Source organism: Mesorhizobium sp. M0437, from assembly GCF_040321335.1.
Taxonomy (GTDB): Bacteria; Pseudomonadota; Alphaproteobacteria; order Rhizobiales; family Rhizobiaceae; genus Mesorhizobium.
This window is the reverse complement of record NZ_JAMYRK010000053.1, coordinates 1-42,823: the sequence shown is the minus strand read 5'-3', so window position 1 is coordinate 42,823 and position 42,823 is coordinate 1. Positions and strand designations below refer to the sequence as shown.

Below are 42,823 nucleotides of genomic sequence, written 5' to 3'. Positions count from 1 at the left end.
CGGTGACCGGCTTCAATGGCAGCGACGTCGATCTTTCCGGCACCGCCGGCGCCACCACCGCGTCCGTTACCGGCTCCGGCAGCTCCTACAGCGTTTTGGTCAGCGGCATGACGGGTTCAGGTTCCGTCGTGGCCACAATACCGGCCGGCGTGGCAACCAACGCCAGCGTTGATCCGAACGAGCCCTCGACCAGCACCGACAATACCGTCACCTACAATCTGCCGCCGCCACCGCCGCTGACAGTGACCATCAACCAGGCTGCCGGCCAGAGCGATCCGACCGGTTCCTCACCAATTCGGTTCGACGTGGTCTTCAGCGAGCCGGTGACCGGCTTCAATGGCAGCGACGTCGATCTTTCCGGCACCGCCGGCGCCACCACCGCGTCCGTTACCGGCTCCGGCAGCTCCTACAGCGTTGTGGTCAGCGGCATGACGGGTTCGGGGTCCGTCGTGGCCACAATACCGGCCGGCGTGGCAACCAATGCCGCCGTCGATGCGAACGAAGCCTCGACCAGCACCGACAACACGGTCACCTTTACACCGCCCGTGATCACGGTCTCGCCGCCGTCATTGCCCAGTCCGGTCTACAACCAGGCCTATTCGCAGCAGCTGACGGCCAGCGGCGGTATGACGCCCTACACTTTCGCGCTGACGTCCGGAACCCTCCCGTCGGGCATCAGCTTCGACGCGGCCGGTCTGCTCTCCGGAATCCCGACTAATACCGGCACGTTCAACCTGGTCGTGGCGGCAACCGACGCAAACGGTTTCATCGGTTCGAAATCCTACACGCTGATCATTGCCGAGCCGACCGTCGAGCTGACGCCGGCATCCTTGCCAAACCCCGTATACAACCGGGCCTATTCGCAACAGCTTGCGGCCAGCGGCGGCGCGGTGCCTTATACTTTCGCGCTGACGTCCGGAACCCTCCCGTCGGGCATCAGCTTCGACGCGACCGGTCTGCTCTCCGGTACCCCGACCAATACCGGCACATTCGACTTCACCGCAGTTGCAACCGATCAGAATGGGAAATCCGGTTCCAAGGCCTATTCGGTGACCATCGACAAGCTTGGCACCACCACCTTGGTCGTTTCCAGCCTCAATCCTTCCAATCAGGGCGATCAGGTCACTTTCACGGCAACGGTTTCGGCTCCCGGCAACCCGCCGCCGGCCGGAACGGTCACCTTCAGTGTCGACGGCTCGCCCGCCGCTACGGTCGCGCTCGCCGGCGGTACCGCCGCCCTGACGACGTCCGCCCTCCCGGTCGGCACCCGTCAGGTCGTCGCGACCTACAATGGCGACGCGAACAACGCGACAAGCACCTCCAGCGCGCTCGCCCAGGAAGTCCACGCCCTGGGCTCCATCACCATCCGCCAGACCACCGACAGCGGCGACGGCTCCTTCGGCTTCTCCTCGCCGGCGCCCGGCCTCAACTTCACCATCGCCACCAGCAGCGGCTCCGGCGACGGACCGGCCGTTTCGCTGCCGACCGGCTCCTACAGCATCACCGCCGCCGCCATGACCGCCGCCGGCTTCGCCTGGACCTCGATCAGTTGCAACGATGGCGATTCCGTCGGCAATGTGGCGAACCGCACGGCTGTGATCAACATGGCGCCCGGCGAAAGCGTCGTCTGCACGTTCGCCAGCACCAATTCACGCGAAAATACCACGGCGCTCATCAAGGAATTCATGGAGACACGCGCCAGCCTCATCCTGGAGAACCAGCCCGACATCCAGCGCCGCATCGACCGGCTCGACGGCGTCGCCGGCGGCGGCAGCCCAGTGGCCACCCTGCTCGCGTACCTGCCCGGCATGGCCGACACCAACTCGGTCAATGTCAGCGCAAGCCTTGCCTCCATGCGGCGGCTTGGCGGGGAAGATGCCAACAGCCTGTTCGACATCTGGTTCGAAGGCACTTACAGCCGCTTCGACATCAATGACCAAGACGGCAAATTCGCCCTCGCAACCTTCGGCGCCGACTATCTGGTCAGCCGCAATCTGCTTGTTGGCGCCTTCGTCCAGATCGATCGTACCGACGGCTTCACCGGCAGCGGCGGCGGAACCGCCGAGGGCACCGGCTGGATCGCCGGGCCTTATTTGACCGCTCGGCTGACGGACAATCTGTATTTCGATTTGCTCGCCGGAGCTGGAACATCCTCGAACAGCGTCAGCCCCATGGATACCTACACCGACGGCTTCGACGCCAGCCGTTGGCTGGTCAGCGCCACGCTGCAAGGGGAATGGCAATATGACGCCTGGACCTTCTCGCCGCGGGCGCGCTTCTCCTATTTCGAGGAAAAATCGGGAGCCTATGTCGACGGCCTGAACGTCCCCATTCCCTCCGTCACCGCCGGCCTCGGCCAGATCGCCTTCGGCCCCGGCGTTTCCTATCGCCATGTCACGGATGACGACGTTACCTTCGACTTTAACCTGCGGCTCGACGGCGTCTTCGACATAAGCGACACAGCGACCGAAAGCGGCGCCGACAATTTCCATGGCCGCGTCGGAGCCGGCGTCGATACCCGCATGCCGGGCGGCATGCGTCTCGGCCTCTCCACCAGCTATGGCGGCATCGGCTCCGATTCGGCGAAGTATTTCAGCGGAACCGTGAAACTTTCGGCCGCGCTGAATTAGGATCAAGATGGACCAATGAAAAAAGGCGGCCTTGGCGGGCCGCCTCTCTTTCATTGACCAGCGCCGTGCCGGTCAGACGTTCCGCGGTCACTGCGTGGCGATGGCGCCGAAGATCAAGCCGGAAAGAACGCTGACCAGCAGATAGTCATTGCCAACCCGGATCCATTCCTGCCCGGGACCCGGACGGCGCAGGCCATAGTGGCGATAGTCGCGGATCGGCTGGTGACGCTTCCAGCTGGAATATCTCTGGCCGTTGCGCCAATGGCTGCGCTTCACAACGATCTTCTTCTTCACTAGGACGCGCTTGTTCACGTCGACATGCTTGTTCACGTCGACATGCCTGCCAGGCTTCTGCCAGTCGACCTGGCTGTAGTTCGACTGCGGCGCGTTTGGTGTGTTCAGAGGTGCGGCCTGGCCCTGCCAGGTGGTTGCAGCCAGCATCGAGAAGGCAATGGCGGAAAGAACGATGCGTTTCATGGCGGGTACTCCTTGGTTGTCGATGCCTACGGAATAGAGCCGGAAGGATGAACCGAAACTGAACACCGAGATTACGTTTTCGTAATGATTTCTTACCTTTATAACGACTAATTCAGCGCTACCTTTAAAGCGGGCGTCCGAGAATGGACGCATGACCCGCCGCAACTCCGCAGGCTATGCAACCATTTTGTCAGCCATCCATTTCCGACACGCCCCGTCGCGTGGCAACACGCGTCCGAACCGGGCAAAATTTATTATTCGGCTAAAATAAATCGGAGTAATATCAACCTCTGCAATGTCCACGATTCGCGCCCACTTTTGCCTCTTTGACTTCACCGCGCCCGCGTCGCTGGCACCTGTCGCGTTGCGGGGCCTGGCATGAGTGGCTCGGTCGTCTTGCTGCACCTGGCCGGTGCGGTCGCACTGATGCTGTTTGCCACCCGTCTGGTGAAGACCGGCGTCGAGCGCGCCTATGGCGATGTGCTGCGCCACAAACTGCGCGCCACAATGCGCAATCCGTTCATGGCGGTTCTGGCCGGCTGCGGCCTGGCTGTCGCGCTGCAAAGCTCGACCGCCGTCACCTTGCTGGTCGGCTCGTTCGCCGGCTCCGGTATTGTCAGCGGCATGTCGGGCCAGCTTGCGGTGCGCGGCGCCGAGATCGGCTCGGCACTCGTGGTCAAGCTGCTCACCTTCGATCTGTCGCTGCTGGTGCCGATCTGCCTGGTCGCCGGCACCGTCATGTTCATGGCCACCGAGCGGCGCGACTGGCGCCAGTTCGGCCGCATCCTGGTCGGCATCGGCCTGCTGCTTCTGTCGCTGGAGATGATCGGCCAGGCGTCGGAGCCGCTGCGCCAGAGCACGCTGATGCCGCTCATCGTCGATTACTTCTCCGGCGATCCGGTCACCGCCTATCTTCTGGCGGCGGTGATCACCTGGCTGTTCCATTCCTCGATCGCCGCGGTGCTGCTGATGGTGACGCTGGCCGGCCGCGGCTTCATCCCGCCCGAACTCGGTATCGTGCTGGTGCTGGGTGTCAATCTCGGCTCTTCGATCATCGCGCCGCTTCTAACCCGCAACGCAGAACCCGGCGTTCGTATCGTGCCGATCGGCAATCTCCTGATGCGCGGCATGGGTTCGCTGATCATGCTGATCCTGTTCCTGACGTTCAAACCGCCGGTCGCCTTCTCGGGCAACACGGTGCCCGAGCAGATCGTCAATGCCCACATTGTCTTCAACATCCTGATCCTGATCGCCGGCCTACCGCTGGCGAGCCTGGTCTATCGCGCCTCGGAAAGGATCGTGGCGTTGGGCACCAAGCCCCAGGCCGCCAACGCGCTCGACGTCGTCGAGCTTTCGGCGCTCAACGAAAGTGCGCTCGACGTGCCGAGCCAGGCATTGGCCAACGCCACCCGCGAGGTGGTGCGGGTCTGCGAAACGGTCGAGATCATGCTGAAACGGATCATCGAGCTCTATGAGAGCGCCGATGCCGACAAGATCGGCGCGCTGGCCGCACTCGACGACCGTGTCGACAGGAAGCACGCTGCGATCAAGCTCTATCTGGCCAGGGTCACCAAGAACCCGCTGAGCGAGGACGAGGCGCTGCGTTGCCAGGAACTGATCGGCGCCTGCGTCAAGCTGGAGCAGGTCGGCGACATCATCGTGCGCAACATGCTGGTCCACGTGAAGAAGAAATTCGAGCGTGGGCTGGAGTTCACGCCGGAAGGCTGGCGTGAGCTTTGCGCCTTCCATGCCTTGGTGCTTGCCAATGCCAGGCTTGCCTTCAACGTGCTGGTGTCCCGCGATCCGGAGACCGCTCGCCAGTTGGTGCTGGAAAAGGACCGGCTGCGCGACCGCGAGAAGGAAACCAGCCAGAGCCATTTCGTGCGGCTGCGCGACGGCACCCCCAAGAGCGTCGAGACCAGTTCGATCCATCTCGACACCATTCGCGACCTCAAGCAGATCAACTCGCTGCTCGCCTCGATGGCCTATCCCGTTCTTGAAGAGCGCGGCCTGCTCACCGGTTCGCGGCTGAAGGCCGGATAGATTGCATCCAAAGGCCGGGAAGCTTCAGAACATCGCCTATGAAAATTGCTGTGGGCCAATGCGCAGAAATTATCTTTGCGCCACCTCCTGTCTGTCGGCTAAAGATCGCCGCATCTACCGGAAGGAAAGTCGATGGACACCCATTCTCGCAGCTTCGCCAAAGCGCTTTCCTGGCGCATCACCGGCACCATCGATACGATGATCATTTCGCTCGTCGTGACCGGAAGCATCAAGCTCGCCGCTGCCATCGGCCTGACCGAGGTCGTCACCAAGTCGCTGCTCTACTACCTTCACGAACGTGCGTGGCTGAAAATTCCTTACGGGAGGAAGGCAGCCGCCTAGCTCTTGCCTCCGCGCGGACGCCTGACCGGCGATCAAGAAAAGCTAAAGCGGCGTCGACAATTTCTGGATTGCCCGCTGCCCTCATCCGTGGTTTGAGGCGACCTTATCTGAGGATCGCCTTTCCGCCATGCTCCCCCTCATTGCCCTGTTCATTGCCGCCTTCGCCTTCGGCACTACCGAATTCGTCATCGCCGGCGTGCTGCCGCAGGTGGCGGAGGGCCTTGGTGTTGCGATCCCGACCGCCGGCTATCTCGTTTCCGGCTATGCCGGCGGCATTGCAGTCGGCGGCCCGCTGCTGGCGCTCGCCACCAAAAGCTTCTCCCGCAAGGCCCTGCTGCTTGGACTGACTGCAGCCTTCACCATCGGCCAGGCCGCCTGTGCGCTGGCGCCCGACTTCGCCTCGATGCTGCTGTTGCGGATAGCGGTGGCCGTCGCGCATGGCGCCTATTTCGGCGTTGCCATGGTGGTGGCCGTCGGCCTCGTGCGCGAAGACCAGCGCGGCATGGCGGTGGCGCTGATCCTGTCCGGCCTCACCGTATCGAACGTAATCGGCGTTCCGGCCGGCACGGCAATCGGCAACATCTGGGGATGGCGTGCGACATTCTGGGTGATGTGCGCGCTCGGTGTGGTGGCCTTCACGGCAGTCGGCGCCCTGCTGCCGCGCAAGACGGGATCGTCGAGCCCGTCGGCGAGCCTTGGAAGCGAGGTCCGTGTGCTCGCACGCCAGCAGGTCTGGACCTCGCTCATTATTATGCTGATGCTGATGATCGGCCAGTTCGGCCTGTTCACCTACATCACGCCGACGCTGCTTGAGGTCACCGGCCTCGACGAGAAATGGATACCTTGGGTGCTCTTGCTCAACGGGGTCGGCGCAACGATCGGCGTCTTTGTCGGCGGGCGGCTCGCCGACTGGAAGCTGATGCCGTCGCTTATCGCCATGCTTTTCCTACAGGCGGCAATGCTCGCCTTGATCTACGCTGTCGGCCCTTACCCGCTGCCGATGGTGATAGCGATCTTCGTCTGGGGCGGCCTCAACTTTGCCATCGGCACTCCGATCCAGACCCGCATCCTGACCTGGACCGCGGACGCCTCCAACCTTGCCTCGTCGCTCATCCCGTCGGGCTTCAATGTCGGCATCGCGCTCGCCGCATCGCTCGGCGCGGCGATGCTCAATGCCGGCTATGGCTATCGCAGCCTGCCGGTGGTTGGCGCGATCGCCATGCTGGTCGCCGTCGCGGTTGCGCTTGCCTCGCATGTCTGGGAATGGCGCAGCCGGGCTGCGCCGCCGCTGCCGGCTGCCGCCGAATAGGGCTACAGATCGATCCGGTAGCGCAGGCTTTCCGCGCCGCCATAGGCGGCGTCCTCGAAGAAACGCCCGACGAGCCGGCCGCCATTGGCCAGAACGACCTTCTGCGAGGGCACATTGTGAGGCTTGCAGGTGATTTCGACGAAGGGCAGGCCAACCGCCCTCGCCTCCACCAGCATCAGCCGCAGCGCCTCGGTCGCATAGCCGCGTCCCCGTTTCCACGGCACCACCGCATAGCCGATGTGGCCGAGCACATGCGACGGCAGCGACGCGGTGCCGTGCTGCCAGCGCAGGCCGATTGAGCCTGCGACTTCCCCGTCCCAGATCCAGCGCCGGAATCCGGGCAGCCGCGGCACCGTCGAACCGTCGGGCAAGGTGATCGGCGGTCCCTTGCCATCGGAATCGTCGAGATCGCCAAGGAAAGTCGCTGGATCCTTTTCGATAGCCGCAAGCTGCTCGCGCGTCGCGTCGAGCAGCCGCACATTGTCCGGCGACCAGCCGCGCTCGAGGGCCGCCTTGTAGGACGGCAGGTGTTCAAACGCCGGTTTGACGAGTTCGATCACGGGCGCGGGCTTTTGGCTGCCGGATTGCGGGCGCGACGGCAAGGGCCTTCGGCGGCTTACTGCAGCAGGCTCTTGACGATGCCGCTCGCCTTGGAGAAATCCATCTGGCCGGCGTATTTTTCCTTGAGCGCCGCCATCACCTTGCCCATATCCTTGACGCCGCTGGCACCGGTCTCGGCGATGGCGGAACGGACGGCGCTTTCCGTCTCGGCCTGACCCAGTTGCGTCGGCAGGAAGTCGCGGATGATGGCCATCTCGTCGCGCTCCTGCGCTGCAAGCTCCGGCCGCTTGCCGTCATCGAACGCCTTGGCCGATTCCTCGCGCTGCTTCACCATCTTGGCCAGGATCTGCAGGATCTCGTCATCGCTCGCCGGCTCCTTGCCGGCGCCGCGATTGGCGATGTCGCGATCATGGATGGCCGCCTGGATCAGCCGCAATGTCGGCAGCCGCCGCTTGTCCTGCGACTTCATCGCGCTCTTCAGGGATTCGGCGACTTTGCCTCGCATGGTGCTTTCTCCTTCGAATGCGGCGGACAATAGTCGTGCCGATAGCTCAAGGCAAACTCGATAGCGTCCGGCAAACCGCTGATATTATTCGACGAAATAAATCTAGGCTCGCACGGCGCGGCATCATTGACCGCCTTGGCGCCTTCCCCTATGTACTGGGCCTTGCATGAATTGAATTCTAGTGCACGTCGCCCAAAAATGCGTAGCGGTTTTGGGCAACGACAGGCACAAGTGAAAACTTAGCGCGCCGAGGCTGTGAGATCGCCGCTTCGCGCCTTTTGTTGCGCCGACTGAGGGCGCAACCTTTAGGAGTGCCGCCATGGCAACGATGACAGCCGCGTCGACCCCCCCTTGGGCCAGCGAGAGGCCGACAGCCCTGCTGGTGCTGGCCGACGGCACTGTCATAGAGGGCCGCGGTCTGGGCGCCACCGGCTCCGCCGTCGCCGAGGTCTGCTTCAACACCGCGCTGACCGGCTACCAGGAGATACTCACCGACCCATCCTATGCCGGCCAGATCGTCACTTTCACCTTTCCGCATATCGGCAATATCGGCACCAATGACGAAGACATCGAGGACCTCAACCCGCTGGCCCGCGCCGGCGCCGTCGGCGCCGTGTTCAAGGCCGATGTCACCAACCCGTCGAATTACCGGGCCGGAACCGGTCTCGACCAGTGGCTGAAGAAGCGCGGCATCGTCGCACTTTCGGGCATCGACACGCGGGCGCTGACCGCGCTGATCCGCGAAAAGGGCATGCCCAATGCCGTCATCGCGCACGCGCCCGACGGTATCTTCGACGTCGATGACCTCAAGCGCCGCGCCGCCGCATGGTCAGGGCTTATCGGGCTTGATCTCGCCAAGGAGGTGACCTCCGGCCAGTCATCAGTCTGGCGCGAGACGCCCTGGGTCTGGAACGAGGGCTTTGGCGAACAGGCTGATCCGTCGATGCACGTCGTTGCCGTCGACTACGGCGTCAAACGCAACATATTGCGCCTGCTGGCCGGTCTCGGCGCCAAGGTCACCGTGGTGCCGGCAAAAACCGGCGCCGAGGAGATCCTGGCGATGCGGCCCGACGGCATTTTTCTATCCAACGGCCCTGGCGATCCGGAAGCCACCGGCGACTACGCCGTTCCGGTCATCCAGGATCTGTTGAAGACCGAAATCCCGCTTTTCGGCATCTGCCTCGGCCACCAGATGCTGGCGCTGGCGCTGGGCGGCAAGACCGCAAAAATGCATCAGGGCCACCACGGCGCCAATCATCCCGTCAAGGACCACACCACCGGCAAGGTCGAGATCGTCTCGATGAACCATGGCTTTGCCGTCGACGCCGACTCATTGCCGAGCGGCGTCGAGGAAACCCATGTCTCGCTGTTCGACGGTTCGAATTGCGGCATTGCGCTCACCGGCAGACCGGTCTTCTCGGTCCAGCATCATCCCGAAGCCTCGCCCGGCCCGCAGGATTCGCACTATCTGTTTCGCCGCTTCGTCAACTTGATCCGCGAAAAGCGCGGCGAGCCGGCACTGGCCGAGCGTCTTTAGCGCATTGCGTAAAAACGGATTTGACTGACGGCGCCGGCCGGGCTCCCGGCGCCGATCAAGCCCCGTCCGTCACGGCTTCCCGCGCGTGCATGCGTTTGACTTCCTTCGGCGTCGGCTTGGCCACCCTGGTGACGAAGACGACGAGCGCCAGCGTGAGGAAAATCGCGCCGAGCAGATACGGGGCACCGCCGAAAACCACGGGCGCGTTCGGGCCCGTGAACCAGGAAAAGATCGCCGTATAAAGCAGCGGTGTGATGATCGAGGTGATCGAGAAGATCGAGGTCATCGCGCCCTGGAGTTCGCCCTGGGCGGAGGGTGGCACCTTGGCGGCCGCCAGGCTTCTGAGCGGCGGGTCGGCCAACGCCTCGAGACATCCGACGACGATCACTGCATAGATCATCCAGCCTTGTGACGCGAAGGCGTAGCCGAAGGCGCTGAGTGCGGTAAATGCCAGACCGATTACCGCCGTCTTCCACTCGCCGAGCTTAGGGATCACGCGCGGCAGGACTGTCGCCATGACGATCGCCCCGCACAGGCCGAAAGCGCCGAGCGAGAAGCCGATCTGTTGTTCGCTCCAGCCATAGCGATAACTGGAGACGAACGACCAGACCGCAGGATACATCATGTGCCCCAGCGTCATCAGAAAGAAGACAAGTCCGATCCAGCCGATACCTTCGTAGTTGCGCATCTGGACGAGCGTGCCGACCGGGTTCGCGCGTTTCCACTCGAAGCGGCGACGGTGCTTGTTATCAAGTGTTTCCGGCAACAGAAACAGCGCGATCAGAAAGTTTGCGAAAGCAAGCCCGGCAGCGAAATAGAACGGCACACGCGGCCCGAACGTGCCGAGCAACCCGCCCAGAACCGGCCCGATGACGAAGCCGACGCCGAAAGCAATGCCGAGCAGCCCGAAATTCTTCGCACGATTTTCGTCGGTCGAGATATCGGCAATGAATGCCGATGTCGTGGAATAACTGGCGCCGGAAATGCCGGCCAGCACGCGGCCGATGAACAGCATCGGATAGGACCAGGCGATAGCGCAGATCAGATTGTCGATAGCGAACGTCAGCACCGAGGCAAGCAGGATAGGCCGCCGCCCGAACCGGTCGCTCAACCCGCCCATCACTGGTGCGAAAACGAACTGCATCGCCGCATAGACGAAGAACAGCCAGCCGCCCTCGATAGCCGCCTCGCTGATGCCGACGCCGGTCAATTCCCTGAGATAGGCCGGCAGCACCGGCATAATGATGCCGAAGCCAATGATGTCGAGCAGGAGGGTGGTGAAAACAAGCGCAAGGCCCCGCCTGGCGGTTTTGGGGTCTATCATGATGGTATCTCCTCGGGCCGCCCAAGCTAACGGGAACACATCTTATAGGCGAGCACATCGCTGGGAACAATGAGGGAACGGGCAGAGTGCTTTCATCCTGACATCCCCTGACTGCGATCCAGTCTCTCGGATTACGAGAAAACCGTCGGCTCAGATCGGGTTGTTGAACGTGTCGCAGTCCGAAAGCTTGCCGTTCTGGAAGCCTCGCGCCAGCCAGGTCTGCCGCTGCTGCGACGTGCCGTGGTTGAAGCTTTCCGGCACGACGTAGCCCTGCATCTTCTTCTGCAGCGTGTCGTCGCCGATCTGCTTGGCGGCGTTCAGTGCCTCCGCCATGTCGCCCTGTTCCAAGATGCCTTTCTGACCGGTGAAATGCGCCCAGATGCCGGCAAAGCAGTCGGCCTGCAACTCGACCTGCACCGACATGTGGTTGGCGTCCGCTTCGCCCATGCTCTGCCGCATCTGGTTGAATTTGGGCAGGATGCCGACGAGGTTCTGCACATGGTGGCCGACCTCATGCGCGATCACATAGGCCTGTGCGAAATCGCCCGAGGCACCGAACTGCTGATCGAGCTGCTGGAAGAAGGTGGTGTCGAGATAGACTTTGCGATCGTTGGGACAGTAGAATGGTCCGGCCGCTGACGAGGCAGAGCCGCAAGCAGAGCCGATCCGTCCGCTGAACAGGACCAGTTTTGGATCTTGATAGGTCAGGCCCTCGGACTGAAAAATACCGGTCCACGTGTCCTCGGTCTCGGCCAGCACAGTCGACACGAACTGCTTCATCTCGTCGGAGGCGGGCGCACCGGTGCCGCCGCCTTGCGCACCGCTATTGTCGGTGATCTGACCGCCGCCGGGCTGCAAGCCGCTGTTATCGAGGATCTGACTCGGGTCGAAGCCGAAATACCACCCTGCCAGGAAAATCAACCCTACGATGATAATGCCCGACATGCCGCCGCCGCCCGCGCGACCGCCGATCGGGATGCGAAACTGCCCCGGCCCGCCGCCAAGCCCGCCGCTCTGGCCGCGCTCGTCCTCGACATTGTCACTCTGACGACGGCCCTTCCAGAGCATGGCAACCCCCGTGATGCAATTTTCCGGCCGATCGGGCCGTGTCCCGGTTCGATCGGACACGACAACAATTATCTCAACGGTTACGCCAAGTCACAGTATTTTTCGTGCGAACAAGCAATGCTTGCTGACGCTTGCCTGCTCTGGCCGAGACATCGCAAGGTCTGTGCCGTTCACCCTGCTCGTGGGAAGCGAGTCGCGCGAAGAGATACGCTGGCCGTGCTTTTCAGCGGGCGGCGATTATTGCCTTGCGAAAGGCTTCGAGCGTCTCGGCGCTGACATGATGCTCGATGCCCTCGGCGTCGATGCGCGCCGTCTCGGCGCTGACCCCGAGCGAGCGCAGGAAGGCCTCGACCGTCTGGTGGCGAATGCGGCTCTCTTCCGCAACCTTGCGGCCGGCATCGGTCAGGAACACGCCGCGATAAGGCTTCCGGGAGACCAGCCCGTCGGCGCACAGCCGCGTCAGCATTTTCGCGACCGTCGGCTGAGCGACGCCGAGCCGTGCCGCGATATCGACCTGGCGCGCCTCGTTGCCATCCTCGATCAGGTCGGCGATGAGCTCGACATAATCCTCGACCAGCGCGCTGCGGCGCGCTTCACGCGTCTGCCTGAAGCCTTCCGAGTGGATTTCTGCGTCAGGCAGCGGCTTTTCGCGAGGAACCGGTCTTTTCTTCAGCGCCAATACGCGCTCCTCCCGGCAGTTTGAATCGACATTGCGGTCATAACACGGAACCCTATTGGTTCTGGCCGTTTATTTCCATTCGGTGGCCGGCGCAACCGGCGTTCACTGCCGTTCAGGCCGCACGCCAAGCGGCCACAAGAAAAAGCTCAGACAATGAAATATAGCATATTGCATAATGTTCAGCCGTGGCATAGATAAGGAGACAACATCGATCGTTCCAGTGGAAAGCCATTTCATGTCGGAAGCCGAAGCCACCTCAGCCCCCCGGTCCATGTGGCGATTTGCCCGCCCGGAGGACGACGAGCAGCCCAGCCTTCGCGAAGTCAACGCAACGATCGCGGTGCCGCACTCGGGGATCTGGCTTCGCCGGCTGTTCGCCTTCATGGGGCCGGGCTACATGGTTTCGGTCGGCTATATGGATCCGGGCAATTGGGCGACCGACCTCGCCGGCGGGGCCCAATTCGGCTACACGCTGCTTTTCATCATCATGTTGTCGAACCTGATGGCGATCCTGCTGCAGGCACTCGCCGCCCGGCTCGGCATCGCCACCGGCCGCGACCTTGCGCAGGCGTGCCGCGCCTATTATCCGCGACCAGTCAATTTCATGCTTTGGGTCGCTTGCGAACTGGCCATCATCGCCTGCGACCTGGCCGAGGTCATTGGCACGGCGATCGCCTTGCAACTGCTGTTCGGCATTCCGCTGATAGGCGGCGCCATCATCACCGCGCTTGATGCCTTCCTGCTGCTGCTGCTGATGAACAAGGGCTTCCGTTTCCTCGAGGCCTTCATCATAGCGCTTTTGATTATCATCTTCGGCTGCTTCGCCATCCAGATCTTTGCCGCCGCCCCGCCGGTCGGCTCCATCCTGCATGCGATGTTCGTGCCGTCGTCCGAGATCGTCACCAATCCGGCCATGCTCTACATCGCCATCGGCATCATCGGCGCCACGGTGATGCCGCACAATCTCTATCTGCATTCCTCGATCGTGCAGACCCGCGCCTATGAGCGCACCGATCGCGGCAAGCGCGACGCCATCAAATGGGCGACGACCGACTCGACCATCGCGCTGATACTGGCGTTGTTCGTCAATGCTTCCATCCTGATCGTGTCGGCGGTGGCGTTCCACGGCACCGGTCATCATGACGTTGCCGAGATCGGCCAGGCCTTCGAGCTTCTGTCGCCGCTGCTTGGCCTCGGCATCGCTTCCATCCTGTTTGCCGTAGCGCTGCTCGCCTCCGGCCTGAACTCGACGGTGACGGCGACGCTCGCCGGCCAGATCGTGATGGAAGGGTTCTTGCGGCTGCGCATCCCGCAATGGGCGCGCCGCCTGCTGACGCGCGGCATCGCCATCATTCCGGTGGTGGTGGTCACCGCGCTCTATGGCGAGAAGGGAACCGGTCAGTTGCTGGTCTTCAGCCAGGTAATCCTGTCGATGCAGCTCCCCTTCGCTGTCGTACCGCTGGTGCAGTTCGTCTCGGACAAGCGCAAGATGGGCAATTTTGCCATTTCCCGCGCCGTCGCCGTGCTGGCCTGGGTGGTTGCCGCGCTCATCCTGGTGCTCAACTTCAAGCTGCTCTACGATACGGTCGTTGGCTTGGGCTGAGCGTTCTCGGCTCCAAGCTGAGACGATAAGGTCGGCAGTCACCTGCCCCCGGTCCTAGAAATTTGCCGGCCGCTGTCGGACAAATGTCCGTTCGCCCGTCCTTGGCTCGAACTCCGGCCATGACGGCACGGATCAGAGAAAGGGAGCTCCAATGAGGAAGATCATCGCCGCAACATTCGTCAGCCTCGACGGCGTCATGCAGGCGCCTGGCGGCCCGCAAGAGGACCCTGTCGGCGGCTTCAAATTCGGCGGCTGGACGTTTCATTACTGGGACGATGTGATGGGCGCCGCGATGGGCGAGACGTTTTCAAAACCGTTCGCGCTGCTTCTCGGCCGCAAGACTTACGACATCTTTGCCGCCCACTGGCCTTATCAGAAAAATGATCCGATCGCCGACAGCTTCAACGCCGTCACCAAATATGTGGCGACGCACAGGCCGGATTCGCTGTCCTGGCAAAACAGCCAGCCGCTCGGCAGCGATGTCGTGGCGACGTTGCGCCGGATGAAGCAGGAGGACGGCCCCGACCTGCTCATTCAGGGATCGAGCGAGCTGATCCAGACCTTGCTCGCCAATGACCTGATCGACGAGATCAGCCTGCTGATTTTCCCGCTGGTGCTGGGCAAGGGCAAAAAACTGTTCGGCAGCGGCACAATACCCGCCGCCTTCAAGCTGACCCGTTCGCAGGCATCGACCACCGGTGTCATCATGGCGAGCTATGAACGCTCCGGCGAGATCAAGACCGGGTCATTTGCCACGGAGCAGCCGTCCGAAGCCGAGATCGAGCGGCGCAAGAACTGGAAGTAGATGCCGCAGGGCGATCAAGGACGGCTGAACACTGGCCGTCCTTTTTGCTGTTTTTAAGCCGCCTCTCGTCGCCCTGCCAACCCATCGCGGAGGTGGCCCGCGAATGCCAGTGCAGCCGGCGCGACGTCGTGCTTCGGCAAATGCAGATTGATCGAAAAATTCGGCAATGACGGCAGCTCCGGATCGTTGGCCAAAATGTCGAGGTCGACAGGCACGGTCGACGCCAACCAGGTGGTGACGGCCAAGTCCGAACGCACTGTCGCCGTCGTCGCGTCAATGCTGCCGTTTTCGAATACGGTGCGCCATTCCAGCCCATGCTCGTTAAGCGCCTCCAGCACCACCGGGCGGAACGCACAGGTCTCGGCGACCATCGAAACCGGCAAGGGCCGCTTGCCGCGGGCGGCGCCGCCTTTGGCGCCGACCCAGACCAGCCGGTCGACAACAAGGCATTCGCCGGCCGACCGACCGATCGGCTCCTCGATCACCGCGAGTTCTATCGTGCCGGTCGCCAAGGCTGCGGCCAACTCTGGCGACGAAGCACAGACAAGCGAGATCTCGACCTGCGGATAGGCCTCGGCATAGGCCTTCAGCACCGGCGCAAGCAAGGTGCCGACAAGGTCGTACGGCACCCCGAGCCGGACCTGACCGGCAACCGCATCGCCCGCCATCTCCGCCAGGATCTCGTCATTGAGGGAAAGCAGGCGCTTGCCCTTGCCGAACAATCGCTCGCCGGAGCGGGTCAATCGCAATCCGCGCCGATCGCGATCGAACAGGCTGCAGCCGAGAACCTCTTCCAAACGCTTGATCTGCTGGCTGACGGCACCTTGCGTCAAATGCAGCGCGTTGGCCGCCGCCGTCATGCTGGCCTTGTCGGCAACGGTGACGAAGGTTCGGACCAGGGCAGTATCGAGGTTGCGGAGCATCCGGCTATTATATTTGCTAATGCGTGTCATAGCAAACATTGCATTTACTGATGAGCCGAACAGCCTACCGTGCAGGCTTCAAAGGAAGCAGCATGTTTGAACCTGTCCTTCCCCTCGTCCTGTTCGCGCTGGTCTCAACCTCAACGCCCGGCATGGCCACGACCTTGTCGACGGCGTCCGGCGCGCAGTTCGGCTTTCGCCGCTCTATCCCGCTGATGGCCGGGAGTGCGGCCGGCCTGGCCACGGTGGCTGCGGCAGGTGCTGCCGGGCTCGCCGGTCTGCTGGCCGCCGCTCCTTCGCTGCAACTGGCAATGAAAATGGCCGGTACCCTCTATCTGACGTGGCTTGCCCTCAAGATCGGCCGCAGCGGTCCGCCCAATCTGGACGTGGCCATGGCAAAGCCGAACAGCTTTTTGGGCGGCGCCGGCCTGCAATGGATGAACCCAAAGGGCTGGGCCATGGGGCTGGGAGCGGCGGCATCCTTTGCCGCGCTCGCCAACGGGCCGCTGCAGCTCGCCGTGCTGCTCGGCACGGTCTTCGGCCTTGCGGCGGCCCTCTCGCTGGCGGCGTGGTGCGTGGCGGGCACGCTGCTCGCCCGGTTGCTGCGAACCGAGCGGCAGTGGCGCATGCTCAACGCCGTCCTTGGCCTGCTGCTGGCCGCCTCGATCATTCCGATGTGGCGGACAGCGTAAGGTCAGTCTTTAGCCATGTCAGGCAGCGTAACGCGCCGCCGGCTTGCCCGCCAGAAGACTGCCGAAGAAGCCTTGCGGACGCGAAGAAAGGCACCCCCCGGCAATATCGGCAAGACCCGGTGCCGTGAATGCTTCACCCTTTGCCAGGCCAACCAGCGCTGCATCGACCAGATCGTCGGCGGTCATGACGATTTCTTGCGGAACGTCGGCGAGGTCGCTTCCGGCAACTTCCCAGAATTCGGCGCTGGACGAAATCGCCGCGCTTGATTTTGACGCACCGCCGGCCGCGAGTTGAATTATCGGCGGCCGGCAGCCAAGCTCCCCTGACAGCCTTACTCGGCCGGCATCGCCACCGGGCGCGCCGCCAGATGGCCCGCCAGTACCACGCCCAGACCAATGATCGGGAATGCCGCCGCGACCACGCCGAGGTCGGCCGGTGCGCCATAGCGCAGCACCGCGGCGCCGACCACGGCACCCAGTGCCACGCCGAGATAGAGCGCCGAAGCGTTCAGCGATAGCACGATGGGCGCGGCATCGGGCGCCAGCTTGATGATACGGCTGGCCTGCGCCGGCGGGAACGCCCAGCCGACGATGCCCCACGGCACCATCATGGCCATGAGCGCCGGCCCGGCGATCTCGCGCGGCAGGAACATCGGGATCAGCGAAAACGTGACCAGCATGGCGGCACTCAGCGCCAGCGACCAGCAGACGGTGCGCGTCGCGCCGAAACGGTCGGCGGCCTGCCCGCCGCCGATATTGCCGATGACCGCGCCAACGCCGAAAGCGAGCAGCATTCCGGGAAGCGCGATCGGGTTCAGTCCGCCGCCTTCGATCGCGAGCGGCGCGACAAAGGCAAAGACGGTGAAGGCGCCGATCAGCGCCAGGATGGTCGTCACCAGGATAGGCATGACGCCGGGGCGAAGTGCCGCTGCCAGCCGCATCCGGAGCGGCAGCCTGGTGCCGACGATGCCGCGCGGCAGCCGGTACCACAGGATCGCGCCGGCGAGCGCACCAAGGCCGGCAATGGCAAAGAAGGTGCCGCGCCAGCCGGCAACCGTCGCAACGAGCGCGCCGAGCGGTGCTCCGACCGCGACCGCAACCGTAGTGCCGCCGACGACCACGGCAATGGCTCGGGCGCGGTGATGATCGTCGACAAGCGCAACGGCCGTTCCCTGTGCGGTCGCCGCGAACAAGCCTGACGACAGCGCCATGACGATGCGCGCGATCAACAGCAATTCGAAGGAGGAGCTTAGCGCCGCGGCGACGTTGCCCAACACGAAGAACACCAGCGTCCACAGGATGACGCGGCGCCGGTCCCATTCGCCGGTCAGCGTTGCCAGGATCGGCGTGCCGATCGCATAGGCGAGCGCAAACGCGGTGATCAGCGTGCCGGCGAGCGGAACGGAGATGGCGGCATCCTTTGCAATGTCGGGCAAAAGGCTGGAGATGACGAAACCTTCGGTCGAAATCGTGAACGATCCGAGCGCAAGCCAGATTAGGCGCTTATCCATGGCAATTTCCTTAGTTCAAAGGTTATTGAACAATTGGACATAACAGGGCATGATGTCAATAAAGCCGCTGCAAAATAGCCGAACCATCCTGACAGCCCGGTGTCAGGACCGGGCGACGGGACGAAACTATGTGTCCATTGGCCACGAGAGGAGATGCGTTGAAATCGGCTCCGAATGTGCTTAATTCCTGGGCATGACCTTGCCCCATCCCACCGCCGACCAGATCAGCCTGCCGAACGTGCTTGCCGTGCTCGGCGACCCGACGCGACTGGCCATCGTGCGCTATCTCGCCAGCAAAGAGGGCGTGCCGCTGAATTGCAGCCGGTTCCTCGATCTCTGCTCGAAGACCAATCTGAGCTACCATTTGGCCAAGTTGCGTGAGGCCGGCGTCACCCGCACCGAGGCGGTTGGAACCAGCCGGCTGATCACGCTGCGCCGTGACGATCTCGACCGCCGCTTCCCGGGCCTGCTCGACAGTGTTATTGCCGCGGCCGGCGACGCATCGTTGCCGGCGGTCGGCGGCCAAGAGATCGAAGTCCGCGCCTGAACGACCCAAAGCTAGGTTCCGCTCTCGCCCGCTTCGCGAGACGAGCAAAGTAGCTTCACCCGCCCTCCAGCCATTCCAATTAACGGAGCCTGCCATGCGCATTGCCGTCCTCGCCGACATCCACGGCAATGTCCTGGCGCTCGACGCCGTGCTCGATGATCTGCGGCAGCGCGGCGGCGCCGACCTCATCGTCAATCTCGGCGATTGCGTTTCCGGCCCGCTCTGGCCGCGCGAGACCATGGAGCGGCTCGAGACGCTCGACCTGCCGACGGTGCGCGGCAATCACGACCGCCGCGTTGCCCGCGACACCGCCGACGAGACCATGTGGCCGTCCGACCGCTACGCGCAGGAACGGCTGACCGCAGGCCAGCGCGAGGCGCTGTTCGCGCTGCCCCTCACGCTGGAGGTGGCGCCCGGCATACTCGCCTTCCATGCCCGGCCCGACCACGACGAAAAATACCTGACTGACGCGATCGTCGACAGCCGGCTGGTGCGCGCGCCGCTGGTCGCAATCGAGCGGCGCCTCGGCGCGATCGATCCCGCCTGCCGCATCATGCTTTGCGGCCACAGCCATCGCAGCGAGCTGGTCCGCATTCCCGGCGGTCCGGTCATCTTCAACCCGGGCAGCATCGGCTGCCCCGCCTATGACGATTCAACCCCGCCGGCGCATGTCTCCGAACAGGGTTCGCCGCACGCCCGCTACGGCATCGTCGACTTGCATCCCGATCGTTTCGAAGCCATCGCCGTCGATTATGACCACGAGGCGGCGGCGCGCCAGGCCGAGCAGGCGGGACGGCCCGAATGGGCTCACGCGCTGCGCACCGGCTTCATGCCGGGCTGAGCTTGCTCATCCCGGGCTGAGCCTGCTCATCCCAGGCTGAGCTTGCTCATGCCTAGCTGAACGGTTGACCGCCTTCGAGCGGCAGAAGTCGCGACCGGTCCAAGCTTCAGTCGTCAGACGCCGATGGCTTCGATCGCTTGGCAGGACGTCGGGCGCTGGCCGCCGAAGTCTTGGACGCCGAAGTCTTGGACGTCGAAGTCTTGGACGTCGAAGTCTTGGACGTCGAAGCCTTTGGCCGTGACGTCTTGGGCGCCAGTTGCGTTGGGTTGAAACTCTGTGCTGGGGCGGATTCGGAACCGGCCCGAATGTCGGCGTCGCGCACCTGCTGGCCAAAGTTCAGGCCGGTCAGCTCTTCAATCTCGGCCACCGTCGAAAGGAACTCCGATACCCTGGCAATTTCAAGCGGGTCATCGAATGCCTCGGCACGCTCGCCGAACGCTTCGGGCATCACTTCCAAAACCGGCTTCTGGTCCGCCAGCAGCGCGATGGCGCGCAGGCCAGCTTGATCGGACCACAGCGCGATCTTCCAGAACTTCAGGGGGACATGGCTGTCGAAGCGGTAGGGAGGATCGTCCTCGCCGAACACTGGCCCGGCAAACACCGTGACACGGCCTCGCGTCGTATAGGCGTTGCGCAGCACATAGGTTTCTACCGCGCGCCATCTCAACTTCCCCTTGGAGCCGGGATGGTTAAGCGAGCTTCCTTGATTGAAGAAGCCGACTTGCGGCGCAGCATTGGTATAAACGAACGTGTCGCGTTCTGCCGCGACCGCCTCCTGATCGACGCCCCATGCGGGGTCGCCGCGAAGTGTAATATGGCCCTTCTGGAACATTCGAGCGATTCGTTCCTTGGATTTTGCGACGGGAAATCCAGGCACATTCTGGCTCGAATAGAATTCCTGGTTCATCTGCTCGCCAAGATCGATGCGCCGATCCGGCCGGAAAGCATCGCTGGCTTCCGAACCGGAAATCGACTCCACCTCCAATTCGAGAAGCGACGGGTTGTCGATGACCGTCTTGTCCTCACGATTGACCGCCTTGGTGCGGGATCCATCGATATTGCAGGCGGTGACGAAGGCAAGCCTGCGATCGGCGTTCATCAAGATCGAAAAATGATGGTAGCGCAATTCGTGTGGGTCCTCTCCCGGTTTGGCAAGAAGGTTTTTGGCCAACCGGTAGGGTGAATTGGCGACCGTCGGCATTGCCAGGACAAAGCCCGGTATGAAGCCGGGCTCATACCCTCCACGATCATCGAAATCCTCTGTTTTCCAACCCGCGGCCTCGGCGATGGCCACCTTCCCGGGTTCGCTTGCCGGGCCTTTGCCGTCGTTTCGTCTCGCATCGCCTCCGTCGATCAGCGGCGCCCGGACATTTATCTCGACGGGAAAAGTCCAGGTGACCGAGCCATCGGCATTGTGTCTCGTCGCCGGCGGATTGCGATCCGGTTCCGGCCGCTGCACCGGCTTGTCCGGCACATCTTCGCGAATATCGGCGTTCAGCCGAACTGTCTCGTCCATCATGCGCGGCATGCCGGCCCAAATCGCCATGGCTTGCGAAACCGCCGATGCCGAGGAGCCCGGCAGCTTGGACTTTCTAGCACCCAGATGGTCAACGATGGCGCTGATCCGTATGCCTTCGTTGATCTCGCGGGCAAGCGCATAGCCACCTATGCCCGTCACCTCGTGGAACGGGCCGGCCCAATGGTGCAGGGCGATAGGTTCCCATTCATTGTTGAAGACCGGGGATCCGGAAGAACCCTGTTCGGTGTCGGCGACATAGTGCAGGACTTGTACCGTTTCGTCGCGGGCCACCAGCCGGTTTTCACGCAACACCAGTTCCTTGAAGCGGCCATCGGGATGCTGGACGATGTTGGCGATTTCGCCGAGCATATGCTTGTCGCGCGCATCCGACAGCGAGATAAAACCGAACTCCCCCAGTTCCTTTGGACCGGAACGCCGCTCGCCAACCCCGATCAGCGTATAGTCCAGACCCTCTATGCTATCGCTCACGAAACAGGATTCAGGATCGAACAGGAACGTCGTCGGCGTACGCACGGCATTTGCACCGTCCTGCTCATAATCGAACTGGACCTGGAAGCGCCGGGAATCCGCCGGCGACGAAATCACATGGTTGTTTGTGAGGAACAGCCTTGGCCCGACCAGAAAACCCGATCCTTGTGGATTGCCGTTGAGAAAGGCAACGCGGCCAACCGCATCGGCAGCACGGCGCCCACGCTCGAGGAATGCGACCCCGATGAAATCGAGCGTTGGGCCGAGAATTGCCTCCGGCCCCGGCTGCTTGGCGGCGGCCTTCCTTTCCCCGGCAGACCTCATGTCGATCGCTGCCGATATCATCTCCGCTTCGGTGCGGCTGAGCGATGCCTTTACCTGCAACCTGTCGAGCCGCCTGGAGAGGGTCTGTTCGGCGGCCAGCGGATTGCCGTTGGCGATGTGACCAAGTGAAGCCTCAATCTCGGCGCGCGTTTTCTTGATACGCTGGCGAACTATGTTTTCCACCTGCGCAAATATTTCAAGGTCGACCATCTTGCCCTCCTCAACCTTACTTGAGAGAGTGCATATTTACATGAAATGTGCAATATTTTGCCGGCTGTTAGTTCACGGAAGTGGCCTGGTCGCGATTCAACACGCGGCACTGTTTCGGGCTTACACAGCGCCGTCTCGTCGCCTATAAAAACCGGCTGGCGTGCGATGGCGCTTTCGTGCCTGGCCGCGCATTCGGCAATTGAACCTACCGCCCATGGCAGATGATTAGGCGCACAGTAACACTCCCGACGACGCTGCTTGCGGTGATCGCCGCTCCGCTGATGCTGGCGGAGTTGCCGGCCAACGGCCAGGAGCCGGAGCCCATCGTCTCGATTGTGACGGGTCTCGCTCCGGATGACCTCCTGAACGTGCGCGCCACGGCGTCGGCCATGGGCAAGATCGAGGCGCGGCTGCCGAGTGGTTCGAGCGTGAAAAATCTCGGCTGCGGCGACGTCAGCGGCTACAAATGGTGCAAGGTTGAAGACATTGATGACCCGAAGATGAGCGGATGGGCGCCCGCACGCTACCTCGACCCTATCAATCCCCGGCAAGTGACACCGCAGGTGGCGGCCAGTGCGGAGAACCCTGCGCCTCAGCCGCTGCCCGACCTGACAACGCGCCTCGGCGCGACCGCTCCCGAAACGCCGCTGAATTCCCCTGACGCGATCGGCAGGGTGGCGATCGAGGATGCTTACCGCCTGGCCCTGGCCGGTGGAAACCCCACGACTGGACAGGTTGATGGATCGCCGCCCGCGGCAGTGGGTCCCGTCCAGAATTTCGGCGCGGCCAACGCGGCGCCCCCGGCCGACGCACAGACCGTTGCGCGGCTTCAGCCGCCGGGGACACCGGTACCCGGTGCCGGCAACGCCATCCCCTGTGCGCGCTATCTCGGCCAGCCGATGACCAGCTGCAAGGCAGGCGTGGTGCGCACCGGCGACAAGACCGACGTGACCGTGACCTGGCCCGATGGCGGCACGCGCATCATCAGCTTCGAGGCCGGCAAGCCGGCCGGTGCGGACGCACCCGGCGAATTCCGCTTCACCCGCGAGGGCAGCCTGAACATGATCCGCGTCGGTGCTTCCGAACGCTTCGAGATTACGGACGCTTTGGCGTTGGGGGATAGTGGTAAGGGGAATAAGGCAGTAGGGCAGTAGGGCAATATGTTTAAAGGGCGCTCGAACCTCTGCCCTACTGCCCTACTGCCCTACTGCCCTACTGCCCTACTGCCCTACTGCCTGCCATTTTAGGGGCTTACATCCGGCAAAACTCTTCCCTATAAGGCCCTCCTAGCCTGATACCAGAATCGCGAGCACAACCGGCCGGGTCATCCCGTCCGGCTTTTTGTGCAAGCCGCCCGCCGAACGGACCCTCGACATGCCAAGACGCACCGACATCAAGTCGATCCTGATCATCGGGGCCGGCCCCATCGTCATCGGCCAGGCCTGCGAATTCGACTATTCCGGCACCCAGGCCTGCAAGGCGCTGAAGGAAGAGGGTTTTCGCGTTATCCTGGTCAATTCCAATCCGGCCACCATCATGACCGATCCGGAACTGGCCGACGCCACGTACATCGAGCCGATCACGCCCGAAGTGGTGGCCAAGATCATCGCCAAGGAGCGGCCGGACGCGCTGCTGCCGACCATGGGCGGCCAGACCGCGCTCAACACCGCTCTGTCGCTGCGCCGCATGGGCGTGCTCGACCGCTATCAGGTCGAGATGATCGGTGCCGACGCCACCGCAATCGACAAGGCCGAGGACCGCGCGCTGTTTCGCGAGGCGATGAACAAGATCGGCCTGGAAACGCCGAAGTCGATGCTGGCCAACGCAACCGACGTCAAGAACGCCGACCGCAAGACGCACGAGGCCGAGCGCGCCGCGCTGAAGGCCGAGAAGCCGGAAAATCTCGACGCCGCGCTCGATGCTCTGGAAACGCGCTGGAACCTCGGCGAAGGCGACCGCAAGCAGCGCTATATCAGCCATGCCATGGCGATTGCAGCACAGGCGCTCGACCATGTCGGCCTGCCCGCCATTATCCGCCCCTCCTTCACCATGGGCGGCACCGGCGGCGGCATCGCCTACAACCGCGCCGAATTCTTCGAGATCGTCCAGTCCGGCCTCGACGCCTCGCCGACCACCGAAGTGCTGATCGAGGAGAGCGTACTCGGCTGGAAGGAGTATGAGATGGAGGTTGTCCGTGACAAGGCCGACAATTGCATCATCGTCTGCTCGATCGAGAACATCGACCCGATGGGCGTGCATACGGGCGATTCGATCACCGTCGCCCCTGCGCTGACGCTGACCGACAAGGAATACCAGATGATGCGCAACGCCTCGATCGCGGTGCTGCGCGAGATCGGCGTCGAGACCGGCGGCTCCAACGTGCAGTTCGCCGTCAACCCGGCCGACGGCCGCCTGGTGGTGATCGAGATGAACCCGCGCGTCTCGCGCTCGTCGGCGCTGGCCTCCAAGGCGACTGGTTTTCCGATCGCCAAGATCGCCGCCAAGCTCGCCGTCGGCTACACGCTGGACGAGCTCGAGAATGACATCACCGGCGGAGCAACGCCGGCCTCGTTCGAGCCGAGCATCGACTATGTCGTCACAAAAATCCCGCGCTTCGCCTTCGAGAAGTTTCCCGGCGCCGAGCCGGTGCTGACCACCTCGATGAAGTCGGTCGGCGAGGTCATGGCCATCGGCCGCACTTTCCAGGAATCGCTGCAGAAGGCCTTGCGCGGGCTGGAGACCGGCCTGACCGGTCTGGACGAAATCGAGATTCCCGGCATCGGCCATGGGACGACAGCTGCCAGCCACGTCGACGACCGCAACGCCATCCGCGCCGCACTCGGCACGCCGACGCCGGACCGGCTGCGCATGGTGGCGCAAGCGATCCGCATGGGCACTTCGCTCGAAGACGTGCACGCGATGTGCAAGATCGACCCGTGGTTCCTCGAACAGATCGCCGGCATTCTCGACATGGAAGCCCGCATCCGCGAGCACGGCATCCCCGAGGACGCCGCCAATCTGCGCATGCTGAAGGCGATGGGTTTCTCCGATGCCCGCCTAGCATCCCTGGTCAGGAAGGATGTCGAAGAGATCCAGAAGATTCGCGAAAAACTCGACGTTCATCCGGTCTACAAGCGCATCGACACCTGCGCCGCCGAGTTCGCTTCGCCCACCGCCTACATGTACTCGACCTACGAGGTGCCGTTCGCAGGCGCGCTCGCCAACGAGGCGCAGGTCTCGTCGCGCAAGAAGGTGGTCATCCTCGGCGGCGGCCCCAACCGCATCGGCCAGGGCATCGAGTTCGACTACTGCTGCTGCCATGCCGCCTTTGCGCTGCGCGACGCCGGCTTCGAGGCGATCATGATCAACTGCAATCCCGAAACCGTCTCGACCGACTACGACACCTCCGACCGGCTCTATTTCGAGCCGCTGACGCCGGAGGACGTGCTGGAGATCCTGCGCGCCGAGCAGGCGTCCGGCGAGCTGGTCGGCGTCATCGTCCAGTTCGGTGGCCAGACGCCGCTGAAGCTCGCCGATGCGCTGGAGAAGGCCGGCATCCCGATCCTCGGCACCTCGCCCGACATGATCGATCTCGCCGAGGACCGCGACCGTTTCCAGAAGCTGTTGCACAAGCTTGGCCTCAGCCAGCCGAAGAACGGCATTGCCTATTCGGTCGAGCAGGCCCGCCTCGTCGCCGGCGAGCTCGGCTTCCCGTTGGTCGTGCGCCCGTCCTATGTGCTCGGCGGCCGCGCCATGCAGATCATCCACGACGAGAGCATGTTGCAATCCTATCTGCTCGACACCGTGCCCGGCCTGGTGCCGGAGGACATCAAGCAGAAATACCCCAACGACAAGACCGGCCAGATCAACACGCTGCTCGGCAAGAACCCGCTGCTGTTCGACACCTATCTCTCAGGCGCCATCGAAGTCGATGTCGATTGCCTTTGCGACGGCAGGTCGACCTACGTCTCCGGCATATTGGAGCACATCGAGGAGGCCGGCATCCATTCCGGCGACTCGGCCTGCTCGCTGCCGGTGCACTCGCTGCCATCGGAGCTTGTCGACGAGCTGGAGCGCCAGACGGCCGCACTCGCCCGCGCGCTCAATGTCGGCGGTCTGATGAACGTGCAGTATGCGATCAAGGACGGCACCGTCTATGTGCTCGAGGTCAACCCGCGCGCGTCGCGCACCGTGCCCTTCGTCGCCAAGACCATCGGGCGTCCCATTGCAAAGATCGCCGCCCGCATCATGGCCGGCGAAAGCCTGGAAGACGCCTTCGCCCACTACGGCGCCATGCCCGACCCGCGCAACCCCGGCCACATCGCCGTCAAGGAAGCGGTATTCCCGTTCGCCCGCTTCCCCGGCGTCGACATATTGCTCGGCCCGGAAATGCGCTCGACCGGCGAGGTCATGGGCCTCGACCGCGACTTCGCGCTGGCCTTCGCCAAGAGCCAGCTCGGGGCGGGTGTTGATCTCCCCCGCGCGGGCACGCTGTTCGTCTCGGTGCGCGACGAGGACAAGAAGGGCATCTTGCCGGCAGTCAAGCGCTTGGCCGGCCAGGGTTTTAAAGTGCTGGCCACCTCAGGCACCGCCCGCTTCCTCGCCGAAAACGGCGTCGCCGCCGAAAAGATAAACAAGGTGCTGGAAGGCCGCCCGCACATCGAGGACGCCATCCGGAACCGCCAGGTGCAGATCGTGTTCAACACCACGGACGGCCAGAAGGCGGTGTCGGACTCAAAATCGCTGCGCCGCGCCACGCTGATGCAGAAAGTGCCGTATTACACGACGCTCTCGGGCGCGGCTGCGGTGGCGGAGGCGATTGCAGCGTTGAGGGCTGGGAGTTTGGAAGTGCGGCCGCTGCAGGAGTACTTCGCGTAGGCGATTAGCCAATCTCCCTCCTTGTGGGGGCTGTCCCGCCGACGATGCTGCCGGCATATCGCCACGCTTACGCGCCGGCCAATCTTTCCTTCAGAGAAAGTTAAAACGCGACACCGGACAGGTATCTTGAAACACCTCGTTCCTAGAACGTGCCTGCGCAGCAAAAGGCATTGTCGAGTGGAATGCTCGCCACCGGAAGAGTTTTTTCTAATGGACCTTGCATGCCTTGCTTTTGTGAAGGACCTAACATCTCATACTTGGCAGAAGTCACACAAGCTGCCGCGATGTCGCTTCCCCTATGCGCCGTTCAGGAAAGGGAATGCTCTTATGGAACTCAAGCAGTTTGAGGTTAAGGGGCTCTTCAATTCTTACGATCATCTGGTCAGCTTTCCCACCACATCGGGTGTCGCGCAACAACCCGCGATCGTCATCATTCATGGGAGGAATGGCGTAGGAAAAACGACATTGCTCCGAATGTTGGACGGGATAATGCGGCTTGACTTCACAACATTCAGGAATGTTCCGTTTTCAGAAGCAAAACTAACCTTCGACAACAAAAGAGCACTTCAAGTAAAATCTGAAACCGCTGACGGCAAATTGAAGTATCTGAAAGTTTCGTATGGTAAATATCAGGCCATGTTAAACCCCAACCATTCAGGGGCGCTGACAGAGGAAGAGCAACTAGCTGTATCGAATTTTCGAGACGAATTTTTTAGAGATGTTGTGGGAATAGCTTTTGAGTACATTGACATTGAGCGGTTGAGTCGAATCAAAGAAGCGAGACTCTCTGAAGCGCAACTAGAGGCGCTTGCTATGCCAAGGGAATACTATTTCTCTCCGTCAGGTAAAATTGTCAGTAATGGACTGAATATAAAGTCGAAAAAGGTGCGCGATTCATCAATTAGCCTCGACAAGAGAGTAGCGGAATTCATAAACTCCGCCCAGATTAATTATCGACAGTTCTTTTCAAGCACGGAGCCAGACTTATTCCCAAAGATATTGGAAAAACTCAGCGGTCATGAAACTGTCGATATTGAGAAAGATAAACTAAAATCACAACTTAGATTCGTTATAGATCAAGATAAAATTACAGAAAGATTTGGTTTAGAGAGTGATAAATGGGACTATAGTCAAATCGTATCTAAGATAGATTTGCTTGACAATCATCCTGGTACAAAGCAAAATGCTTTAACAATTCTTTCAGTTTATGCTGAACATCTTGCATCGCGGGCGCAAGAAAGGAAGCTTGTCGCAGACCGGCTCCTCACCTTTGAAAAACTTCTCTCTGAATTCTTTGTTGGAAAAGAGGTCCGAATCGACAGCGTTGAGGGAATGAGAATTTCCACCGCAGGAAAGAAACCACTTAAGGAAAGTGACTTGAGCTCTGGTGAATATCATCTTCTTTATTTGATGGTTTCTGCTCTTGTTACAAAACAAAAGGGCACGATTTTGGCGATCGACGAACCCGAGATGTCAATGCACATAGCATGGCAGAGAAAATTGGTTTCTGCGTTAATCAGGTGTGCGTCTGGCGCCGAGCCGCTCTTCATCTTTGCCACTCACTCCCCCGACTTAGTATCTTCGTATCGTGAAGCCATGATTGACCTGGGGTGAGAATTCCGTGTTGAGACGTCAGATTGACGCATATCTAACTGCGGTGCAGATGGATCCTGAGCGCCGACATCTTTTTGTCGAGGGATACCGGGACCGGAACTTCCTAACGTGGCTTTGTGGAAATGAAATCCACTCTAATGTTAGCGTACTCCCAATAGACGCGATCGATTTCTCGGAGGCTGTGGATGGCGGGAACCGTGGGCGATTGGTCGAAATTGCACGGACGATCGAAGGTCAAACGGATGCGATAATGTTTTTCGCCGATGCGGATTACGATATCCTCCTCAAACGGAAACTCTTGTCTAACGTATTTTATACCGACAGAAGAGACATAGAGGGCTATATTTTTAGTGAGCGCTCTCTTGAGAAAATATTTGTTCTTTCGCTGAACACTGAAAAAAGTTCGACTAATTTTTTCAAACTCATTGTGAGTATATGCAAAAGGATAGCGTCGATCCGAATTTATTCCGAGGAAACCTCTTCCAGAATTGCATTTAAGAGCACCAGTCTAAAGAGATACATTACCAAAGACTCTATGTTTTTATTTAATCTGGAAGGATACACTAGGGCACTCCTTCAGAATTCAAATATCTCTCTGTCAAGGCTAGAATCAGTATTGTTAGGAGCAAAGAGTATTGAGGAAAGACTCGATGACCTCGACCACTACGAATACATTCACGGAAAAGATGTCATTTCTGTATTCGAGAGACTCCTTCATATCTTTGGTGTCAAGGACGGAGAGGCCGAAAGATTGCTTTGGGCTACAGTTGATCGTCCCGAATGCTGCCTTCATCCCCGACTCAAAGAGACTTTGAAATACATGAAGAAGATAATCTGAACGTCTATTGGTACGTCACGGGAACGACAGCTGCACGCCGGCGGGTCGATGCTGAAGTACTTTGCGTTGACCCGGTTGACCGAGTTTTAGAAGCCGGAATCGCGGGGCAGATTCGCTCCATCACCACGTCCTCCAGCGAGATGCCCGCCGCCGCCAGGGAATGCTTCAGCGCCTTCAGCGATTCCTCCGTCCGCGGCTCGACGTCGCAACGCACCATTTTGCACCTTGCCAACGCCAGTGCCGACACTCGGCTTAGCCGAGAAACCCAATAAACCGTCCGGCGAAAAGCACCGAAGTCCACAGCACCAGCGAAAGCACAGCCAGCACGGTCGCGGCCCCACCAGCCGGCTCATCACTGCCTTTTACGCGGCGCATGAAGACGAGGAAGTTGACCCCGGCAAGCAGGATGAGCGTCATCTTGGCGAGGAAGACCGGCATTGCCGCATATTCGCTCGCCCTTACTGAAAAGAGCAGCGACCCAGTGACTAGCGCACCAGCGAACGCGGCAAACGCGGTGCGGCGCAGCAGCGCGACGAACGCCGCTTGCGGCAGCGAGCGGAAGGCGCCCAGGATCCTGAGGTCCATGAGCCAGACGCTGGTCAGCAGCGCGCCGATCGACATGATGTGCAGCGCGTTGACGATGGGGTAGGCGACGAAGGAGGCCTTCAGTCCCCGCGCGAAGGCGAGTTGCTCGATGTCGGCAAAAAACCCGTCCATTCAGGCCGGCGGCACGCGGTCGGGATAGACGTCGTAGGTCTTGCCGCCGACGATGATGCGGGCCGCCTTCATGCGCTTTTCGCTCTCGTCGCGCGAGCGGTTGCCGATCGCGGTCACCTCGTCGCCGATCTTGGCGACCTCCTCGGTGAAGCCGGCGGCGATCGTGCGCGACGGCGTCGCCATCTCCACCCGCCAGGCCTCTCCCTCGGCGTCGACATCCAGCGTGGCATGCGGGTTGCCGATATAGATCGCCGTGATCCTGCCTTTGAGTTCGAAAAACCCGTCCTGCGTCCACGACCAGCCGTGATGGGCATAGGCCGCACTGACGGCGGCAAGGATCACCGCCGCTGCCAGCGTGACGCTCCGGTTGAAAGGTGACAGCATCGCTCGTCTCCTCGGTTCCGGCATTAGAGGGTAGGTCAGCGCGCCGCAGCGTCAAATCACATGAGGTGTGCGCTGCCCCTCATTGCCCTGCCGGGCATTTCTCCCCGTATAGTGACGGGGAGAAAGGTGCCTTCGCCGACGGTTTCGCCAATCTCCGGCGTGGCAGAGGGCGTGCCGGCGTTGCGGCAGCCCCTTCTACCCGTCCTATACGGGGAGAAGGTGGCGGCAGCCGGATGAGGGGCGGCGCCGACTTCGCCAATTGGCGATCAGCCTCGCTGAAGGGAACTTATGCTCACGCCGCCCAATCGACCTCGACCATCCCCAGCCGCTGATAGAGCCTGACCGCAGCCGCGTTCTCGACGGTATTGGTCTTGAGATCGACATGCGCAGCACCCCTTGCCTGAAACACGGCAAACGCGTGCCGCATCAGCGCCTCGGCGATGCCGTTGCCGCGCGCCTCCGGGTGGACGGCAAGATCCTTGACGAAAGCCCGCGTCCAGCAGAGCGCCGCGCCCGCCAGCCGGCCCTTGCCGTCAATGACCAGGAAACACAAAGCTGGGTCGAATTCCGCGTCGGCCGAAATGCGTGGCCACCATTCGTCGAACGGCCCGTCGGCGCCGTCGTCGAACACCGCGGTCAACAGCGTATGCAAAGCGAGTGCATCGGCGGCTTCGAAGCCGCGCATGAAAAAACCTTCGGGCCAGCGCGGCGCCAGAAGTGTGTCGTCGAGGATCTTGCGCAGGCGGATGTCGTTTGGCGCCGGCGGGCGCGGCTCAGGCATCGGGCTGCATGCGGCGGCGCAGGCTGTCGCTGCCGAGCCCGGTTTCGCCGAGCATCCCCTTGCGCTTGGCGTCGTAATAATAGCCGCTCTGGTAGAGCCGGTCGGCGCGCTTGGGGTTGCCGCCTGAGACCAGCCAGGCGCCGCGCAGATATTTCACCGCATATTTCAGATTGGTCTCGGCGTCGAACAGGCCGCTTGCCGGCCCGTCATAGCCCATGCCGCGCGCCGTCGCGTGCTTGATCTGCATCAGCCCCCAATGGCCGTGATTGTAGGCTTTCGGGTTGAAGGTGCTCTCGCGGTTGACGACATGGCGCACCAGATCGACCGGCACCTGGTAAAGCGCGGAATATTTCTCGATCAGCCGCTCGATCTCGCTGCGGCCGCCGGCGTTGGACTGACCCTCGGCGGGGTCGGTCGCGGCCAGAGCGGCCGGGTCCTGCGGCAGCGTGTAGGAAACCGGCTGAACGCCGGGCATGGCCTCGGTCTGTTGGCTGACCGGCATGGCGACGGCCGGCGTCGCGGTAACAGGCTGGGCATTGGCGGTCATGACGGCGGGGGTAGTTGCCGCCAGCGGCGTCGGCCCGGCAACGGCGGCGGCCGGCTCGATCGGCCGCGCAGCGGTCTGGGCTACGCCGGACGGCTCCGGCAAGACCGAAACCGTGTCGGGCAGCGCGAGCGTAAAGCCGGCATCGGTATTGACCGTATTTTCGGTGAAGGCCGGCGTCGGGGTCGCCGGCGAAGTCGAGGTGCAACCGCTGAGAGCGGCCACGGCCAACACCGCCGCAAGGACGGGAAAGAGGAATTTTGCTGGCAAGCGGCGCTCGGGTCCGGTTCGTCGGGTGTTAAGAAGTCCTTACACCAGCATCTTTCCTCGGGCAATCCGCGGTAGCCGGCGGTTTCCGGGTGGCGAGCCGGGCCGCGAAATGCGATATTGTTCTGGATTTGTACTTCGAAGGATTCCGGAAAGGAGCACGCCATGGACGCCTCTCATGCCACCGCCGGCCACGCGGTCTTCGAAACCGTGCTCGGCTTCATGGGTATCGCCTGGAGCGAAGCCGGGCTGACCCGGCTCTGCCTGCCGCAGCGCAATCGCGACGCGGTCGACCGCCGGCTGCTGCGCCATGCCGCCGCCGACCAAGCAGCGAAGCCCGAGCCGCAATGGGTTGCCGAGCTGATCGCGTCGATCAAGGCCTATGCCGCCGGCGAGGATATCGATTTCTCCGGCGTGCCGGTCGATCTCAGCGGCGTCGACGAGTTCCGCCAGGCGATCTATGACGCGGCGCGAAAACTCGCCTTCGGCGAAACCACCACCTATGGCGAACTGGCCAAGCGCGCCGGCCATGCCGGGCTGGCGCGCGAAACCGGTGCCGCACTCGGCGCCAACCCGGTGCCGCTGGTCATCCCTTGCCATCGCATCCTTGCCGCCGGCGGCAAGATCGGCGGATTTTCCGCGCCCGGCGGCTCGGCCACCAAGGAAAAGATGCTGGCCATGGAAGGCGTGCGCGTCGGCCCGCCGCCGCCGGCGCAGGTGTCGTTCGGGTTTTAGTGGTGCTGATATTCAGGCGAGGCCGGCACCCGGCGCACCATTTCGTCCCACTCTAATCCGGAAGCAGGCGCCGGCGAAAACGCCGGTCGATCTCCACCCGCTTGCATTTGTAGACGGTGCAGGAATTCGTGTCGGCGCTCGGCACCGAGGCCCGCGCCCTGACCTCGCCGATGTCGCAGAATTGCTGGCTGCGCACGTAGCGGTCATAGAGCGCCAGCCCCGGCACGCGCGCCGATCTGTAGCGCAGGATGACCGCGCCCTCGCGCGCGATCGTCGCCTGCACCTTGCCGCAGCTCATGCGGGTCGGGTCGTAGCGCGAGACCGCCTGCGCCTCGGCGGCCACCAGCGTCAGGCAAGCGGCAAGCAGAACGATTTTCATGTCCCTCTCCCCAAAACCCGTGCCCGAAGCTGTCGCGATCCTCCCGCGTCAGGCGCGCAGCGACGACGCTCTCACGCGATTGGGGCGGCCGTTGGGCAGCGTTGCCGCCGCGCCATTTTCCGCCCCGTCTTGTTTTTTGCGCGAAGGCATATTATATGCGGTCCATTGATATTTCGGCCGATCGATCCGGGCCTCGCGATATTCGCGTTTGCTGACGTTCTATCTCCAAAATCTCGATACAAACCGGCTGGGTTTCGGCCCAGTCAAACTAAAGCAAACGTAAAGGACTATCGAAATGGCAACAGGTACGGTCAAGTGGTTTAATTCCACCAAGGGTTTCGGCTTCATTCAGCCTGACAGCGGCGGCGCGGACGTTTTCGTTCACATCTCCGCAGTCGAGCGTGCTGGACTGTCGACCTTGGTCGAAGGCCAGAAGATCAACTTCGAGATCGAGCAGGACCGCCGCACTGGCAAGTCGTCCGCTGGATCTCTGAGCAAGGCAGCCTGATTTTGCGAATGGCGCGCCCCCGGCGCTATCCCGGGGCGCGCGGCCAGGCCCCGCAGGTATGGCGGTCCCGCCCGCAGCCCGCCGGCGCGCAAGCACCCGACCAGCCGAAGCAGCAGATTGCTGCCGGCCCGGCCAAAACGCTCCCGATCAGGCTACCAAGCATGGGAAGGCGGGATTTTGTCCCGCCTTTTTGCTGTCTGGATTCCAGTGAACCGCTGCCTTGGGCCTATAGTCCCACTTTGTGGTGTTTTTGGCCCAATGTGGTACTATTAATTCATGAGCAAGCTTGAACAGATTGAGAAATCCGTTGCCGAACTAAGCCCCGAAGAGCTGAGAGCGTTTGCCGCATGGTTCGAGGCGCTGCAGGCCGACATGTGGGACCGGCAGATCGAAGCCGACGCCAAGGGCGGCAGGCTGGACAAGCTTGCCGAGCAGGCCTTGGCTGATCATCGCGCCGGCCGGACCCGGCCTCTGTGAATCATTTTGCTACTCCCTCGTTTTGGGAGGCCTACGCAAAACTGCCCTCGTTAATCAGAGCAAAGGCGAACAGACGTTTCGCCAAACTGAATTCTGACCCGTTCCACCCGTCGTTGCATTTCAAACAGGTCGGGCGCTACTGGTCGGCGCGGGTTGATATCAACTACCGCGCCGTGGCTGTTCGCGACCACGATGACGTGGTCTGGTTCTGGATAGGCACCCATTCCGAATATGATCGCCTGCTGAAATAGCCGCGCGACCATTCACGTCATCGGCCGAGGGCCGCAAGCCCGACCTCCGGAGCGAGCCGCGAAGCGCCGAGAAGCGTGACTAAGGCAGCCACTCCAGCGGCACGTGCCCCGGATCGGCCTCGACCCTTTTCAGCCAGGCGGCAACCGCCGGATAGGCGTCGAGCTGAAACCCGCCCGTCTCGGCCGTATGCGTATAGGCATAGAGCGCGATGTCGGCGACGCTGAGCGCATTGCCGGCGAAGAAGCTGCTCCCGGCCAGGTGCTTGTCCATGACGCCGAGCGCCTTGTTGCCGCGCTCCAGCGTCAGGGCCAGCCGCTCCGGCGTCGCATCCTTGGCTCTTTCAGGGAAGGTCAGCAGCGCCCTGCGCACGGCGATATAGGGCTCATGGCTGTATTGCTCGAAGAACAGCCACTGATAGGCCAGCGCGCGTTCGTATCTGTCCGCCGGCAGAAACCGCGTGCCTTCGGCGAGATAGAGCAGGATGGCATTGGATTCGGCCAGCCGGCGGCCGTCGTCGAGTTCGAGCAGCGGCACCATGGCGTTCGGGTTTTTCGCGACATAGTCGGGCTTGCGCGTGTCGCCGGTGTGCGAGCTGACCTCGACATTGGTGAAAGCGATGCCGAGCTTGGCCATCAACAGGCGCGGCTTGTAGCAATTGCCGCTGTCGATCATTCCATAGAGTATCATCGGTGCTCCCCCTTGCTCGCAACCACCCGTCTCAGGGCTTGATCCAGCCTCTATCGCGGCAGCGGCGGCTTCATCCAGTGATTTGTTTTGGCGTAACCATCAGCGCCGCTGATGCATTTCAGGATATATCGAGATTCAAGTCAGGCCGAGCCGAGAAGGGTGGGTTCCGAGAACCGGAGCGGAGCGTACTTTGGGTACGTGAGCACCGGAAGCGCAGGAAACCGCCGTTCGCAGGCCGGCATCACTTGAATCTCGACATATCCTAGCCGAATAGGGGGATGACGTTGTTGTCCCTGCCAAGCAGCCTGTCGATCGACAGCGGCTCCTCGTCGAACAGCGTACCGGCCAGCGCCGGCCGGGCAAGGTAAAAGCCCTGCAGCAGGTCGACGCCGCCATCCAGCGCGACGCGCAGATGCGTGGCGTTCTCGACGCCTTCGACCAGCACCTTGGCGCCACGGTCGTGCAGCGTCGAAACCAGCGGCCGGAAAAACCGCTCGGCGGCGGCATGGCGGCAGAATTCTGCGAACCAGGTGCCGTCGATCTTGACGATGTCGGGCTGCACCAGCGCTACCCTTTCTTCGGTCGAATGCCCGGTGCCGAAATCGTCGATGGCGATGCGGACGCCGTCGCGCCGCATCTCGCGCGCCAGGCTGACAAGCACCTTGTCGCCGGCCGCCTGCTCGGTGATCTCGCAGACCAGCATGCCGGGATGCAGGCCGAAATCCGCCAGATGCCTGGTCATCAGCCTGATTTCGGCCAGCGCCCGTGCGGGGTCATCGTTGATCAGCGGATTGTAATTGAAGAACAGGTCGAGCCCGTCGACGCCGATGTTGCGGAAGTTGCGCAAATGCAGCACCCGGCACATGGTTTCGACAAACAGCCGATCCGCTGCCGGCACACCTTCGAAGAAGATTTGCGGCGCCACCGGCCTGCCTGCGCGGTGCGGCTCGATCAGTCCCTCGACCGCGACGGCGGCGAGAAACCTGCCGCGCGGCGCGAAGACCGGCTGGTAGGCGCTCCTCAGCCGGAATGCGCCGTAGACGCCATATTCGATGCCGACCTCGTCGGCAAAGATCGCTTCGCCGACCTTGCGCCGCATGTCGGCCCGCCCGGTCACGATGCCACCCTGCGCCCGAAAGCCCGCATCGGCCGCCGCGAGGTCGAAACGGCCGTAGCCACTTTGTCCTTATCGGGCGACACCGCTGATGCCTGCCCGGCCTTGTCGAAGACGTGAAAGCTGGTCGGTGCAAGCTCCGGGCGTGCCAGCACGAAGCCTTGCACCATCGAGGCGCCCGACTTTTCGGCGAGATCGAGCTGCCAGCCCGTCTCGATGCCCTCGAATACCGTACGGATGCCTTGCTCTTCGAAGCTGGTCACCATAGCGGTCAGCAAGGCGAAGCCGGCACCGGATTCCATCAGCGTCATGATCCAGTCGGCGTCGAACTTGACGATGTCTGGCCTGAGTTCCTTGATGCGATTGATGTCGGATTCGTCGGCACCGTAATCGTCGACGGCAATGCGCAAACCATTGCCCCTGAGCGCCTCGACGAAATTGTAGAGCGTTTCCTGCGACGCCGATTTCTGTTCGGTGACCTCGCAGACGACGCGGCGCGGATCGATGTCGGCCTCGTGCAGCACCAGCCGCATTTCGCGCAGCGCCTTGTCGGCGATGCTGCGGTCGGTGAACACCGATGGATCGAAATTAATGAAGATGGAGGCGTCTCGCGGCAGGCAGGCGCCGGCGTTCAGAAGGTGCAGCGTCCGTGTCAGCGCCTCGATATGCAGGCGGTCGACCGCCGGACAGCTGTTGAAGAAACTCATTGGCGGCTGCGGCTCGCCTTCGCGGAACGGCCGGATCAGCCCCTCGAACGCGACGACGGAAAGCTTGCCCTTGTTGAAGGCGAAGATCGGCTGGAACGCGCTTTGCAGCGTATAGATCCCCCAGACACCGCTGGCGGTGCCGTCATCATGGCGGATGATATGGGCAAGCCCGATGCTGCGCGTCACGGTTCCTCGCTATGCGAGACTGGCGGACCGGCCACGGTCCTGCCGTTCAAGCTTTTACCGATCGTTGATGAATTTATTGTTGCCAGCATTGCGCGCTGGCTCATTCGACAATGCCTGCGCTGGGCTTGCGCTTGACCAGATGATGCGACATGAGAGGCGCCGCAGCGCCTTCGCCCGCCGGTCCTTTCTGGAGATATCTGTCATGGCCTTTCTTGCCGACGTCCTTTCCCGCGTAAAGCCTTCCGCGACCATCGCGGTGACGCAGAAGGCGCGCGAGCTGAAAAACGCCGGCCGCGACGTGATCGGGCTGGGCGCCGGCGAACCGGACTTCGACACCCCCGACAACATCAAGAACGCCGCGATCGAGGCCATCCGCCGAGGCGAGACGAAGTATCCGCCGGTATCCGGCATCGTGCCGCTGCGCGATGCGATCGCGAAAAAATTCAAGCGCGAGAACAATCTCGACTACCGGCCGGAGCAGACCATCGTCGGCACCGGCGGCAAGCAGATCCTGTTCAACGCTTTCATGGCGACGCTGAACCCCGGCGACGAGGTGATCATCCCGCGGCCCTACTGGGTGAGCTATCCCGAAATGGTGGCGATCTGCGGCGGCACCTCGGCCTTTGCCGACACCTCCATCGACAACGGCTTCAAGCTGACGGCGACCGTGCTGGAAAAGGCGATCACGCCGCGCACCAAATGGCTGTTGATGAACTCGCCGTCCAACCCCTCGGGCGCCGCCTATACCGAGGCGGAGCTCAAGGGCCTGGCCGACGTGCTGTTGAAGCACCCGCATGTCTGGGTGCTGACCGACGACATGTACGAGCACCTGACTTATGGCGACTTCGTCTTCAAGACCATCGCCGAGGTCGAGCCGAAGCTCTATGAGCGCACGCTGACGATGAACGGCGTGTCAAAGGCCTATGCCATGACCGGCTGGCGCATCGGCTACGCGGCAGGCCCGGTGCCGCTGATCAAGGCGATGGACATGATCCAGGGCCAGCAGACCTCCGGCGCCTGCACCATCGCCCAATGGGCGGCGGTCGAAGCGCTGAACGGCCCGCAGGATTTCATCCCGAAGAACAAGGCGATCTTCCAGGGCCGGCGCGATCTCGTCGTCTCGATGCTCAACCAGGCGCGCGGCATCACCTGCCCGTCGCCGGAGGGTGCGTTCTACGTCTATCCCTCCTGTGCCCAGCTGATCGGCAGGAGGACCAAGAACGGCAAGGTGATCGACAGCGACGAAACCTTCTGCTCCGAACTGCTCGAGGCCGAGGGCGTGGCGGTTGTTTTCGGCTCGGCCTTTGGCCTCGGCCCGAACTTCCGCATCTCCTACGCCACGTCGGAGGCTCTGCTCGAAGAGGCCTGCACGCGCATCCAGCGCTTTACCGCCGCGCTGGTCTGAGACGTTTCAGCCGCCATACTGCTCGTCGTTCACCTTCTCCAGCCAATCGACATGCGCATCCTCGAGCGCCTCCTGCATGGCGATGTGGGTCATCGCCGATTTGGGCGCGGCGCCGTGCCAGTGCTTTTCACCGGCCGCAAAGGAGATGACGTCGCCGGCCCTGATCTCCTGCAGCGGCCCGCCCCAGCTTTGCACGAGACCGGCACCGGATGTGACATATAGCGTCTGGCCGAGCGGATGCGTGTGCCAGTGGGTGCGGGCGCCGGGCTCGAAGCTGACCAGCGTGGCTCTGAGCCGCGCCGGCGCCTCTTTCTCGATGATCGGCGTCTGCAAAACCCGGCCAGTGAAGTATTTTTCCGGCGCAACAATCGTCGGCACGCTGCCGCAGGCAATGATCTTCATCGTCGCAAATCCTCGATTCAATCCAGTGTCTTAGACCCTACCACTTTCGTCCGATGCCGGCTGCATCTCCTGCCGGCTGCGGGCAAAACGCGGCCAGAACAGACCGGTCCGCGTGCGGTAAGCGTCGTAGGCATCGGCCAACCTTGTCCGCGAAAATTTTCGCTCTTCGTCCAAGGCCGCGATCACGTAGATCGTAACGATGCCGGCGACCGGCACCACCGCCCAGACCGACCAGGTCGCGATACCCCATCCGACCCAGAAGATGATGTAGGACGTGTAGAACGGATGCCGGACATGGAGATAAGGGCCTTCGGTCACCAGGCTGTCAGGATTGTCAGGATCGAATGCGAACCGCAGCCCCGCCTTGCGGGAGACCGAGATCGCCCACCAGAACAGCGCCGAGCTTGCCAGTTCGATGGCGAGCCCGCCGATCTTCGCCGCCAATGGCTGCCGCTCGATCCACAGCAGCGCAAGAAAGAACAGCGCCGTGCCGACCACGACGGCCGAAATGATCATCGCGCCTGGAGACATGCTCGGCGACTGGAAATGCGCGCGCATCGACCAGGCATATTGGCCGAGCGTCGCGATGCTGCTGATCGAGACGAGAAGGTCGAGTGTGGATTCCATCATCAGGCTCCGGGGGTTAGCTGTGGTGGATTCGTTCATCATACCCGGCGCAAGCCGAGAAATCATTTCTTAACCACCGTTCTAAACAACATGGTGACCTCGGCATGCGATGTTGACCTGGAGACAATCCCAAGGTCCAAACCAGATATGGCCGTTTCCCACCGCACGATCCGCACGCCGCAAGCGGATTTGCGCCTCAGCCAGTCGTCGGGACCCGGCATCCCGCTTGTCCTGATCCACGGCTCAGGCAGTTCGCGCGCCGTATTCGCCCGCCAGTTCGACAGCCCGTTGGCCGCTGCCCATCGGTTGATTGCTTTCGACCTGCCCGGCCATGGCGAATCGTCGGACGCCCGCGATCCGGCGACGGACTACACAATCGCCGGCCTTGCCCAATCGGCGGCCCAGCTCCTCGATGCCTTGGGCATCGGCCGCGCCGTCGTCTTCGGCTGGTCGCTTGGCGGGCACGTGGCAATCGAACTCGCGAGTTTTCACCGCGCCGTCGGCGGGCTGATGCTGACCGGCGCGCCGCCGGTATCGAAGGGTCCTTTCGGCATGCTGCGCGGCTTCCACGCGCATTGGGACATGCTGCTGGCGTCCAAAAAGACGTATTCCGAACGCGATGCCGAGCGCTTCGAGACGCTGTGTTTCGGCGACACCGCCGATCCGTCCTTTCGCCAAGCCATCCTGCGCACCGACGGCCGGCTGCGCGCCGCGGTGACGCGCGGCATGCTCACCGGCAAGGGTGCCGACCAGAGACAGGTGGTCGAGCAAGCCGCGTTTCCGGTCGCTATCGTCAATGGCGAGAACGATCCGTTCGTCCGGCTCGGCTATTTTGAGACGCTCGCCTACGGCTCGCTGTGGGAGCATTGCCACATCGTCTCCGGCGCCGGGCATGCGCCTTTCTGGGAGCGTGCGGACCTGTTCAATCCGTTGCTCGCGCGCTTTGCCGAGACGGTGGCGGTGCAGCGCGTGGACGCACCCCCGCTGGCGTCGCGCCTGACCGGCACCGGCTGAACCGGCCCCAACTTCAAATCCCTTCAACTTCAAATCCCTTGCCCTCCCGGCCTGCCCGTGGGACGATGCCCTTTGGGTAGGTGGCAAATTGAAAAAAGCCTCGCCCGCGACGGCCGACAGGCCGGCCGCCGCTCACAGGGAAACGCCTGAGTGGAGGTCAGCCATGGGTACTCGCGCCGGAGGACGACGCACGGGACCGAAATGCATTGCCATAGTCGGTCCCTTCGCAAGCGGTAAGACGACACTTCTCGAAGCCATACTCGCCCGTACAGGCGCCATTCCCCGCCAGAATCCCGTTTCGTCCGGAAATACCGTTTCCGATCATTCGCCCGAGGCGCGCGCTCACGGCATGAGCGTCGAGGCGACCTTCGCCACCACCGATTTCATGGGCGAGCCGTTCACCTTCGTCGATTGTCCCGGCTCGATCGAATTCTCCTTCGAAGCCGAGCCGGTGCTGGCCGCCTGCGACGTCGCCGTGGTCGTTGCCGAGGCCGACGAGAAGAAGATCCCTGCCCTGCAGCTGATCATGCGCAAGCTCGACGAGCTCGGCGTGCCGCGCATGCTGTTCCTGAACAAGGTCGACAAGGCGATAGCAGGTGTGCGCGACACGCTGAAGATGCTGCAGCCGGCAAGCTCGGTGCCATTGCTGCTGCGCCAGATCCCGCTGCGCAAGGACGGCGTCGTCATCGGCTCGATCGACCTCGCTCTGGAGCGTGCCTACATCTACCGCGAATATGCCGAGAGCGAGGTCGCCCAGATCCCGAGCGACGACAAGGCGCGCGAGCTCGAGGCGCGCTTTTCCATGCTGGAGACGCTCGCCGACCATGACGACCGCCTGATGGAGCAATTGCTGGACGAGATCGAACCGCCGAAGGACGCGATCTTCGACGACCTCGCCGCAGATCTGCGCGACGGCACGGTGACGCCGGTGCTGATCGGCACCGCCGAGAAAGGCAATGGCGTGCTGCGCCTGCTGAAGGCGATCCGCCACGACGCACCGGACATCGCGGCGACGCGCCAGCGTCTCGGCGCGCCCGATGGCAATGCCACCGTGGTCCAGGTGATGAAGACCATCCACACCGCGCATGGCGGCAAGCTGTCGGTCTCGCGCATCCTGTCCGGCCAGGTCGCCGACGCCGCCGAGCTGTTCCTTCCCAGCGGCGAGACGGCAAAGGTCTCCGGCATCTACAAGATGCTCGGCAAGGACCAGGTCAAGCTGACTTTGGCCAAGGCCGGCGACACTGTGGCGCTCGGCAAGCTGGACGCCGTCAGGACCGGCCAGACACTGAGCTCGACCAAGGGCGGCATCAAGCCGCTGGTCACGCTGGCGCCGCCGCAACCGGTCTTCGCCTTCGCGCTGCGGCCGAAAGAGCGTAAGGACGAGGTCAAGATGTCGGCGGCCATCCAGCGCCTGGCCGAGGAAGATCCCTCGCTCAACCTGCATCACAACCAGGATTCCGCCGAAACCGTGCTGTCCGGTCATGGCGAGATGCATCTGCGCGTCGTGCGCGAGCGGCTGGAAGGCAAGAACCAGATCCCGGTCGAAGGCCATGTGCCGGCCGTGCCCTATCGCGAGACGATCCGCAAAGCGACGCAGCAGCGCGGCCGCCACAAGAAACAGTCGGGCGGCCACGGCCAGTTCGGCGATGTGGTGCTGGAGATCAAACCGCTGCCGCGCGGTTCAGGCTTCCAGTTCACCGATACGATCACCGGCGGCGTCGTGCCGAAGACCTACATCCAGTCGGTCGAGACCGGCGTGCGCGATTACCTGAAATCGGGCCCGCTCGGCTTCCCGGTCGTCGATGTTGCCGTCAACCTTTCCGACGGCTCCTACCATGCGGTCGATTCCTCCGACATGGCCTTCCAGATGGCGGCGAAGCTGGCGATGAAGGAAGGCATGGCCGCGTGCTCGCCGGTGCTGCTGGAGCCGGTGATGAAGGTCGAGATCGTCACGCCGTCGGATGCGACGTCGAAGATCATCGCTCTGATCCCGCAGCGGCGCGGCCAGATCCTCGGCTACGACGCGCGGCCCGACTGGCCGGGATGGGACGTGGTCGAGGCGACCATGCCGCAGGCTGAGATCGGCGACCTCATCATCGAGCTGCGCTCGGCCACTGCGGGTGTCGCCAGCTACCGGGCCGTCTTCGACCACATGGCCGAACTCACCGGCCGGTTGGCCGACGAAGCGCTGAACGCCAACGGCAAGGCCGCCTGAGCTGCCCTTGCGGCCCAACAGGAAACGGGGGCCCGCGGGACCCCGGGCCGGGTATTTTGTGGCCGCTGCGGGGGGGGGGGCACCCGCCGGGCCCCCCGCGCAGTGCGCCGCGGGGTGGGGGGGGGGCGTGTGGGAGGGGGGTGGCGCGGCCCC

41 protein-coding genes are annotated in these 42,823 nt (G+C 62.6%); 21 read left to right on the top strand and 20 right to left on the bottom strand.

The features are described 5' to 3' along the window. Positions 1 to 2,630: putative Ig domain-containing protein (locus NKI72_RS25865; RefSeq protein ID WP_352851199.1), on the top strand; the 2,630-nt coding region annotated here is incomplete at its 5' end. Positions 2,631 to 2,717: 87 nt separating this feature from the next. Here the strand turns inward: NKI72_RS25865 and NKI72_RS25860 are convergent. After that, a complete protein-coding gene (locus tag NKI72_RS25860; RefSeq protein WP_352473947.1) occupies positions 2,718 to 3,107 on the bottom strand; it encodes an RcnB family protein in 390 nt (129 codons plus the stop codon). Positions 3,108 to 3,485: 378 nt separating this feature from the next. Between NKI72_RS25860 and NKI72_RS25855 the strand changes: the two genes are divergently transcribed. From NKI72_RS25855 to NKI72_RS25845, 3 genes are all read left to right on the top strand, one after another. Beyond that, positions 3,486 to 5,150, top strand: a complete 1,665-nt coding sequence (locus NKI72_RS25855) for a Na/Pi cotransporter family protein (protein ID WP_352836206.1) — start codon at positions 3,486 to 3,488, stop codon at positions 5,148 to 5,150. Positions 5,151 to 5,282: 132 nt separating this feature from the next. After that, complete coding sequence (locus NKI72_RS25850; protein WP_292658743.1) at positions 5,283 to 5,492, top strand: DUF2061 domain-containing protein; 210 nt, start codon at positions 5,283 to 5,285, stop codon at positions 5,490 to 5,492. A gap of 127 nt (positions 5,493 to 5,619) precedes the next feature. Continuing rightward, positions 5,620 to 6,801 carry an MFS transporter gene (locus NKI72_RS25845; protein WP_352473943.1) on the top strand — a complete coding sequence of 394 codons (1,182 nt, stop codon included), beginning with the start codon at positions 5,620 to 5,622 and terminating at the stop codon, positions 6,799 to 6,801. A 2-nt stretch (positions 6,802 to 6,803) separates the two neighbouring features. On the opposite strand, the gene NKI72_RS25840 is transcribed toward NKI72_RS25845, so the two are convergent. Continuing rightward, positions 6,804 to 7,361 carry a GNAT family N-acetyltransferase gene (locus tag NKI72_RS25840; protein WP_352473942.1) on the bottom strand — a complete coding sequence of 186 codons (558 nt, stop codon included), beginning with the start codon at positions 7,359 to 7,361 and terminating at the stop codon, positions 6,804 to 6,806. A 56-nt stretch (positions 7,362 to 7,417) separates the two neighbouring features. Continuing rightward, on the bottom strand, positions 7,418 to 7,867 hold the full coding sequence (locus NKI72_RS25835; protein WP_352822024.1) for a GatB/YqeY domain-containing protein: 450 nt from the start codon (positions 7,865 to 7,867) through the stop codon (positions 7,418 to 7,420). 319 nt (positions 7,868 to 8,186) lie between these two features. On the opposite strand from NKI72_RS25835, the gene carA reads away from it, so the two are divergent. Continuing rightward, positions 8,187 to 9,404, top strand: a complete 1,218-nt coding sequence (gene carA, locus NKI72_RS25830; protein WP_352836200.1) for a glutamine-hydrolyzing carbamoyl-phosphate synthase small subunit — start codon at positions 8,187 to 8,189, stop codon at positions 9,402 to 9,404. 55 nt (positions 9,405 to 9,459) lie between these two features. On the opposite strand, the gene NKI72_RS25825 is transcribed toward carA, so the two are convergent. The 3 genes from NKI72_RS25825 to mntR all read right to left on the bottom strand — a co-directional run bounded on the left by NKI72_RS25825 (position 9,460) and on the right by mntR (position 12,475). Then, on the bottom strand, positions 9,460 to 10,728 hold the full coding sequence (locus NKI72_RS25825; protein ID WP_352473940.1) for a TCR/Tet family MFS transporter: 1,269 nt from the start codon (positions 10,726 to 10,728) through the stop codon (positions 9,460 to 9,462). 150 nt (positions 10,729 to 10,878) lie between these two features. Then, positions 10,879 to 11,796: a KPN_02809 family neutral zinc metallopeptidase gene (ypfJ, locus tag NKI72_RS25820; protein ID WP_352473939.1), complete on the bottom strand. Its 918-nt coding sequence runs from the start codon at positions 11,794 to 11,796 to the stop codon at positions 10,879 to 10,881. A gap of 223 nt (positions 11,797 to 12,019) precedes the next feature. Continuing rightward, positions 12,020 to 12,475 (bottom strand): manganese-binding transcriptional regulator MntR, encoded by a 456-nt coding sequence (gene mntR, locus NKI72_RS25815; protein ID WP_023678308.1) that lies wholly within the window; start codon positions 12,473 to 12,475, stop codon positions 12,020 to 12,022. 235 nt (positions 12,476 to 12,710) lie between these two features. Between mntR and NKI72_RS25810 the strand changes: the two genes are divergently transcribed. Further along, a complete protein-coding gene (locus NKI72_RS25810) occupies positions 12,711 to 14,078 on the top strand; it encodes an Nramp family divalent metal transporter (protein WP_352473938.1) in 1,368 nt (455 codons plus the stop codon). 151 nt (positions 14,079 to 14,229) lie between these two features. Further along, the gene (locus tag NKI72_RS25805; protein WP_352683606.1) at positions 14,230 to 14,883 is read left to right on the top strand and encodes a dihydrofolate reductase family protein; all 654 of its coding nucleotides are present in this window, start codon (positions 14,230 to 14,232) and stop codon (positions 14,881 to 14,883) included. Between the two features lie 53 nt (positions 14,884 to 14,936). Here the strand turns inward: NKI72_RS25805 and NKI72_RS25800 are convergent, their stop codons facing one another. Continuing rightward, positions 14,937 to 15,806: a LysR family transcriptional regulator gene (locus tag NKI72_RS25800; RefSeq protein WP_352567932.1), complete on the bottom strand. Its 870-nt coding sequence runs from the start codon at positions 15,804 to 15,806 to the stop codon at positions 14,937 to 14,939. Positions 15,807 to 15,898: 92 nt separating this feature from the next. Here NKI72_RS25800 and NKI72_RS25795 point away from each other — a divergent pair, with 92 nt between their 5' ends. Then, positions 15,899 to 16,498: a LysE family translocator gene (locus NKI72_RS25795; RefSeq protein WP_352683602.1), complete on the top strand. Its 600-nt coding sequence runs from the start codon at positions 15,899 to 15,901 to the stop codon at positions 16,496 to 16,498. Between the two features lie 18 nt (positions 16,499 to 16,516). On the opposite strand, the gene NKI72_RS25790 is transcribed toward NKI72_RS25795, so the two are convergent. Both NKI72_RS25790 and NKI72_RS25785 read right to left on the bottom strand, forming a co-directional pair. Next, positions 16,517 to 16,684, bottom strand: a complete 168-nt coding sequence (locus tag NKI72_RS25790; protein WP_352836195.1) for a hypothetical protein — start codon at positions 16,682 to 16,684, stop codon at positions 16,517 to 16,519. A 146-nt stretch (positions 16,685 to 16,830) separates the two neighbouring features. Then, on the bottom strand, positions 16,831 to 18,009 hold the full coding sequence (locus NKI72_RS25785; RefSeq protein ID WP_254820339.1) for an MFS transporter: 1,179 nt from the start codon (positions 18,007 to 18,009) through the stop codon (positions 16,831 to 16,833). Between the two features lie 193 nt (positions 18,010 to 18,202). Between NKI72_RS25785 and NKI72_RS25780 the strand changes: the two genes are divergently transcribed. Continuing rightward, entirely contained in the window at positions 18,203 to 18,556 is a 354-nt protein-coding gene (locus NKI72_RS25780; protein ID WP_352541088.1) for an ArsR/SmtB family transcription factor, read from the top strand. Between the two features lie 94 nt (positions 18,557 to 18,650). After that, positions 18,651 to 19,397 (top strand): metallophosphoesterase family protein, encoded by a 747-nt coding sequence (locus NKI72_RS25775; RefSeq protein WP_352836191.1) that lies wholly within the window; start codon positions 18,651 to 18,653, stop codon positions 19,395 to 19,397. 106 nt (positions 19,398 to 19,503) lie between these two features. Here NKI72_RS25775 and NKI72_RS25770 read toward each other — a convergent pair whose 3' ends face one another. Continuing rightward, entirely contained in the window at positions 19,504 to 21,939 is a 2,436-nt protein-coding gene (locus NKI72_RS25770; RefSeq protein WP_352851197.1) for a DNA/RNA non-specific endonuclease, read from the bottom strand. 263 nt (positions 21,940 to 22,202) lie between these two features. Here NKI72_RS25770 and NKI72_RS25765 point away from each other — a divergent pair, with 263 nt between their 5' ends. From NKI72_RS25765 to NKI72_RS25750, 4 genes are all read left to right on the top strand, one after another. Then, entirely contained in the window at positions 22,203 to 23,093 is an 891-nt protein-coding gene (locus NKI72_RS25765; RefSeq protein WP_352836186.1) for an SH3 domain-containing protein, read from the top strand. Between the two features lie 220 nt (positions 23,094 to 23,313). Beyond that, the gene (gene carB / locus NKI72_RS25760; RefSeq protein WP_352816149.1) at positions 23,314 to 26,817 is read left to right on the top strand and encodes a carbamoyl-phosphate synthase large subunit; all 3,504 of its coding nucleotides are present in this window, start codon (positions 23,314 to 23,316) and stop codon (positions 26,815 to 26,817) included. A gap of 327 nt (positions 26,818 to 27,144) precedes the next feature. Next, complete coding sequence (locus NKI72_RS25755) at positions 27,145 to 28,431, top strand: AAA family ATPase (protein WP_352851196.1); 1,287 nt, start codon at positions 27,145 to 27,147, stop codon at positions 28,429 to 28,431. Between the two features lie 10 nt (positions 28,432 to 28,441). Next, on the top strand, positions 28,442 to 29,269 hold the full coding sequence (locus NKI72_RS25750) for a DUF4435 domain-containing protein (protein WP_352851195.1): 828 nt from the start codon (positions 28,442 to 28,444) through the stop codon (positions 29,267 to 29,269). A gap of 252 nt (positions 29,270 to 29,521) precedes the next feature. On the opposite strand, the gene NKI72_RS25745 is transcribed toward NKI72_RS25750, so the two are convergent. From NKI72_RS25745 to NKI72_RS25730, 4 genes are all read right to left on the bottom strand, one after another. After that, on the bottom strand, positions 29,522 to 29,986 hold the full coding sequence (locus NKI72_RS25745; protein ID WP_352835656.1) for a DUF6644 family protein: 465 nt from the start codon (positions 29,984 to 29,986) through the stop codon (positions 29,522 to 29,524). Then, positions 29,987 to 30,370, bottom strand: coding sequence for a DUF6152 family protein (locus tag NKI72_RS25740; protein ID WP_352835654.1), 384 nt, complete (start codon positions 30,368 to 30,370; stop codon positions 29,987 to 29,989). A gap of 292 nt (positions 30,371 to 30,662) precedes the next feature. Beyond that, positions 30,663 to 31,151 carry a GNAT family N-acetyltransferase gene (locus NKI72_RS25735; RefSeq protein ID WP_352835652.1) on the bottom strand — a complete coding sequence of 163 codons (489 nt, stop codon included), beginning with the start codon at positions 31,149 to 31,151 and terminating at the stop codon, positions 30,663 to 30,665. Then, positions 31,144 to 31,920: a transglycosylase SLT domain-containing protein gene (locus NKI72_RS25730; protein WP_352851193.1), complete on the bottom strand. Its 777-nt coding sequence runs from the start codon at positions 31,918 to 31,920 to the stop codon at positions 31,144 to 31,146. The genes NKI72_RS25735 and NKI72_RS25730 overlap by 8 nt, the downstream gene beginning before the upstream one ends. Positions 31,921 to 32,127: 207 nt before the next feature. On the opposite strand from NKI72_RS25730, the gene NKI72_RS25725 reads away from it, so the two are divergent. Further along, positions 32,128 to 32,697: a methylated-DNA--[protein]-cysteine S-methyltransferase gene (locus NKI72_RS25725; protein ID WP_352835646.1), complete on the top strand. Its 570-nt coding sequence runs from the start codon at positions 32,128 to 32,130 to the stop codon at positions 32,695 to 32,697. 52 nt (positions 32,698 to 32,749) lie between these two features. On the opposite strand, the gene NKI72_RS25720 is transcribed toward NKI72_RS25725, so the two are convergent. Beyond that, positions 32,750 to 33,076 (bottom strand): hypothetical protein, encoded by a 327-nt coding sequence (locus NKI72_RS25720; RefSeq protein ID WP_023719370.1) that lies wholly within the window; start codon positions 33,074 to 33,076, stop codon positions 32,750 to 32,752. Positions 33,077 to 33,371: 295 nt separating this feature from the next. On the opposite strand from NKI72_RS25720, the gene NKI72_RS25715 reads away from it, so the two are divergent. The 3 genes from NKI72_RS25715 to NKI72_RS25705 all read left to right on the top strand — a co-directional run bounded on the left by NKI72_RS25715 (position 33,372) and on the right by NKI72_RS25705 (position 34,312). Continuing rightward, positions 33,372 to 33,584, top strand: coding sequence for a cold-shock protein (locus NKI72_RS25715; RefSeq protein ID WP_023678332.1), 213 nt, complete (start codon positions 33,372 to 33,374; stop codon positions 33,582 to 33,584). Between the two features lie 276 nt (positions 33,585 to 33,860). Beyond that, a complete protein-coding gene (locus NKI72_RS25710; protein ID WP_352475039.1) occupies positions 33,861 to 34,061 on the top strand; it encodes a hypothetical protein in 201 nt (66 codons plus the stop codon). Next, entirely contained in the window at positions 34,058 to 34,312 is a 255-nt protein-coding gene (locus NKI72_RS25705; protein WP_352616729.1) for a type II toxin-antitoxin system RelE family toxin, read from the top strand. Before NKI72_RS25710 ends, NKI72_RS25705 begins: the two co-directional genes overlap by 4 nt. A gap of 79 nt (positions 34,313 to 34,391) precedes the next feature. Here NKI72_RS25705 and NKI72_RS25700 read toward each other — a convergent pair whose 3' ends face one another. The 3 genes from NKI72_RS25700 to NKI72_RS25690 form a co-directional block, all read right to left on the bottom strand. Then, complete coding sequence (locus tag NKI72_RS25700) at positions 34,392 to 35,000, bottom strand: glutathione S-transferase family protein (protein WP_352646486.1); 609 nt, start codon at positions 34,998 to 35,000, stop codon at positions 34,392 to 34,394. Between the two features lie 262 nt (positions 35,001 to 35,262). Next, entirely contained in the window at positions 35,263 to 36,117 is an 855-nt protein-coding gene (locus NKI72_RS25695; RefSeq protein WP_023678335.1) for an EAL domain-containing protein, read from the bottom strand. After that, on the bottom strand, positions 36,114 to 37,007 hold the full coding sequence (locus NKI72_RS25690; protein WP_352851191.1) for an EAL domain-containing protein: 894 nt from the start codon (positions 37,005 to 37,007) through the stop codon (positions 36,114 to 36,116). Before NKI72_RS25690 ends, NKI72_RS25695 begins: the two co-directional genes overlap by 4 nt. A 202-nt stretch (positions 37,008 to 37,209) precedes the next feature. Between NKI72_RS25690 and NKI72_RS25685 the strand changes: the two genes are divergently transcribed. After that, positions 37,210 to 38,412 carry a pyridoxal phosphate-dependent aminotransferase gene (locus NKI72_RS25685; RefSeq protein WP_352772949.1) on the top strand — a complete coding sequence of 401 codons (1,203 nt, stop codon included), beginning with the start codon at positions 37,210 to 37,212 and terminating at the stop codon, positions 38,410 to 38,412. Positions 38,413 to 38,418: 6 nt separating this feature from the next. Here the strand turns inward: NKI72_RS25685 and NKI72_RS25680 are convergent, their stop codons facing one another. After that, a complete protein-coding gene (locus NKI72_RS25680; protein WP_352772946.1) occupies positions 38,419 to 38,814 on the bottom strand; it encodes a (R)-mandelonitrile lyase in 396 nt (131 codons plus the stop codon). A gap of 30 nt (positions 38,815 to 38,844) precedes the next feature. After that, positions 38,845 to 39,444, bottom strand: coding sequence for a methyltransferase family protein (locus NKI72_RS25675; RefSeq protein WP_352541071.1), 600 nt, complete (start codon positions 39,442 to 39,444; stop codon positions 38,845 to 38,847). Between the two features lie 144 nt (positions 39,445 to 39,588). Here NKI72_RS25675 and NKI72_RS25670 point away from each other — a divergent pair, with 144 nt between their 5' ends. Together NKI72_RS25670 and NKI72_RS25665 are read left to right on the top strand one after the other, a co-directional pair. Beyond that, positions 39,589 to 40,455: an alpha/beta fold hydrolase gene (locus NKI72_RS25670; RefSeq protein WP_352475048.1), complete on the top strand. Its 867-nt coding sequence runs from the start codon at positions 39,589 to 39,591 to the stop codon at positions 40,453 to 40,455. Positions 40,456 to 40,618: 163 nt separating this feature from the next. Beyond that, on the top strand, positions 40,619 to 42,670 hold the full coding sequence (locus NKI72_RS25665) for an elongation factor G (protein WP_352851189.1): 2,052 nt from the start codon (positions 40,619 to 40,621) through the stop codon (positions 42,668 to 42,670). The last annotated feature ends 153 nt before the right edge of the window (positions 42,671 to 42,823 follow it).

Excerpts from the sequence above, each read along its gene's own strand:
- NKI72_RS25860 (WP_352473947.1), bottom strand. The coding sequence starts at position 3,107 with ATGAAACGCATCGTTCTTTCCGCCATTGCCTTCTCGATGCTGGCTGCA.
- NKI72_RS25855 (WP_352836206.1), top strand. The coding sequence starts at position 3,486 with ATGAGTGGCTCGGTCGTCTTGCTGCACCTGGCCGGTGCGGTCGCACTG.
- NKI72_RS25850 (WP_292658743.1), top strand. The coding sequence starts at position 5,283 with ATGGACACCCATTCTCGCAGCTTCGCCAAAGCGCTTTCCTGGCGCATC.
- NKI72_RS25845 (WP_352473943.1), top strand. The coding sequence starts at position 5,620 with ATGCTCCCCCTCATTGCCCTGTTCATTGCCGCCTTCGCCTTCGGCACT.
- NKI72_RS25835 (WP_352822024.1), bottom strand. The coding sequence starts at position 7,867 with ATGCGAGGCAAAGTCGCCGAATCCCTGAAGAGCGCGATGAAGTCGCAG.
- carA (WP_352836200.1), top strand. The coding sequence starts at position 8,187 with ATGGCAACGATGACAGCCGCGTCGACCCCCCCTTGGGCCAGCGAGAGG.
- NKI72_RS25825 (WP_352473940.1), bottom strand. The coding sequence starts at position 10,728 with ATGATAGACCCCAAAACCGCCAGGCGGGGCCTTGCGCTTGTTTTCACC.
- ypfJ (WP_352473939.1), bottom strand. The coding sequence starts at position 11,796 with ATGCTCTGGAAGGGCCGTCGTCAGAGTGACAATGTCGAGGACGAGCGC.
- NKI72_RS25810 (WP_352473938.1), top strand. The coding sequence starts at position 12,711 with ATGTCGGAAGCCGAAGCCACCTCAGCCCCCCGGTCCATGTGGCGATTT.
- NKI72_RS25805 (WP_352683606.1), top strand. The coding sequence starts at position 14,230 with ATGAGGAAGATCATCGCCGCAACATTCGTCAGCCTCGACGGCGTCATG.
- NKI72_RS25800 (WP_352567932.1), bottom strand. The coding sequence starts at position 15,806 with ATGCTCCGCAACCTCGATACTGCCCTGGTCCGAACCTTCGTCACCGTT.
- NKI72_RS25795 (WP_352683602.1), top strand. The coding sequence starts at position 15,899 with ATGTTTGAACCTGTCCTTCCCCTCGTCCTGTTCGCGCTGGTCTCAACC.
- NKI72_RS25790 (WP_352836195.1), bottom strand. The coding sequence starts at position 16,684 with ATGACCGCCGACGATCTGGTCGATGCAGCGCTGGTTGGCCTGGCAAAG.
- NKI72_RS25785 (WP_254820339.1), bottom strand. The coding sequence starts at position 18,009 with ATGGATAAGCGCCTAATCTGGCTTGCGCTCGGATCGTTCACGATTTCG.
- NKI72_RS25780 (WP_352541088.1), top strand. The coding sequence starts at position 18,203 with ATGACCTTGCCCCATCCCACCGCCGACCAGATCAGCCTGCCGAACGTG.
- NKI72_RS25775 (WP_352836191.1), top strand. The coding sequence starts at position 18,651 with ATGCGCATTGCCGTCCTCGCCGACATCCACGGCAATGTCCTGGCGCTC.
- NKI72_RS25770 (WP_352851197.1), bottom strand. The coding sequence starts at position 21,939 with ATGGTCGACCTTGAAATATTTGCGCAGGTGGAAAACATAGTTCGCCAG.
- carB (WP_352816149.1), top strand. The coding sequence starts at position 23,314 with ATGCCAAGACGCACCGACATCAAGTCGATCCTGATCATCGGGGCCGGC.
- NKI72_RS25755 (WP_352851196.1), top strand. The coding sequence starts at position 27,145 with ATGGAACTCAAGCAGTTTGAGGTTAAGGGGCTCTTCAATTCTTACGAT.
- NKI72_RS25745 (WP_352835656.1), bottom strand. The coding sequence starts at position 29,986 with ATGGACGGGTTTTTTGCCGACATCGAGCAACTCGCCTTCGCGCGGGGA.
- NKI72_RS25740 (WP_352835654.1), bottom strand. The coding sequence starts at position 30,370 with ATGCTGTCACCTTTCAACCGGAGCGTCACGCTGGCAGCGGCGGTGATC.
- NKI72_RS25735 (WP_352835652.1), bottom strand. The coding sequence starts at position 31,151 with ATGCCTGAGCCGCGCCCGCCGGCGCCAAACGACATCCGCCTGCGCAAG.
- NKI72_RS25725 (WP_352835646.1), top strand. The coding sequence starts at position 32,128 with ATGGACGCCTCTCATGCCACCGCCGGCCACGCGGTCTTCGAAACCGTG.
- NKI72_RS25720 (WP_023719370.1), bottom strand. The coding sequence starts at position 33,076 with ATGAAAATCGTTCTGCTTGCCGCTTGCCTGACGCTGGTGGCCGCCGAG.
- NKI72_RS25715 (WP_023678332.1), top strand. The coding sequence starts at position 33,372 with ATGGCAACAGGTACGGTCAAGTGGTTTAATTCCACCAAGGGTTTCGGC.
- NKI72_RS25710 (WP_352475039.1), top strand. The coding sequence starts at position 33,861 with ATGAGCAAGCTTGAACAGATTGAGAAATCCGTTGCCGAACTAAGCCCC.
- NKI72_RS25700 (WP_352646486.1), bottom strand. The coding sequence starts at position 35,000 with ATGATACTCTATGGAATGATCGACAGCGGCAATTGCTACAAGCCGCGC.
- NKI72_RS25685 (WP_352772949.1), top strand. The coding sequence starts at position 37,210 with ATGGCCTTTCTTGCCGACGTCCTTTCCCGCGTAAAGCCTTCCGCGACC.
- NKI72_RS25680 (WP_352772946.1), bottom strand. The coding sequence starts at position 38,814 with ATGAAGATCATTGCCTGCGGCAGCGTGCCGACGATTGTTGCGCCGGAA.
- NKI72_RS25675 (WP_352541071.1), bottom strand. The coding sequence starts at position 39,444 with ATGATGGAATCCACACTCGACCTTCTCGTCTCGATCAGCAGCATCGCG.
- NKI72_RS25670 (WP_352475048.1), top strand. The coding sequence starts at position 39,589 with ATGGCCGTTTCCCACCGCACGATCCGCACGCCGCAAGCGGATTTGCGC.
- NKI72_RS25665 (WP_352851189.1), top strand. The coding sequence starts at position 40,619 with ATGGGTACTCGCGCCGGAGGACGACGCACGGGACCGAAATGCATTGCC.